The 57,501-nt window shown below is 65.9% G+C and carries 49 protein-coding genes, 1 tRNA gene and 1 pseudogene (1 of these 51 only partly in view); 38 read left to right on the top strand and 13 right to left on the bottom strand.

The window, feature by feature from the left end; all coding sequences use genetic code 11:
* Both rplQ and dsbD read left to right on the top strand, forming a co-directional pair.
* Nucleotides 1-342, top strand: the 3' portion of a protein-coding gene (rplQ, locus tag YWC_RS0121440; protein WP_005663400.1) for a 50S ribosomal protein L17. 54 nt of this gene lie to the left of the window's left edge; only the last 342 of its 396 coding nucleotides appear in the window; the start codon falls outside the window, past its left edge; its stop codon occupies nt 340-342.
* A gap of 129 nt (nt 343-471) precedes the next feature.
* Nucleotides 472-2,328, top strand: coding sequence for a protein-disulfide reductase DsbD (dsbD, locus tag YWC_RS0121435; protein ID WP_027867240.1), 1,857 nt, complete (start codon nt 472-474; stop codon nt 2,326-2,328).
* A gap of 83 nt (nt 2,329-2,411) precedes the next feature.
* Here the strand turns inward: dsbD and YWC_RS0121430 are convergent, their stop codons facing one another.
* Entirely contained in the window at nt 2,412-2,975 is a 564-nt protein-coding gene (locus YWC_RS0121430; RefSeq protein WP_027867239.1) for a Spy/CpxP family protein refolding chaperone, read from the bottom strand.
* Nucleotides 2,976-3,181: 206 nt separating this feature from the next.
* Between YWC_RS0121430 and YWC_RS0121425 the strand changes: the two genes are divergently transcribed.
* From YWC_RS0121425 to YWC_RS30240, 7 genes and pseudogenes are all read left to right on the top strand, one after another.
* The gene (locus YWC_RS0121425) at nt 3,182-3,910 is read left to right on the top strand and encodes a response regulator (protein WP_027867238.1); all 729 of its coding nucleotides are present in this window, start codon (nt 3,182-3,184) and stop codon (nt 3,908-3,910) included.
* On the top strand, nt 3,907-5,268 hold the full coding sequence (locus tag YWC_RS0121420) for an ATP-binding protein (RefSeq protein ID WP_027867237.1): 1,362 nt from the start codon (nt 3,907-3,909) through the stop codon (nt 5,266-5,268). Before YWC_RS0121425 ends, YWC_RS0121420 begins: the two co-directional genes overlap by 4 nt.
* A gap of 150 nt (nt 5,269-5,418) precedes the next feature.
* Nucleotides 5,419-6,615, top strand: a complete 1,197-nt coding sequence (locus tag YWC_RS0121415) for an efflux RND transporter periplasmic adaptor subunit (RefSeq protein ID WP_027867236.1) — start codon at nt 5,419-5,421, stop codon at nt 6,613-6,615.
* Nucleotides 6,612-9,704 carry an efflux RND transporter permease subunit gene (locus YWC_RS0121410; RefSeq protein WP_027867235.1) on the top strand — a complete coding sequence of 1,031 codons (3,093 nt, stop codon included), beginning with the start codon at nt 6,612-6,614 and terminating at the stop codon, nt 9,702-9,704. The genes YWC_RS0121415 and YWC_RS0121410 overlap by 4 nt, the downstream gene beginning before the upstream one ends.
* A gap of 191 nt (nt 9,705-9,895) precedes the next feature.
* On the top strand, nt 9,896-10,807 hold the full coding sequence (locus tag YWC_RS0121405; RefSeq protein ID WP_027867234.1) for a hypothetical protein: 912 nt from the start codon (nt 9,896-9,898) through the stop codon (nt 10,805-10,807).
* A 140-nt stretch (nt 10,808-10,947) separates the two neighbouring features.
* The gene (locus tag YWC_RS31750; RefSeq protein ID WP_051306637.1) at nt 10,948-11,244 is read left to right on the top strand and encodes a hypothetical protein; all 297 of its coding nucleotides are present in this window, start codon (nt 10,948-10,950) and stop codon (nt 11,242-11,244) included.
* A gap of 12 nt (nt 11,245-11,256) precedes the next feature.
* Nucleotides 11,257-12,642, top strand: a pseudogene (locus YWC_RS30240) (tyrosinase family protein); the annotation flags it as partial.
* A 78-nt stretch (nt 12,643-12,720) separates the two neighbouring features.
* On the opposite strand, the gene hemB reads toward YWC_RS30240, so the two are convergent.
* Together hemB and yihA are read right to left on the bottom strand one after the other, a co-directional pair.
* Nucleotides 12,721-13,734 (bottom strand): porphobilinogen synthase, encoded by a 1,014-nt coding sequence (gene hemB / locus YWC_RS0121395; RefSeq protein WP_027867233.1) that lies wholly within the window; start codon nt 13,732-13,734, stop codon nt 12,721-12,723.
* 33 nt (nt 13,735-13,767) lie between these two features.
* Entirely contained in the window at nt 13,768-14,478 is a 711-nt protein-coding gene (yihA, locus tag YWC_RS0121390) for a ribosome biogenesis GTP-binding protein YihA/YsxC (protein ID WP_027867232.1), read from the bottom strand.
* A 161-nt stretch (nt 14,479-14,639) separates the two neighbouring features.
* On the opposite strand from yihA, the gene YWC_RS0121385 reads away from it, so the two are divergent.
* The 3 genes from YWC_RS0121385 to ccsB all read left to right on the top strand — a co-directional run bounded on the left by YWC_RS0121385 (nt 14,640) and on the right by ccsB (nt 18,687).
* Complete coding sequence (locus YWC_RS0121385; RefSeq protein ID WP_027867231.1) at nt 14,640-15,299, top strand: c-type cytochrome; 660 nt, start codon at nt 14,640-14,642, stop codon at nt 15,297-15,299.
* Nucleotides 15,300-15,408: 109 nt separating this feature from the next.
* Nucleotides 15,409-17,499: a cytochrome c biogenesis protein ResB gene (locus tag YWC_RS0121380; RefSeq protein ID WP_027867230.1), complete on the top strand. Its 2,091-nt coding sequence runs from the start codon at nt 15,409-15,411 to the stop codon at nt 17,497-17,499.
* A gap of 21 nt (nt 17,500-17,520) precedes the next feature.
* The gene (gene ccsB, locus YWC_RS0121375; protein WP_027867229.1) at nt 17,521-18,687 is read left to right on the top strand and encodes a c-type cytochrome biogenesis protein CcsB; all 1,167 of its coding nucleotides are present in this window, start codon (nt 17,521-17,523) and stop codon (nt 18,685-18,687) included.
* Nucleotides 18,688-18,690: 3 nt separating this feature from the next.
* Here ccsB and uraH read toward each other — a convergent pair whose 3' ends face one another.
* Nucleotides 18,691-19,101 carry a hydroxyisourate hydrolase gene (uraH, locus tag YWC_RS0121370; protein WP_027867228.1) on the bottom strand — a complete coding sequence of 137 codons (411 nt, stop codon included), beginning with the start codon at nt 19,099-19,101 and terminating at the stop codon, nt 18,691-18,693.
* A gap of 29 nt (nt 19,102-19,130) precedes the next feature.
* Nucleotides 19,131-19,622, bottom strand: coding sequence for a GlcG/HbpS family heme-binding protein (locus tag YWC_RS0121365; protein WP_027867227.1), 492 nt, complete (start codon nt 19,620-19,622; stop codon nt 19,131-19,133).
* Nucleotides 19,623-19,739: 117 nt separating this feature from the next.
* Between YWC_RS0121365 and YWC_RS0121360 the strand changes: the two genes are divergently transcribed.
* The 4 genes from YWC_RS0121360 to msrQ all read left to right on the top strand — a co-directional run bounded on the left by YWC_RS0121360 (nt 19,740) and on the right by msrQ (nt 23,540).
* Nucleotides 19,740-20,426, top strand: a complete 687-nt coding sequence (locus YWC_RS0121360) for a heavy metal response regulator transcription factor (protein ID WP_027867226.1) — start codon at nt 19,740-19,742, stop codon at nt 20,424-20,426.
* Entirely contained in the window at nt 20,423-21,811 is a 1,389-nt protein-coding gene (locus YWC_RS0121355; protein ID WP_027867225.1) for a heavy metal sensor histidine kinase, read from the top strand. The genes YWC_RS0121360 and YWC_RS0121355 overlap by 4 nt, the downstream gene beginning before the upstream one ends.
* Nucleotides 21,812-21,942: 131 nt before the next feature.
* Nucleotides 21,943-22,914, top strand: coding sequence for a protein-methionine-sulfoxide reductase catalytic subunit MsrP (gene msrP / locus YWC_RS0121350; protein ID WP_027867224.1), 972 nt, complete (start codon nt 21,943-21,945; stop codon nt 22,912-22,914).
* Complete coding sequence (msrQ, locus tag YWC_RS0121345) at nt 22,914-23,540, top strand: protein-methionine-sulfoxide reductase heme-binding subunit MsrQ (protein WP_036215354.1); 627 nt, start codon at nt 22,914-22,916, stop codon at nt 23,538-23,540. Before msrP ends, msrQ begins: the two co-directional genes overlap by 1 nt.
* A gap of 100 nt (nt 23,541-23,640) precedes the next feature.
* On the opposite strand, the gene lysA is transcribed toward msrQ, so the two are convergent.
* Both lysA and lptM read right to left on the bottom strand, forming a co-directional pair.
* A complete protein-coding gene (gene lysA / locus YWC_RS0121340; protein WP_027867222.1) occupies nt 23,641-24,918 on the bottom strand; it encodes a diaminopimelate decarboxylase in 1,278 nt (425 codons plus the stop codon).
* Nucleotides 24,919-24,926: 8 nt separating this feature from the next.
* The gene (lptM, locus tag YWC_RS30235; RefSeq protein WP_036215351.1) at nt 24,927-25,121 is read right to left on the bottom strand and encodes an LPS translocon maturation chaperone LptM; all 195 of its coding nucleotides are present in this window, start codon (nt 25,119-25,121) and stop codon (nt 24,927-24,929) included.
* A 41-nt stretch (nt 25,122-25,162) separates the two neighbouring features.
* Here lptM and cyaY point away from each other — a divergent pair, with 41 nt between their 5' ends.
* Nucleotides 25,163-25,492, top strand: a complete 330-nt coding sequence (cyaY, locus tag YWC_RS0121335) for an iron donor protein CyaY (protein ID WP_027867221.1) — start codon at nt 25,163-25,165, stop codon at nt 25,490-25,492.
* A gap of 67 nt (nt 25,493-25,559) precedes the next feature.
* On the opposite strand, the gene YWC_RS0121330 is transcribed toward cyaY, so the two are convergent.
* Nucleotides 25,560-27,893, bottom strand: coding sequence for a penicillin-binding protein 1A (locus YWC_RS0121330; RefSeq protein WP_027867220.1), 2,334 nt, complete (start codon nt 27,891-27,893; stop codon nt 25,560-25,562).
* Between the two features lie 342 nt (nt 27,894-28,235).
* Here YWC_RS0121330 and YWC_RS0121325 point away from each other — a divergent pair, with 342 nt between their 5' ends.
* From YWC_RS0121325 to YWC_RS0121290, 8 genes are all read left to right on the top strand, one after another.
* The gene (locus tag YWC_RS0121325; protein WP_027867219.1) at nt 28,236-29,300 is read left to right on the top strand and encodes a pilus assembly protein PilM; all 1,065 of its coding nucleotides are present in this window, start codon (nt 28,236-28,238) and stop codon (nt 29,298-29,300) included.
* Nucleotides 29,300-29,929 (top strand): PilN domain-containing protein, encoded by a 630-nt coding sequence (locus YWC_RS30230; protein ID WP_036215347.1) that lies wholly within the window; start codon nt 29,300-29,302, stop codon nt 29,927-29,929. Before YWC_RS0121325 ends, YWC_RS30230 begins: the two co-directional genes overlap by 1 nt.
* Nucleotides 29,926-30,591 carry a type IV pilus inner membrane component PilO gene (locus YWC_RS0121315; RefSeq protein WP_027867218.1) on the top strand — a complete coding sequence of 222 codons (666 nt, stop codon included), beginning with the start codon at nt 29,926-29,928 and terminating at the stop codon, nt 30,589-30,591. The genes YWC_RS30230 and YWC_RS0121315 overlap by 4 nt, the downstream gene beginning before the upstream one ends.
* The gene (locus YWC_RS0121310; protein WP_084416520.1) at nt 30,588-31,136 is read left to right on the top strand and encodes a pilus assembly protein PilP; all 549 of its coding nucleotides are present in this window, start codon (nt 30,588-30,590) and stop codon (nt 31,134-31,136) included. Before YWC_RS0121315 ends, YWC_RS0121310 begins: the two co-directional genes overlap by 4 nt.
* 8 nt (nt 31,137-31,144) lie before the next feature.
* Nucleotides 31,145-33,343 carry a type IV pilus secretin PilQ gene (locus YWC_RS0121305; RefSeq protein WP_036215375.1) on the top strand — a complete coding sequence of 733 codons (2,199 nt, stop codon included), beginning with the start codon at nt 31,145-31,147 and terminating at the stop codon, nt 33,341-33,343.
* A gap of 39 nt (nt 33,344-33,382) precedes the next feature.
* The gene (locus YWC_RS0121300) at nt 33,383-35,344 is read left to right on the top strand and encodes an Ig-like domain-containing protein (RefSeq protein ID WP_027867215.1); all 1,962 of its coding nucleotides are present in this window, start codon (nt 33,383-33,385) and stop codon (nt 35,342-35,344) included.
* Nucleotides 35,345-35,467: 123 nt separating this feature from the next.
* The gene (aroKB, locus tag YWC_RS0121295; protein WP_036215371.1) at nt 35,468-37,111 is read left to right on the top strand and encodes a bifunctional shikimate kinase/3-dehydroquinate synthase AroKB; all 1,644 of its coding nucleotides are present in this window, start codon (nt 35,468-35,470) and stop codon (nt 37,109-37,111) included.
* A gap of 5 nt (nt 37,112-37,116) precedes the next feature.
* Complete coding sequence (locus YWC_RS0121290; RefSeq protein WP_027867213.1) at nt 37,117-38,250, top strand: deoxyguanosinetriphosphate triphosphohydrolase; 1,134 nt, start codon at nt 37,117-37,119, stop codon at nt 38,248-38,250.
* 183 nt (nt 38,251-38,433) lie between these two features.
* On the opposite strand, the gene mutY is transcribed toward YWC_RS0121290, so the two are convergent.
* From mutY to mutM, 3 genes are all read right to left on the bottom strand, one after another.
* Complete coding sequence (gene mutY, locus YWC_RS0121285) at nt 38,434-39,537, bottom strand: A/G-specific adenine glycosylase (RefSeq protein WP_027867212.1); 1,104 nt, start codon at nt 39,535-39,537, stop codon at nt 38,434-38,436.
* On the bottom strand, nt 39,534-41,441 hold the full coding sequence (locus tag YWC_RS0121280) for a dynamin family protein (RefSeq protein ID WP_027867211.1): 1,908 nt from the start codon (nt 41,439-41,441) through the stop codon (nt 39,534-39,536). The genes mutY and YWC_RS0121280 overlap by 4 nt, the downstream gene beginning before the upstream one ends.
* A gap of 127 nt (nt 41,442-41,568) precedes the next feature.
* Nucleotides 41,569-42,402, bottom strand: a complete 834-nt coding sequence (gene mutM / locus YWC_RS0121275) for a bifunctional DNA-formamidopyrimidine glycosylase/DNA-(apurinic or apyrimidinic site) lyase (RefSeq protein ID WP_027867210.1) — start codon at nt 42,400-42,402, stop codon at nt 41,569-41,571.
* Nucleotides 42,403-42,516: 114 nt separating this feature from the next.
* Here mutM and YWC_RS0121270 point away from each other — a divergent pair, with 114 nt between their 5' ends.
* From YWC_RS0121270 to pth, 7 genes are all read left to right on the top strand, one after another.
* Complete coding sequence (locus YWC_RS0121270) at nt 42,517-44,364, top strand: tetratricopeptide repeat protein (RefSeq protein WP_027867209.1); 1,848 nt, start codon at nt 42,517-42,519, stop codon at nt 44,362-44,364.
* Between the two features lie 34 nt (nt 44,365-44,398).
* Nucleotides 44,399-44,995, top strand: coding sequence for an outer membrane lipoprotein LolB (locus YWC_RS0121265; RefSeq protein ID WP_027867208.1), 597 nt, complete (start codon nt 44,399-44,401; stop codon nt 44,993-44,995).
* A 5-nt stretch (nt 44,996-45,000) separates the two neighbouring features.
* The gene (gene ispE / locus YWC_RS0121260; RefSeq protein WP_027867207.1) at nt 45,001-45,894 is read left to right on the top strand and encodes a 4-(cytidine 5'-diphospho)-2-C-methyl-D-erythritol kinase; all 894 of its coding nucleotides are present in this window, start codon (nt 45,001-45,003) and stop codon (nt 45,892-45,894) included.
* A gap of 72 nt (nt 45,895-45,966) precedes the next feature.
* Nucleotides 45,967-46,043, top strand: a tRNA-Gln gene (locus YWC_RS0121255).
* 143 nt (nt 46,044-46,186) lie between these two features.
* Nucleotides 46,187-47,137, top strand: coding sequence for a ribose-phosphate pyrophosphokinase (locus tag YWC_RS0121250; protein ID WP_027867206.1), 951 nt, complete (start codon nt 46,187-46,189; stop codon nt 47,135-47,137).
* A 247-nt stretch (nt 47,138-47,384) separates the two neighbouring features.
* Nucleotides 47,385-47,972, top strand: a complete 588-nt coding sequence (locus YWC_RS0121245; RefSeq protein WP_027867205.1) for a 50S ribosomal protein L25/general stress protein Ctc — start codon at nt 47,385-47,387, stop codon at nt 47,970-47,972.
* 318 nt (nt 47,973-48,290) lie between these two features.
* Nucleotides 48,291-48,875, top strand: coding sequence for an aminoacyl-tRNA hydrolase (gene pth / locus YWC_RS0121240; protein ID WP_027867204.1), 585 nt, complete (start codon nt 48,291-48,293; stop codon nt 48,873-48,875).
* A gap of 25 nt (nt 48,876-48,900) precedes the next feature.
* Here pth and YWC_RS0121235 read toward each other — a convergent pair whose 3' ends face one another.
* Nucleotides 48,901-50,763, bottom strand: coding sequence for a DUF3857 domain-containing transglutaminase family protein (locus tag YWC_RS0121235; protein WP_027867203.1), 1,863 nt, complete (start codon nt 50,761-50,763; stop codon nt 48,901-48,903).
* A gap of 97 nt (nt 50,764-50,860) precedes the next feature.
* Between YWC_RS0121235 and YWC_RS0121230 the strand changes: the two genes are divergently transcribed.
* On the top strand, nt 50,861-51,955 hold the full coding sequence (locus YWC_RS0121230; RefSeq protein WP_027867202.1) for a patatin-like phospholipase family protein: 1,095 nt from the start codon (nt 50,861-50,863) through the stop codon (nt 51,953-51,955).
* Here the strand turns inward: YWC_RS0121230 and YWC_RS0121225 are convergent.
* Entirely contained in the window at nt 51,952-52,647 is a 696-nt protein-coding gene (locus YWC_RS0121225) for a transglycosylase domain-containing protein (RefSeq protein ID WP_027867201.1), read from the bottom strand. The genes YWC_RS0121230 and YWC_RS0121225 overlap by 4 nt on opposite strands.
* Nucleotides 52,648-52,917: 270 nt before the next feature.
* Between YWC_RS0121225 and ychF the strand changes: the two genes are divergently transcribed.
* The 5 genes from ychF to YWC_RS32245 form a co-directional block, all read left to right on the top strand.
* Nucleotides 52,918-54,009 (top strand): redox-regulated ATPase YchF, encoded by a 1,092-nt coding sequence (gene ychF / locus YWC_RS0121220; protein ID WP_027867200.1) that lies wholly within the window; start codon nt 52,918-52,920, stop codon nt 54,007-54,009.
* A 173-nt stretch (nt 54,010-54,182) separates the two neighbouring features.
* The gene (bla, locus tag YWC_RS30225; protein ID WP_036215342.1) at nt 54,183-55,085 is read left to right on the top strand and encodes a subclass B3 metallo-beta-lactamase; all 903 of its coding nucleotides are present in this window, start codon (nt 54,183-54,185) and stop codon (nt 55,083-55,085) included.
* 57 nt (nt 55,086-55,142) lie between these two features.
* Entirely contained in the window at nt 55,143-55,988 is an 846-nt protein-coding gene (locus tag YWC_RS0121210; RefSeq protein ID WP_027867199.1) for an MOSC domain-containing protein, read from the top strand.
* 131 nt (nt 55,989-56,119) lie between these two features.
* Nucleotides 56,120-57,238 (top strand): GGDEF domain-containing protein, encoded by a 1,119-nt coding sequence (locus YWC_RS0121205; protein ID WP_027867198.1) that lies wholly within the window; start codon nt 56,120-56,122, stop codon nt 57,236-57,238.
* A 101-nt stretch (nt 57,239-57,339) separates the two neighbouring features.
* A partial coding sequence (locus tag YWC_RS32245; protein ID WP_156923831.1) for a helix-turn-helix domain-containing protein occupies nt 57,340-57,501 on the top strand: 162 nt, incomplete at its 3' end.

Raw genomic sequence — 57,501 nt, 5'->3', positions numbered from 1 at the left:
GCAATGCTGCGCAACATGACCGTCTCGCTGCTGCGTCATGAAGCCATCAAGACCACCGTGCCGAAAGCCAAGGAACTGCGTCGCGTCATCGAACCGATCCTGACCCTGGGCAAGACCGACACCCTGGCCAACAAGCGCCTGGCATTCGCTCGCCTGCGCGACCGCGAAATGGTGCAGAAGCTGTTCGCTGAACTCGGCCCACGTTACGCCAACCGTAACGGCGGCTACCTGCGCATCCTGAAAATGGGTTTCCGCGTGGGCGACAATGCGCCGATGGCGTACGTCGAACTGCTGGACCGTCCGGAAGTCACCTCGGCTGAAGAAGCACCGACCGCCGAGTAATCGCTTTCCGCGACGACTAAAAAACCAGGCCCCGTGCCTGGTTTTTTTTCGCCTGCAGTATCGTGGTCCGAGCAAGGTGCGACGGCCCGGTGTACCATGCCGGTGCGCTGAAACAACTCATCCAACACCATGTTCCATTCGCTGCACCGCTTCGCCCGCATCCTCCTTGCTTGCCTGAGCCTGTTTTCGATCTTGATGGCAGGTGTCGGGAGCGCACGCGCCGCCGACGACTTCCTCGATCCCGCGATCGCCTTCCGTTTCGAGGCGCGCATGGCCGACCCGCAAACGCTCGAAGTGCGCTACCAGATCGCCGAGGGCTACTACATGTACCGCGAGCGCTTCGCCTTCCGCGCTACCGGAGCGAAGCTCGGCACGCCCGAGATCCCGCCGGGCAAGGTGAAGTACGACGAGACCTTCCAGAAGGATGTCGAGACCTACAAGGGCGAGCTCGTGATCCGCATCCCGGTCGAGGGCAGCGGCCCGTTTACCCTGACGGCCTCCAGCCAGGGCTGCGCCGACGCGGGCCTGTGCTATCCGCCGCAGGAGCACAGCGCGCAGCTGTCGGCGGGAGCCGGCGGCGGCGGCGCCGCACCGGCATTGCCGATCGGCGTGAATGCGCCGCAGATGACGGCCGCGCCCCTGTCGTCGGCTCCCGCCATGGACGCGGCGCCGGCTACTGCGGCCCAGGCGCCGATGGCAGAAGCCGCGCCCGCAGCCGCCGCCCAGCCGTCCGACATGGCCGGCATCGCCGGCATCCTCGAGGGCGGGCGCCTGCTGGCCATCGTCCCCGCCTTCGTCCTGCTCGGCCTGGGCCTGGCCTTCACGCCCTGCGTGCTGCCGATGGTGCCGATCCTGTCCTCGATCATCGTCGGCGAGGGCCGCCAGGCTGGCCGTTCGCGCGGCTTCATCCTGTCGGCGACTTATTCACTCGGCATGGCCATCGTCTACACGGCGCTCGGCGTCGCCGCCGGCCTGGCAGGGGAGGGCCTGGCCGCCGCACTGCAGAATCCCTGGGTGCTGGGCGCGTTTGCCCTCCTGATCGTGGCGATGGCGATGTCGATGTTCGGCTTCTACGAACTGCAGATGCCGGCCGCGCTGCAGACCCGGCTCGCCAACACTGCCGGCCGCCAGTCGGGCGGCAAGCTTGCCGGGGTGTTCGCCATGGGCGCCATCTCGGCCCTGATCGTCGGGCCCTGCGTCGCCGCGCCCCTGGCTGGCGCCCTGGTCTACATCAGCCAGACCCGCGACGTGGTGATCGGCGGCGCGGCCCTGTTCGCGATGGCGGTCGGGATGAGCATTCCGCTGCTGCTGGTCGGCGTCTCGGCCGGCTCGCTGCTGCCGCGCGCGGGCGCCTGGATGGAGTCGGTCAAGCGCCTGTTCGGCGTGCTGATGCTGGCGATGGCCCTGTGGCTGGTGTCGCCGGTGCTGCCGCCTATCGTGCAGATGCTGGGCTGGGCCGCGCTGCTGCTCGGATACGGTTGTTACCTGCTGAGCCGACAGCGCCACTGGGTCTCGGTGGCGGCCGGCGTTGCCCTTTCCTTGCAAGGCGGGATGCAGCTGGTCGGCGCCGCCACCGGCGGACGCGATGCGCTGGCGCCGCTGGCGCACCTGACGGGCGGCGCCCACCAGGGCCTGGTGTTCAAGCGCATCAAGACGGTGGGAGACCTCGACCGCGAGCTGCTGAACGCCGGCGGCAAGACCGTGATGCTGGATTTCTATGCCGACTGGTGCGTGTCCTGCAAGGAGATGGAAAAGCTGACCTTCGTCGACCCGGCGGTGCAGGCGAAGCTGGCCAATACCATCCTGCTGCAGGTCGACGTGACCGCCAATGATGCCGAGGACAAGGCGATGCTGAAGCGCTTCAAGCTGTTCGGGCCGCCGGGGATCATCCTGTTCGGGCCGGATGGGCAGGAAATCGAGGATAGCCGGGTGATCGGCTATCAAAACCCCGCCAAGTTCTTGGCCTCCCTGGCCAAGTTGCCGTGAGTTGAACGCGCGGTCGGCAGAGCCGACCACCCTACAAAAAAGACGCCCGAGGGCGTCTTTTCCTTTTACAAGAATGCGTTCGCTTAACCGCGCATCATCTTGCCATGGCCGCCGTGGTGACGGCCGCCGCGGCGCTGCTGCTGCTCGTCGAAGACCTTGCGCTGTTCCGGGCTCAAGGCCGCGTACAGGCTGTTCAGGGCCGACAGGCGGGCTTCCATGCGCGCGGTGCGCTCCTTCTGCAGGGCGATGCGGCGTTCCAGGCGTTGCGGCGCGGTCAGGGCGGTGCGCTGCTCCTTGTTCAGGCGCTGGCCGGCACGCTCGCCCTTCTGCGGCGGGGTCATGCTGGCCACGAAGGCCTGCCACACCGGCTGCTGGGCCGGGGTCAGCTTCAACGATTCGGCCAGCTTCGCCTGGCGGGCGGCGCGCATCTCGGCGCGCTTGGCGCGGAACTCGGCCATCTTGGCCTGGCGCTGCTCCGGGCTCAAGGCGCGGAATTCGGCGCGCTTGGCTTCGCGCTGCTCCTTGCTCATGGCATGGGCATGGCGGCCCTCGAGCGGGGCAGCGGTCTGGGCCTGCACGCCGAGCGAGGCGCCGGCGATGCCGAAGGCGGCCAGGACGATCACGATGTTTTTGCGGACGGTGTTCATGGTGTTTTCCTTTGTGTGAGAGGCAGGTTGGTGTGCATCTTCGCTTCCGGACTGCTCGCTGCACGGTTCCCATCATCGCCAACAAGTGTAACCGTGGGATTTCCCCTGTCCGATACTTTGTATCAATATGTTTCGCGCTCATCAGCATATACAAGCCGATACAAAAACGGTGTCCAAGCTTGGCTTAGATGCGGATAATTGAGGTTATGGATAATCCCTCTACGATTTTGATTGTCGACGACGACCGCGACATCCGCACCCTGCTCGCCGACTACCTGGAATCGAACGGCTACCGCACCATGTCGGCGGCCGACGGCACCGGTATGTGGAAGGCGCTCGACGACGCGCGCCCCGACCTGATCGTGCTCGACCTGAACATGCCGGGCGACGACGGCCTGACCCTGTGCCGCAAGCTGCGCGCCACCTCCAGCCTGCCGGTCATCATGCTGACCGCCCGCAACGAGCCGCTCGACCGCATCCTCGGCCTCGAGATGGGCGCCGACGACTACCTGCCGAAACCCTTCGAGCCGCGCGAGCTGCTGGCGCGCATCCGCAGCGTGCTGCGCCGTTCGCATGCGATGCCCTCGAATGCGCCGTCCGAGAACGTGCAGCAGATGCGCTTCTCCGGCTGGACCCTGGACCTCACCGCGCGCCACCTGGTCAATCCGCAGGGCGTGGTCATCATGCTCTCGGGCGCCGAGTTCCGCCTGCTGCGCGTGTTCCTGGAACACCCGAACCGCGTGCTCAACCGCGACCAGCTGCTCAACCTGACCCAGGGCCGCGACGCCGACCCCTTCGACCGCTCGATCGACATCCAGATCAGCCGCCTGCGCCAGAAGCTGGGCGAGGATGCGCGCATGCCACAGATCATCAAGACCGTGCGTAACGGCGGTTACGTGCTGGCCGGGCAGGTGACCGTGGAGCCGCCTGCGTGAAAGCCTTCTTCGGATCGATGACCGGACGCGTGTTCATCACGCTCCTGCTCGGTATCCTGATTTCCGCGGCACTGACCCAGCTGGCAGCCGACGTCGAGCGCCAGCGCGTCATCGAACAGCAGCGCGACCAGCACCTGCTCGAACGCGCCGAGCAACTGGTGATGGCGACCGAAATCGTGCCGGCCTCGGCGCGCTCGGTCTACCTGTCGGTGGCGAACCGTCCCGGCCTGCGCCTGGAAGTCGGCAATCTCCAGCCGCTGGCGGCGTCGCAGAGCTGGTTCGCGCGCTCGCTGGCGGCGCGCCTGGGCGACGGCTACGGCATCAGCTCGGCGGCCAACCGGCCGGCCTCGTGCGACATGCCGCACCAGCAGGCCGTGCTCTACGGCCTGATCCGCACCCAGTGGCATGGTGCCTGCGAAACCCTGAACGTGCGCCTGCGCGACGGCGAAGAATTGCGCCTGTCGGTACTGCCGCCGCGCTCGGCCTTCACCGGTCCCGAAACCGATTACCGCACTACCATCGGCCTGTTCCTGCTTAGCATTGCCGCGCTCGCCTACGTGGTGGCGCGCATGACCACCCGTCCGCTGAAAGTGCTGGCGCGGGCCGCCCAGGACCTGGGCCACGACATCAACCGCCCGCCGCTCTCCTTGAGCGGCGCCAGCGAGATCCGCCAGGCCAGCGCTGCCTTCAACGCAATGCAGGCGCGGATCCGGCAGTACATCTTCCAGCGTACCCAGATGCTGGCGGCGATCACGCATGACCTGCAGACGCCGCTCACCCGCATGCGCCTGCGCCTCGAAAAGGTGCAGAACGCGGAACTGCAGGAACGCCTGATCGGCGACCTGTCGGCCATGCAGGCCATGGTGCGCGAAGGCCTGGTGCTGGCGCGCAGCATGGACACCACCGAGAACATGCAGATGCTGGACCTCGACTCGCTGCTGGAAGCCGTGTGCGCCGACGCCGTCGACGCCGGACAGCAGGTGGCGCTCAAGGGACAGGCCGGCATGGCCCTGCTGGGCCGGCCGCTGGACCTGCGCCGCTGCCTCGGCAACCTGATCGACAACGCGGTGAAGTACGGCCACGACGCCCGCGTCTGCGTCGACCGTATCAACGGCGCGGCACGCATCCGTATCCGCGACAGCGGTCCCGGCATCCCGGCAGGCGAGCTGGGCCGGGTGTTCGATCCGTTCTACCGCGTCGAAACCTCGCGCTCGCGCGAGTCGGGCGGCACCGGCCTGGGCCTGACCATCGCCCGCAACATCGCCGAACAGCATGGCGGCAGCATCGCGCTGGCCAACCATCCGGAGGGCGGCCTGGAAGTGACCCTGGTGTTGCCGGAGTATTACCCGAACAAATAAGGGACAAACCAGCGCAAGGTTGTGATTACAACATGGCGACTACACAATCCTGAAACAAGAGCGTGCGAGAATGCAGCACCGCGTATTCTTTTTTGCACGCGCGGATCACACAAGAGAAAGAGCCGCAGGGACTGGCGGCAAGGGACGAACATGAAAAAGAAGAATGCGGGATTCATCGTGGGTGTCGTGGCGCTGGCCGTCGCCGGCGCCTGGTACCTGAACAAGGGTGACGGCGCCCACGCCGACAACGGCCAGGGCGGCAAGGGACCGGGCGCCAGGGGCGGCATGCCGCCGACCACCGTGAACGTGGTGGCGCCGCAGCGCCAGGACGTGGGCGTGGAACTGTCCGCCAACGGCACCGTGACCCCGGTGCGCACCGTCGACCTGCACCCGCAGACCACCGCCACCATCCGCCAGGTCCACATCCGCGAAGGCCAGTTCGTCAAGGAAGGCCAGGTCATGTTCTCGCTCGACGACCGCGCCGACCGCGCCAACGTCGCCCGCGCCGAGGCGCAAGTGGCGCAGAACCGCGCCACCCTGGCCGACCTCGAGCGCCAGTACAAGCGCAGCCAGGAACTCGCCGCCCAGAATTTCCTGTCCCAGAGCGCGGTCGACTCCCTGAAGAGCCAGGTCGAGGCGGCCCGCGCCCTGGTCCAGAGCAATGCCGCGGCCGCCCGTGCCAGCCAGGTCAGCGCCAGCTACACCACCATCCGCGCCCCGATGTCGGGCCGCGTCGGCGCCATCGACATCCATCCGGGCGCCCTGGTGCAGCCGTCCACGTCCCTGACGACCATCACCCAGCTCGACCCGATCGACGTCTCCTTCAACATGCCGGAGTCAAGCCTCGGTGCGCTGCTGGCGGCCCAGCGCGCCGGCAAGGTGGCGGTGCAGGCCAGCACTGGTCCCGAGGCCAAGCCGGTGACCGGCGAGCTGAAGTTCGTGGACAACGCGGTCGACCCGGCCGCCGGCACCATCCGCGTGAAAGCCCAGTTCGCCAACCCGGACTCGATGCTGTGGCCGGGCCAGTACGTGACCACCCGCGTCACCACGCAGACCATCCGCGACGCCGTCGTGATCCCGCAGAACGCCATCATCACCAGCACCCAGGGCACCTTCGTGTACGTGGTGGGCGAGGGTAACGAGGCGAAACAGGTCAAGGTGGCGCGCCTGCACGGCTTCGGCGAGTATGCTGCCGTGACTGGCCTGACCGGCAACGAGAAAGTCATCACCGAAGGCAAGCAGAACCTGCGTCCGGGCGGCAAGGTGCGCCCGGCTGGCGCCAAGTCCCAAGATGCAGCCGCTTCGAACGCAGCGATGCCGGCCGCACAGAAGGGTGACAAGGCATGAACCTGTCCGAACTGTGTATCCGCCGTCCCGTGATGGTGGTGCTGATGTCGATCAGCCTGGTGCTGGTCGGCATCCTGGCTTACATGCACATCCCGGTCGCGGCGCTGCCGAGCTATAACACGCCGGTCATCAACGTCAACGCCAACCTGCCGGGCGCCAGCCCGGAGAACATGGCCTCGTCGGTCGCGCTGCCGCTGGAAAAGCAGTTCGCGACCATCGCCGGCATCAAGATGATCAGCTCGACGAACACGCAGGGCAATACCTCGCTGACGCTCGAGTTCGACGAATCGATCGACGTCAACGAAGCCGCCGTCGACGTGCAGGCCGCGCTGCTGCAGGTCCAGCGCCAGCTGCCGCAGGAGATGACCGACCTGCCGTCCTACCGCAAGATCAACCCGGCCGATTCCCCGATCCTGTTCATGCACATGACCTCGCCGTCCATGGACTTGTCGGAGCTGAACGATTACGCGGAAAACCTGGTCTCGCCGGCGATCTCGACCCTGCCTGGCATCGCCCAGGTGACGGTGAACGGCGGCAAGCGCTTCGCGGTGCGGGTGCGCGCCCAGCATGACCTGATGAGCGCCCGCAATATCTCGATGTCCGAACTGGCCACCGCGCTGCGTTCGGCCAACTCGATCACCCCGCTCGGCATCCTGGACGGCCCGACCCAGACCCTGACCATCCAGGGCGGCGGCCAGCTGATGCGCGCCGCCGACTTCGCCGGCCTGATCGTCGCCACCCGCGACGGCCTGCCGGTGCGCCTGCGCGACATCGCCCAGGTCGAGGACAGCTACCAGTCGGTCAAGGCCACCGGCAGCCTGAACGGCGAACGCTCGATCGTGCTGATGGTGCAGCGCCAGCCCAACGCCAACACCGTGCAGGTGGTCGATTCGGTGCGCGCGCTGATGCCGCGTTTCGAAACCCAGCTGCCGCAGTCGATCAAGATCCACCTGGTCAACGACCGCTCGGACTCGATCCGCGAGGCGATCCACGACGTCAACCTCACGCTGGCCGGCACCGTGGTGCTGGTCATCTTGGTGATCTTCCTGTTCCTGCACCGCCTGACCGCAACCTTCATCCCGGCCGTCACCGTGCCGATCTCGCTGCTGGGTGCGCTGTCCCTGCTGTACGCCTTCGGCTACAGCCTCGACAACATCTCGCTGCTCGGCATCACGCTGGCGGTCGGCCTGGTGGTCGACGACGCCATCGTGGTGCTGGAAAACATCGTGCGCCACATGGAGATGGGCAAGAAGCCGATGCAGGCGGCCCTGATCGGCTCGCGCGAGATGGGCTTCACCATCATCTCGATCTCGATCTCGCTGGTGGCGGTGTTCATCCCGATCTTCTTCATGCCGGGCGTGATCGGCCTGCTGTTCCGCGAATTCGCCGTGATCGTCGGTCTCGCCGTGCTGGTCTCGGCCGTGGTGTCGCTGACCCTCGTGCCGATGCTGTGCTCGCGCCTGATCAAGCATGGCGGCCACGTCGATCCGAAAGACATGTCCTGGGTCGGCCGCCGCTTCGAAGCGATGTTCACCAATGTGCGCGACGGTTATGCCCGCACCCTGGACATGGCGCTGCGCCACCGCTTCCTGGTGCTGATGCTGGCGCTCGGCACCTTCGTGCTGACCGCCGTGCTGTACATGACCATGCCGAAGGGCTTCTTCCCCGAAGAAGACATCGGCCAGCTGCGCGTGACCGTCGAGGCCTCGGAAGACACCTCCTCGGTGGCCCTGCAGAAGCTGCAGGCCCAGGTGGTGGACATCGTGCGCGCCAACCCGCACGTGAAAGACGTGACCTCGTTCACCGGCGGCGGCAATACCGGCCGCATGTTCCTGGTGCTGAAACCGCGCAGCGAGCGCCCGCCGATGTCGGAAGTGGTCGACGCGCTGCGCAAGGCCACCCGCCAGGTCGCCGGCGTGCAGGTCTTCATGTCGCCGGTGCAGAACCTGCAACTGGGCGGACGCCCGAGCAAGAGCCGTTACCAGTACACGCTGCAGAGCGTGTCGGGCGGCGAGATCGGCGGCTGGTCCGAGCAGTTCCTCGAGCGCATGCGCGCCGACCAGCGTTTCCGCGACGTCACCAGCGACTCGCAGAACAAGGCGCTGCAGGCCACCATCGACATCGACCGCGACAAGGCCGCGCTGCTGGGCGTGGAGATGGCCGACATCCGCACCGTGCTGTACGCTTCTTTTGGTGAGCGCCAGGTCTCGACCATCTACTCGACCGCGGCCAGCTACTACGTGATCCTGGAAGCGGCGGCTGCCGACCGCTACTACGACGAAGCGCTGTCGCGCGTCTCGGTGCGCTCCAAGAACGGCGACCTGGTCAAGCTGTCCAGCTTCGCCACCGTCAAGCGCACGGTCGGCCCGCTGGCGGTCAACCACCAGGGCCAGCTGCAGGCGATCACGCTGTCCTTCAACCTGGCCCCGGGCGTGCCGCTGGGCGACGCCACCACCGCCATCGAGCAGATGGGCCGCGACATGAAGCTGCCGGCCTCGATCATCACCAACTACGGCGGCGACGCGGCCGTGTTCAAGGACACCCAGTCGAGCCAGCTGATCCTGATCATCACCGCCATCGGCGTGATCTACGTGCTGCTGGGCGTGCTGTACGAGAGCTACATCCACCCGCTCACCATCCTGGCCGGCCTGCCGTCCGCGGCGGTGGGGGCGTTGCTGACGCTATGGATGTTCGACATGGACCTGACCCTGATCGCCATGATCGGTATCCTGATGCTGATCGGTATCGTGAAGAAGAACGCGATCATGATGATCGACTTCGCCCTCGACGCCCAGCGCAACGGGGGCATGAAGCCGCAGGAGGCGATCCGCGAGGCCTGTATCCTGCGCTTCCGCCCGATCCTGATGACCACCCTGGCCGCGATGATGGGCGCGCTGCCGATCGCGCTGGGCATCGGCGCCGGCGCCGAGCTGCGCCAGCCGCTGGGCCTGGCCGTGGTCGGCGGCCTGATCTTCTCGCAGGTGATCACGCTCTACATCACCCCGGTGATCTACCTCTACCTCGACAAGTACAGCGGCACCGGTCCGATGACGGACCGCCAGCTGGCCAAGCTGGAAGCTGCACACTGATGGCGAGCGGCAGGCGGAGCGATTCGCCTGCCGGTTTCCGGTCGCCTGAAACATCTCGTAACATCATTCAAGGGATTGCGCGGGGTAGTTGTGTTGCTCTTTAAGTACTTCCAAAGTGCGCAGCCGCCGCAAAACGGTTAGACTGCGGCTCTCGCAGTATTGATAGACGCCGATCAGGAACCCGTTCGACCTTGCGTGACCATTCCCACATCTACGACGAGCACAGCGACGTGTGCACGCACTGCGGCCAGCCGTTGCCGATGCAGGGCCGGCCCGTGCTCACGTATGGCCGCCAGGGACCGAACCGTCCGGCGCTGGTTGGCACAATCCTGCTGCACGTCCTGCTGGTCGTGATCTGGCTGTTCCAGCCCGACAAGGACGCGAAGCAGGCCAAGCCGGCCTCGGGCGACGAGGGCAAGGTAGTTTACGTCGCCCCGATGCAGCAGAAAGAGTCCGAGGCGCCGCGCCAGCAGGCCCCCAAACCTTTGCCCATGCCGTCCATTCCGGTGCCGAAGCAGGAGCGGATCGAGATCGCACGCCTGCCGGACACGATCACGACCCCGCCGGAAGAGCCTGTTAAAGAAACCAAACCGCCGCAGAAGTTCGACGAGCAGAAGCCTGTCGACATGCAGGATTTCATCAACGCCAAGCGCCGCCAGCGCGCCGCCGCGACCGGCAGCGAGCAGCCGTCGGCCGAGGAAAGCGAATCGGCCAAGGGCATGCGCAATGCGCTGGCCAACATCGCCGCCATCAATGGCCGCGGCCGCGAGGATCGCAACGAGAGCGGCGGCGTGTTCTCGGTGTCGAACAAGACCTTCCACAGCATGGACCTGAAGTTCCGCGGCTGGAACCCGAACTTCCAGCGCCGCTGGCTGACGCAGGTGACGGTCGAGCAGGGCAGCGAGCCTGACATCGAGATCGCCGTGGTCAAGAAGATGATCGAGCTGATCCGCCGCGAAAAGACCGGCGACTTCGAGTGGGATTCGCACCGTCTTGGGCGGATCGTCAAGCTGAGCGCCCGCCCGCAGGATACCGACCAGCTGATGACCTTCCTGTTCAAGGAAATGTTCCCGGAATACAAGCCGCCACCGCAGTGGCGCTAAACCCTTGCTGAGCTTGTTCTTGCCCATACGGCCACACTGGTGGACCGTTTAGGCTGAGGTCATGCCCCTCTATTTAAACGGGGCACGATTTGCCTGGCATTTGGTCCAGGCATTGTTCTTCACATCAACGGAGAGCACTTATGACCGACAAGCACCACGAGGATTTCAAGCAGTCGCGCCGCGCAGTCGTGAAGACGGCCGGTCTCGGCCTTTGCGCCGGCATGATGCCGTTCGGCATGGCCCTGGCAGACGACAAGCAGCGTCGCTACCGCCGCTACAACGCGACCGGCAAGCATGGCAAGCGCATGCTCAAGAGCTATGCCAAGGCCGTGCGCGCGATGCTGGCGCTGCCGCCCGAGGACCCGCGCAACTGGTATCGCCAGGCCATCGTCCACACGATGGACTGCCCGCACGGCAACTGGTGGTTCCTGCCCTAGCACCGCGCCTACCTCGGCTGGTTCGAACAGATTTGCCGCGAGCTGAGCGGCGACCCGTACTTCGCCCTGCCGTACTGGGACTGGACCGTCGACCAGCAGGTACCCGACGACATGTTCGACGACGTGCTCGATCCCAACCACCCGGCCTATCTGGCCGGCCGCCAGGATTTCGAGCGCCTGATCACGGGCGTGATCGCGGGCGCCGGCTACTGGTCGCTGCCCGGCAGCGGTTTCGACGGGCGCAGCCAGCTCGGCCAGCTGCTGTCGCGCCGCATCCGGTTCGAGCCGGACCTGCTGTTCGACATGGTGACGGACCCGCGCGGCGGCATGTTCTTCGACCAGCCGGGCGCGCGCGGCATCCGGCGCGAGCAGCCGGGCTTCTCGCTGGCCACGGCGGATGCGGTCTCGCCCGCCACCATCCGGGCGGCGCTGGCGGCGCCCGACTTCATCGCCTTCGGCAGCGCCAAGACGTCGAACCACCACACCAGCGCCGGCTTCGGCATCCTGGAAGCCCGCCCGCACAATTCGATCCATCGCTGCGTCGGTTCGCGCGACTGCAATTTCGTCGAGGCGCGCGGTTTCATGACCGACATGCTGTCGCCGGTCGACCCGATTTTCTTCCTGCACCATAGCAACATGGATCGCCTGTGGGACGTGTGGACGCGCAAGCAGATGCAGCTCGGCCTGCCTTTCCTGCCGGCCGGCTACGAGCTACGCACTGACCTGCCGGACGAGCAGAAATCCGCGGCGGAACGGGCCAGCGACTACTACCGCTGGGCGCGCGATCCGCTGCTGTTCTTCGTCAATGCCAAGGGCCAGCCCGTGAGCCAGACCCGGGCCGGGGACTATGCCTGGATGACGCCGTTCGGCTACGACTACGAGCCCGGCTCCGGAGAGGATCTGATTCCCAGGTACGCCGTCGCAAGCCAGAATGGCAGGCGCGCCCGCGTCGTCGGAAGCGTGCAGCGGCGCGAGGTGTCCGAAGCCACCCCGGCCAGCGCGGTGGCGCACCTGCCCGGTGCGACGGTCGAGGCGGCGCGGACGGGCGGGCAGGTGCTGGTGGCGAACGTCACCCTGAACTTCCCGCAGATGTCGCACGACGCCTTCATGGTGATCCTGAATGGACCGGACGACCTGTCGCACGTGGATGCTTCCAGCCCGCATTACCTGGCCACCATTATGATGTTCGGCCACCGCGGCGCCCATGGTGCGCTGACCTACAGCCTGCCGCTGAGCGAGAAGCTGCGCCAGTTGCCGCCGGCGGACGGCAAGATCCGGCTGCGCGTCGTGCCGATGTGCGGGCCGGATTGCCACGAGCAGGGGCACGACCATCAGCACCACGACAAGGTGCATGGCGACGCGGTGGAGCTGGTGGCGGTGAGCATCGAGGCCTACTGACCGGGCAGGGGCGGCAAGCCAATAAAAAACCGCGCCCGGTTCACACTCGGCGCGGTTTTTTTCGTGACAAGCTGGTGCTCAGCCTTGTGCCTTCAGCTTGCGCGCCACGTCCAGCGCGAAATAGGTCAGCACGCCGTCGGCGCCGGCGCGCTTGAAGGCCATCATCGACTCCATCATGACCTTGTCATGGTCCAGCCAGCCGTTCTGGGCCGCCGCCTTCAGCATCGCGTACTCGCCGCTGACCTGGTAGGCAAAGGTCGGCACCTTGAACTCGTCCTTCACGCGGCGCACCACGTCGAGGTAGGGCATGCCCGGCTTGACCATCACCATGTCGGCGCCTTCGGCCAGGTCGAGCGCCACTTCGCGCAGCGCCTCGTCGCTGTTGCCCGGATCCATCTGGTAGGTGTTCTTGTCCGCCTTGCCCAGGTTGGCGCTTGATCCGACCGCATCGCGGAACGGGCCGTAGAAGCTTGATGCATACTTGGCCGAGTAGGCCATGATGCGGGTGTGGATGTGTCCGTTCTCTTCGAGGGCCTTGCGGATCGCACCGATGCGGCCGTCCATCATGTCCGAGGGCGCCACCACGTCCACGCCGGCCTCGGCCTGCGCCAGCGACTGGCGAATCAGCATCTCGATGGTCTTCTCGTTGACGATGTAGCCGTTCTCGTCCGGCAGGCCGTCCTGGCCGTGGGTGGTGTAGGGATCGAGGGCGACGTCGGTCATGATGCCCAGTTCCGGGAAGCGGCGCTTCAGCTCGCGCACGGCGCGCGGCACCAGGCCTTCCGGATTGGTCGCCTCGACGCCGTCATAGGTCTTGAGCGAGGCATCGACCACCGGGAACAGCGCCAGCATCGGGATGCCCAGCGCCACGCATTCCTCGGCCACCCCGAGCAGCAGGTCCACCGACACCCGCTCCACGCCCGGCATCGAGGCCACCTGCTGGCGCTGGTTCTCGCCGTCGAGGATGAAGACCGGGTAGATCAGGTCGGAGGCGGTGACGACGTTTTCGCGCATCAGGGCGCGCGAGAACGGGTCGCGGCGCATGCGGCGCATGCGGGCAGCAGGATACGTGGCGGGAGTGATGATGGTCATGTCAGTTCCAATGTTGTCCCGGTGAGCCCGGGATTATTCCGAATCCGAATCTTCGTCAGCGTCGTCCGCGGCCGCGTCGTCGCGATCGAGTCCCAGCAGCTCGAGGATCTTGGCGTCCGCCTCCTCGATGCCGATGCGCTTGAGCGCCGAGAACAGCTGCACCGTGAAGGGGAAGCCTTCGCCGTCCTCGTCGACGTAGCTGTCGAGGATCTTCTGCGCCTGGCGCAGGACGTTGGTCTTCTCGTTCTGGTTGAGCTTGTCGGCCTTGGTCAGGATGCAGTGGATCGGCTTGCCGGTCGGGGCGAACCATTCCAGCATCTGCACGTCGAGGTCGGTGAAGGGGCGGCGCGAGTCCATGATGAGGACCAGCGCGGCCAATTGCTCGCGGCGCTGGACGTAGTCGCCCAGCAGCTTCTGCCAGTGCAGCTTGGCCGTGCCCGACACTTCGGCATAGCCGTAGCCCGGCAGGTCGACCAGCAGGGCGCGGATCTCTTCGACGATGGTCGGGTCCTTGCGGTGCTGGGCCACGTGGGCGCCGCCGATCGAGAAGTAATTGATGTGCTGGGTGCGGCCAGGGGTCTTCGAGGCGAACGCCAGGCCCTTCTGGTTGGTGAGGATGTTGATCGCCGTGGATTTGCCCGCGTTCGAGCGCCCGGCGAAGGCGATTTCGGGCACGTGGGTGCCGGGAAGGTCGCGCAACTGGTTAACGGTCGTAAAGAACCGGGCCTGCCAAAGTTTGGACATAAGGGGAAGGTTTAAATGACAACGAAATGGCGATAGGGAAACAAAGCTATTGTACAATAAGGGGTTGAACCATGCTCCACCCCCGGGGAGCGCCAGTAAGGCCGCTGCACTGTTTCACTGTAAATTCCAAAATCTGTTTTTGACTTTTTCAGGGTGCTTGTATGAATCGTTTGACGTTTCCGCTTTTGAAGTCCTTGTTGGTTGCAAGCCTGGTCCTGTGCGGTAGTGCCTCCGCGGCGCCGCAAACCGCCGTCGCCAAGGCCGACCCGGCCAAGGGCGGAACCCTCTACGATGCGGGCGATGCCGCGCGCGGCCTGCCGGCCTGCATGTCCTGCCACGGCGCCGCCGGCAACTCGACCATCGTTGCCAACCCCAAGCTGGCCGGCCAGATCGATGCCTATACCCACAAGCAGCTGGTCGATTTCACCACGCCGAACCGCCAGAATCCGATCATGACGCCGTACTCGAAGATGCTGACCGAGGACGAGAAGCGCAACATCGCCGCCTACCTCGCCACCCAGAAGGCCAAGCCGGGCGCCGCCAAGAACAAGGACACCGTCGAGCTGGGCCGCAAGATCTACCGCGGCGGCATCGCCGAGAAGGGCGTCGCCGCCTGCGCCAGCTGCCACGGCGCCACCGGCAGCGGCATCCCGGCCCAGTACCCGCGCCTGTCGGGCCAGCACCAGGATTACACCTATGCCCAGCTGGACGCCTTCAAGACCGGCACCCGCAAGAACAGTGTCCAGATGACCACGCTGGCACAGCGCATGTCGCCGGAAGAAATGAAGGCGGTGTCCGACTATATCGCGGGCCTGAAGTAAGCAGCGCCACGATATGAAAAAGAAGGGGCGGCGGCGCTGAGCTGGCTGCCCTTTTTGCTGTATGCTCGGCAGGTTTGCCCCGTTTCCTGGGCGCTGTAGAAGATAGAACATGAGTACCACCGGAATTGAACTGAACACCCGCCGCCGCGGGTTCGCCGAAGCGGTCGAGCTGGTGTCGTCGATGCGCTTCGCCATCAGCCTGCTCACGATCGTCGCCATCGCTTCGGTCATCGGCACCGTCCTCAAGCAGGCCGAGCCGATGCCGAACTACGTGAACCAGTTCGGTCCGTTCTGGTTCGAGGTGTTTGCCAAACTCGGCCTGTACAACGTGTACACGAGCTGGTGGTTCCTGCTGATCCTGGTCTTCCTGATCGTTTCCACCGCCTTGTGCGTGGTGCGCAATGCGCCGAAGATGGTGCGCGACATGCGCAGCTGGCGCGAGCACGTGCGCGAGGAATCGCTGCGCAACTTCCACCACAAGGCCGAATGGACCGCGCCGGTGACCGGCACCCTGCTTGCCGCCCAGACCGCCGAACGCCTGCGCCACGCCGGCTACGCGGTCAAGCTGGTCGACAAGGACGGCGGCACGCTGGTGGCGGCCAAGAAGGGCGCCGGCAACAAGTTCGGCTACATCTTCGCGCACACCGCCATCATCGTGATCCTGCTGGGCGGCATGCTCGACTCGGAACTGCCGGTCAAGTTCCAGCAGTGGTTCTTCGGCAAGACGCCGTTCGGCGGCAGCGGCGTGATCGCCGACATCCCGGCCCAGCACCGCCTCGGCATCTCGAACCCGACCTTCCGCGGCAATACCCTGATCGCCGAAGGCCAGACCAGCGATACGGCCCTGCTGCCGCAGGCTTCCGGCGTGCTGGTGCAGGAACTGCCGTTCTCGATCAAGCTGGAAAAATTCCACATCGATTTCTACTCGACCGGCATGCCCAAGCTGTTCGCCAGCGACGTCACGGTGCGCGACCATGAAACCGGCAAGACCTTCCCGGCCTCGATCAGGGTCAACCACCCGCTGATCTACAAGGGCATCGCCGTCTACCAGTCGAGCTTCGACGACGGCGGCAGCAAGCTCAAGCTCACCGGCTTCCCGATGAGCGGCACGGCCGACAAGGCCTTCCAGATCGAAGGCACGGTCGGATCAAGTACCGAGCTCAAGCAGGGCAACGAGACCTGGTCGGTGGAATGGTCGGGCTTCCGTCCCTTCAACGTCGAGAACATCGCGGCCAACCAGGATGCGCGCGCGGTGGCGAAGAACACCTCGTTCAACGAGCAGCTCAGCGCGACGCTCGGCAAGGCATCCGGCTCGGCGGCCAGGAGCGACCATGCCAAGGACCTGAAGAACGTCGGCCCGAGCGTGCAGTACAAGCTGCGCGACAAGACCGGCCAGGCGCGCGAGTTCATGAACTACATGCAGCCGCTCACGCTCGACGGCGCCCAGGTCTACCTGGCCGGCGTGCGCAACAATCCGCAGGAAAACTTCAGCTTCCTGCGCATTCCGGCGGATGCCGAGTACAGCGTGCGCACCTGGATGCGCCTGCGCGCGGCGCTGGCCGACGCCTCGCTGCGGCAGGATGCGGCCCGGCGCTACGCGGCGCGTGCGCTGGCGCCCGAACAGCAGGCGGGCCTGAGCGGCCAGCTGGAAGAGTCCGCTGCGCGTACGCTGGCCATCTTCGCCGGCGAGAGCGGGGGACGCGGCGGCTTCATCGGCGTGTCGCAGTTCCTGGAAAAGATTCCCCAGGCCGAGCAGGAAAAGGCGGCCAACATCTTCATGAAGATGCTCAACGGGGCCCTGTGGGAGCTGTGGCAGGCCGCCAATGCGCGCGCCGGCCTGCCGGCCGTCGAGGCGAGCGAGGCCAACGGCCGCTTCCTGCAGCTGGCCACCAATGCGCTGTCGGACAGCGTGTTCTACGGCGCCCCGGTCTACCTGCAGCTGGAAGAGTTCACCGAAGTGAAGGCCTCGGTGCTGCAGCTGACCCGTTCGCCGGGCAAGAACATCGTCTACCTCGGCTGCCTGTTGCTGGTGGCGGGCGTGTTCGCAATGTTTTATATTCGTGAACGGCGCATGTGGGTGTGGGTCCGCGATACCGAGCATGGCGCCCATGCGCTGATGGCCATGAGCACCCAGCGCAAGACGCTCGACTTCGAGCGCGAATTCGACGATTTGAAAGTAAAACTGCCGCAGCCGGCCTGAAGCCGCGGCAAGGAGACCAAGATGGAACTGTCGCAAGCCCAAACCGGCAAAGCTGGGGCCTATGTCCAGCAACCGGGCTTCTTCCGCAGCCTGAACGCGATCGACTGGCTGTACGGCGCCGCCCTGCTGGCAGGAGCGCTGTTCGCGCTGAACCGCTACGCCCACCATATGGACATCTACGAGCAGGTGATCCTGGTGCTCACCGCGCCCACCTTCGCGCTGCTGGGCTGGTACTGGAAGCCGATGCGCTGGCTGCTGCCGCTGGTGGCGCTGCTGTCGCTGTGGGCGATTTCCATGTACGGCGGCGCCATCGATGCGGCGAACCAGAAATTCTTCCTGAAATACATGCTGTCGAGCCAGTCCGCCATCCTGTGGATGAGCGCGCTGTTCGTGTTCTCGACCGTGTTCTACTGGATCGGCCTGGTCAGCCGTTCGGAGTTCGGCGGCTCGGTCGGCAGCAAGCTGTGCTGGGCCGGTGTGGTGCTCGGATCGGTCGGCATGATGGTGCGCTGGTACGAGTCCTACCTGATGGGCCCCGACGTCGGCCACATCCCGGTGTCGAACCTGTATGAAGTGTTCATCCTGTTCGCCATCATCACCGCGCTGTTCTACCTCTACTATGAACAACGCTATGCCACCCGCCAGCTCGGCCCCTTCGTGCTCCTGATCATTGCGGCCGCGGTGGCCTTCCTGCTGTGGTACACGGTGTCGCGCGACGCTGCCCAGATCCAGCCGCTGGTGCCGGCCCTGCAGAGCTGGTGGATGAAGATCCACGTGCCGGCCAACTTCATCGGCTACGGCACCTTCGCGCTGGCCGCGATGGTCGGCTGCGCCTACCTGCTGAAATCGCACGGCATCCTGGAAGACCGCCTGCCCTCCTTGGCGGTGCTGGACGACGTGATGTACAAGTCGATCTCGGTTGGCTTCGCCTTCTTCACCGTCGCCACCATCCTCGGCGCCCTGTGGGCGGCCGAAGCCTGGGGCGGCTACTGGTCCTGGGACCCGAAGGAAACCTGGGCCCTGATCGTCTGGCTCAACTACGCGGCCTGGCTGCACATGCGCCTCATGTCGGGCCTGCGCGGCCGCGTGGCGGCCTGGTGGTCGGTGGTGGGCCTGCTGGTCACGACCTTCGCCTTCCTGGGCGTGAACATGTTCCTGTCGGGGCTGCACTCCTACGGCGAGCTGTAATCCTTAGTTGCCCCGGTAGGTCGAGTAGCCGAAGGGGCTCAGCAGCAGGGGCACATGGTAGTGCTGGGCCGGCGCATTCACGGTGAACTCGACCGGAATCTGCGGGAAGAAGCTGGCCTGTCCCTTGCGCTTGTAGTGTTCGCCGGTCTTGAACACGATGCGGTAGTCGGCCGGCTTCATCGGCGTGTCTTCCGGATACAGGGCAGGGATGCGTCCCTGCGCGTTGGTGATGCCGCGCGCCAGTTCGCGCCACCCGCTGCCTGCGCGCTGTTCCAGCGTAACCTCGATGCCTGCGGTGGGTTGGCCGCTCTGCAGGTCGAGCACGTGCACGCTGAGCGGATTCTGTGCGGCGCTTGCCGCGAGGCTGGCGAAGCCCAGCAGGCTGGCAAGGGCGAGTCGGTGGATGGTTTGCATGGCGTTCTCCTAAGTTAAGGCAAAAATAGTCAAGGGATGGGTTGGTCGAGCTCGGGCACGGCGCCGATGGCGCGCTCCGCGCAGGCATGGTCGTTCTGCGGCCCGCCGCCACCGGCCACGCCGATGGCGCCGACGACCTGCTTCTGCGCCAGCAGCGGTACGCCCCCGCCGAGCAGCAGGAGTTCGGGCAGGGTGGCCAGGTTGCGCGTGTCAGGAGTGGCCTGCGCGTCGCGCGCCAGCAGCAGCGTCGGCTTGCGCGTCGACAGCGCGGTATAGGCCTTGCGCCGGCTGGCCTCGGTGTTGTGCGGGCCGACGCCGTCGTCGCGCTGCAGGGTCACAAGGTTGCCGCCCTGGTCGACCACGGCCACGACGATCGCGCGGCCTTCACTGCGGCAGGACTGGATGGCGCGCTCCGCCAGGCGCTTGGCCGCTTCCAGGCCGAGTGCCGGCTGCTGGCGCAGCTGTGCGCCGGCCGGCGCTGCGGCCAGCGCAGCGAGAAGCATGATGAGATTTCTGGACATGGTCTTCCTTCGACATGGGATGGCCGCCATCTTGTCATGCGCCCGGCGACGCCAGGCTGACCGCCAGATGACAGTTTCGTCATGTTTGGACGCATCCCTTCGGCATAGAATGCGGTCATGAGCATCCTTGTGATCGAAGACGAGCCGAAGACCGGCGATTACCTCCAGCGCGGCCTGGCCGAGTCGGGCTTCGCGGTGCGGCTCGCGCGCAATGGCCGCGACGGCCTGGCCATCGCCCGCGAGGAAGAGATCGAGCTGGTGGTGCTGGACGTGATGCTGCCGCGCATGGATGGCTGGCAGGTGCTCGCCGCCCTGCGCGCCGACCCGGCTACCGAACAGATCCCGGTGCTGTTCCTGACGGCGCGCGACGAGGTCGAAGACCGCGTGCGCGGGCTGGAACTGGGCGCCGACGACTACCTGGTCAAGCCTTTCGCGTTTGTCGAGCTGGTGGCGCGCATCCGCACCCTGCTGCGGCGCGGACCGGTGCGCGAGGAAGAACTGATCCGCATCGCCGACCTCGAGATCGACGTGCTGCGCCGCCGCGTGCGGCGCGGCGCCGAGACCATCGCGCTCACGGCCCAGGAGTTCGCGCTGCTGCACCTGCTGGCGCGGCGCCAGGGCCAGGTGCTGTCGCGCGCCCTGATCGCGTCCCAGGTCTGGGACATGAATTTCGACAGCGATACCAACGTCATCGATGCCGCCGTGCGCCGCCTGCGGCGCAAGATCGACGACCCCTTCACGCAGAAACTGATCCATACCCGGCGCGGCATGGGCTACGTCTGCGAGGCGCAGGCCCCGGCATGAAACCCTCCTGGCGCGATTCCCTGACCCTGCGCGTGACGCTCGCCTTCGTGCTGATCGTCGCGCTTACCGCGGCGGGCCTGGGCATCTACCTGTACCGCGCCTTCGTGGCCGAGATCGCGCGCCGCGACGACCTGCAATTGCTGGGCAAGCTGCGCCAGGTGCAGGTCGTGCTCGGCCGTCCGGGTGCGGCCGAACTGCTGGCGGCACAGCCCGATTTTTTCCGCGACACCATGAGCGGCCAGGAGAACTCGCTGGTGCGCATCGTCGCGCCGAGCGGCGCGGTGCTGGCCGACATCAACCCGCGTGGCGAACGCTATCCCGTGCCGCCGGAGGCCGGGCCGGCGCCGGGCCGGGACGCCATCGCCGCCTGGACGGCGCAGGACGGCACGCCCGGCCGGGTGGTCGCGGGCAGCGCCCGCCTGGGCGCGAACGGGGTGACGGTGGTGGTGGCGCGCGCCTATGCCGAACGCACCGCCATGTTCGCGCGCTACCGCGCCCGTATCCTGGCCGCCTGCGCGGTCGGCGCCCTGCTGGCTGCCGCGCTGGCGGCCCTGATGCTGCGCCGCGGCCTGCGTCCCCTGCGCACGGTCGCCGAGCATGCGGCGCTCATCAAGCCGGGCACGCTGGCGCAACGCCTCGACATCGGCGCCGCGCCGTCCGAGCTGCGGCCGCTGATCGATGCTTTCAACGCCATGCTGCAACGCCTGCAGGACGGCTATGCGCGCCTGTCCGGCTTCTCGGCCGACCTGGCGCACGAGTTCAGGACGCCGGTGACGAACATGATCGGGCAAAGCCAGGTCGCGCTCGGGCAGGGCCGCAGCCGCGAAGAATACGAAACCCTGCTGGCCTCGAACATCGAGGAGCTTGAGCGCCTGGCGCGCATGATCGAGAGCATGCTGTTCCTCGCCCGCGCCGGCCAGGACGAAGTGGTACTGGCGCGCCAACCGCTGGTGGCGCTGGACGAACTGGAGCGGGTGGCGGATTTCTTCGAAGGCATGGCCGAGGAACGCGGCCTGCGCCTGCGCTGCAGCGGGGAAGGGCGCTTCGCCGCCGATCCGGCGCTGGTGCGGCGGGCACTGGCCAACCTGGTCTCGAACGCGGTGCGCCATGCGGAGGCGGGCAGCACCATCACGCTGCATGCCGAACCGCGCCCCGGCATGCTGGAGCTGAGCGTGAGCAACGTGGGCGCGGCGATTCCACGCGAGCACCTGGACCATTTGTTCGACCGCTTCTACCGCGCCGACAGCGCCCGCAGCGATGCGGAAGGCTCGACGGGACTGGGCCTGTCCATCGTCAGCGCCATCTTGAACCTGCACGGCGGCAAAGCGATCGTGCAGTCGAACGGTCCCGACACCCGTTTCATCCTCGCCTTTCCCACCGGGTAGGGCGCCGGGCGGGGCCTGACGCGCTTTTGTCCAGCGTGCCGGGCCCCATCCTTGCCGGACGGCAGCCGGCGCTAACGTGCGCCCAAGCCGTCTGGTGTAACCTGAAGTCTCTCTCTGTAGCGGAGTCAGCCATGCTTTTCAAACGCAGTCCGAACGGGATCGACCTCCCGTATCCGTCCGAGATCACGCCGCGCGAAGTCTACGAAGGCCGGCGCCAGTTCATCGCCCGTATCGCCGCCACGGCAGCCGTGGGCAGCGGTATCTGGGAGATGGCCAACCGCGAGGCCTTCGCACAAGGCGTGAAGCTCGCCGCCACCCGCAACGCGGCCCTGTCGACGCAGGAACAGCAGACCTCGTTCAAGGACGCCAGCTCGTACAACAACTTCTACGAATTCGGCACCGACAAGGGTGACCCGGTCGAGAACGCGCACAGCCTGCGCACCCGGCCGTGGACGGTGACGATCGAGGGCGAGGTGAAAAAGCCGGTCACGCTCGACATCGACCGCATCCTCAAGCTGGCGCCGCTGGAAGAGCGCGTCTACCGCCTGCGCTGCGTCGAGGGCTGGTCGATGGTGATTCCCTGGGTCGGCTATTCGCTGTCGAACCTGCTCAAGCAGGTCGAGCCGACGGCCAATGCCAAGTACGTCGAGTTCACCACCCTGGCCGACCGCAAGCAGATGCCGGGCCTGCGCAGCGGCGTGCTCGACTGGCCCTATGTGGAAGGCCTGCGCATGGACGAGGCCATGCATCCGCTCACGCTGCTCACCGTGGGCATGTACGGCCAGGTGCTGCCGAACCAGAACGGCGCGCCGGTGCGCCTGATCGTGCCCTGGAAGTACGGCTTCAAGTCGGCCAAGTCGATCGTCCGGATCCGCCTGGTGAGCCGCCAGCCGCGCACCGCCTGGAACGATTCGGCGCCGAGCGAATACGGTTTTTATTCGAACGTGAACCCGAACGTGGACCACCCGCGCTGGTCGCAGGCCACCGAGCGCCGCATCGGCGAGGACGGTTTCTTCCAGCGCAAGCGCAAGACCCTGATGTTCAACGGCTATGACCAGGTCGCCTCGCTGTACAGCGGCATGGACCTGAAGAAGTTCTACTGATGGCGTTCACTCCGTCCAACAAGCAGGTCGGCACGATCAAGGCGGTGGTGTTCGTGCTGGCGCTGCTGCCTTTTCTGCGCATGGCCTGGCTGGTATTCCAGGGCGTGCCGGTCGAGCCGCTCGAATTCCTCACGCGCGGCACCGGCGACTGGACCCTGTACTTCCTGTGCATCACGCTGGCCGTGACCCCGCTGCGCCGCTTCACGGGCTGGAACTGGGTAGTGCGGCTGCGGCGCATGCTGGGGCTGTTCGCCTTCTTCTACGCGCTGCTGCACTTCACCTGCTTCTTCTGGTTCGATCACTTCTTCGACGTCGCAGGGATGCTCAAGGACGTCGTGAAACGGCCCTTCATCACGGTGGGCTTCATCGCCTTCGTGCTGCTGATTCCGCTGGCGGCGACCAGCACCAATGCGATGATCAGGCGGCTGGGCGGCAAGCGCTGGCAGTGGCTGCACCGCCTGATCTACGTGGTGGCGCCGCTGGGCATCCTGCATTTCTGGTGGATGAAGGCGGGGAAGAACGACTTCCAGGAGCCGATCATTTTTGGTGTGATCGTGGCGGCGCTGCTGGGATTGCGCGTGTACTGGAGCGCGGCGAAGAAAACGCAGAAAGCCGCAGTAACGTAGGGTGGACGGCTTCGCCGTCCGCGCGTCCAGCTAGATTATGCGTTACCACAGCGCGGCCGTGAGTTGAACGCGCGGACGGCAGAGCCGTCCACCCTACGAATTACTTCAACATTGACTCAAGGGCGAACAGATCGGCCGGATTCTCGCGCTGGCGGATCACGTGCACCTGGTCGCCGTCGACGATCACCTCGGCTGCGCGGCCGCGGGTGTTGTAGTTCGAGGCCATGGTCATGCCGTAGGCGCCGGCGGTCATGATCGCCAGCAGGTCGCCCGGCTCGACGGCGAGATCGCGCTCGCGCGCCAGCCAGTCGCCCGATTCGCACACCGGACCCACCACGTCATAGGTCAGCTTGGCGCCTTCGCGCGGGCTGACCGGCTGCACGCCCATCCAGGCCTGGTACAGGGTCGGACGCATCAGGTCGTTCATGGCCGCGTCGACGATGGCGAAGTTCTTTTCCACGCCCGGCTTGAGGTATTCGATCTTGGTCAGCAGCACGCCGGTATCGGCCACGATCGAGCGGCCCGGCTCGAAGATCACCTTGACCGGCTTGCCATCGTATTTCTCGGCGCGCCAGGCGTCGATGCGGGCGAACAGGCGGCCCAGGTAGTCGCCCACCGGCACCGGCGGCTTGTCGCCTTCGGCGCCGTAGTTCACGCCCAGGCCGCCGCCGATGTCGAGGTGGTGCAGCACGATGCCTTCACCGGCCAGGGTGTCGATCAGCTCGATCAGCTTGTCCAGCGCTTCCAGCAGCGGGGCGTCGTCCAGCAGCTGCGAGCCGATGTGGCAGTCGATGCCGACCACGTCCAGGTTCGGCAGCGAGGCCGCGGTACGGTAGGTGTCCAGGGCATCGTCGAAGGCCACGCCGAACTTGTTGGCCTTCAGGCCGGTGGCAATGTAGGGGTGGGTCTTGGCGTCCACGTTCGGGTTCACGCGCAGCGACACCGGCGCGCGCTTGCCCATGCTGCCGGCCACCTCGTTGAGGCGGTGCAGTTCCGGGATGGATTCGACGTTGAAGCACAGGATGCCTTTTTCCAGCGCCAGCTGCATTTCCTCAACGGTCTTGCCGACGCCCGAGAAGATGGTCTTGCCCGGGTCGCCGCCGGCGGCGATCACGCGCAGCAGCTCGCCGCCCGAGACGATGTCGAAGCCGGCGCCTTCGCGGTTCAGGAGGTCGAGGATGGCCAGGTTCGAGTTGGCCTTCATCGCGTAGCACACCAGTGCGTCACGGCCCTTGCAGGCATCGGAATAGGCGCGGAAGTTTTCCAGCAGCGCCGACTTCGAATAGACATAGGTCGGCGTGCCGAATTGTTCGGCGATGGCGGGCAGGGCGACGCTGTCGGCGTGCAGGACGCCGTTCTGGTACTGGAAGTGCGACATGGATAAGCTTACTTGGTTGGGGCCGGGGTGGAGGCGTTATTCGACGGAACTGGCTGGGCTGGCTGCGCATTGGCCTCGGCAACGCTGGCTGCGGAGGGCTTGGCCGGCGGGTTCGGCATGTAGAGCGGACCCGTCTGGCCGCAGCCGGCGAGGAGCACGGCCACCAGGCCGGCACCGGAAAGACGTGCGATGGTGGAGTTCACGATTAGAATGGGGGTTTGATTAGCGAACTTTGGAGTGTAGCATGACCGAATCCGAATTTTTGGCGCTGGCCGAAAGCACCCTTGACCGCATCGAGGCCTGCCTCGACAAGCTGAACGACGACGACGTGGTCGACGTCGAGTGCAAGCGCAGCGGCAACGTGCTGGAAGTCGAATTCCTGGACAACGCGTCGAAGATCATCATCAACAGCCAGGCGCCGCTGCAGGAAATGTGGGTGGCGGCGCGCTCGGGCGGCTACCACTACAAGCGCGTCGGCGACCAGTGGCGCAATACCCGCGACGATACCGAGCTGTTCGCCTCGCTGTCGCAGTACGTGACGGAGCAGGGTGGGGCGCCCGTTTCGATGGGATGATTTCCTTGCGGCAGACGTAAAAATGGCGACCCGCGGGTCGCCATTTTTTTTACCATTCGGTCAAAAATCAGAACAACTCGTTCCTGACCGCGTCGCGCTGCTTCTGCTCGGCCGGTGCCGGCGGCGGGCCGACGTCCAGCGTCGCGACACCGGTGCCCGGCGGCATCTCGGCATAGTAGTACTCGCCGTTGGCCAGGATCAGCCCTGGCGGCACGTCGCGCTCGACGTTTTCCTCGCCTTTCAAGGCCTTGCCCATGTAGTTGATCCAGATCGGCAGGGCCAGGCCGCCGCCGGTCTCGCGGTTGCCGAGGTTCTTCGGCTGGTCGTAGCCGATCCAGGCCACGCCCACCAGCTTCGGGTTGTAGCCGGCAAACCAGGCGTCGACCGAATCGTTGGTGGTGCCGGTCTTGCCGGCGAGGTCGGTGCGCTTGAGCGCCATGGCCTTGGTCGCGGTACCGTAGCGCACCACGTCCTTGAGCATGCTGTCGACCAGGAAGGCGTTGCGCGCATCGATCACGCGGTTGGCCTCGACGCCGGCGCGCTCCGGACGCGCTTCGGACAGCACCTTGCCGTCGCTGTCGGTCACCTTCGAGATGATGTAGGGGCTGATGCGGTAGCCGCCGTTGGCGAACACGGCGTAGGCGCCGGCCATCTGCAGCGGCGTGGTCGAGCCGGCGCCCAGGGCCAGCGTCAGGTAGGCCGGGTTGCGCTCGGCGTCGAAGCCGAAGCGGGTCGCGAACTCCTGGCCGTAGCGCGCGCCGATCTTGTTCAGGATGCGGATCGAGACCATGTTCTTCGACTGCGTCAGGCCGCGCCGCATGGTGATCGGGCCTTCGTAGCGGTTGTCGTAGTTCTTCGGCACCCAGGCCTGGCCGCCGGTCTGGCCGGCGTCAAAACTGATCGGGGCATCGTTGACGATGGTCGCCGGCGACAGGCCGCGCTCGAGCGAGGCCGAATAGATGAAGGGCTTGAACGAGGAGCCCGGCTGGCGCCAGGCCTGCGTGACGTGGTTGAACTTGTTGCGGTTGAAGTCGAAGCCGCCCACCAGCGCGCGGATCGCGCCGTCCTCGGTGCTGGTCGCAACGAAGGCCGATTCCACTTCCGGCATCTGGGTGATGACCCATTTCGACTCGTCGTCCTGCATCACGCGGATTACCGCGCCGCGGCGCAGGCGGCGGTTCGGCGCCGCCTTCTCCGACAGCCAGGCCCTGGCGAAGGACAGGCCCGGGCCGGTCATCTTGATGGTCTCGCCCGAGGCGATGGTGGCGGTCACCTCGGTCGGCGAGGCCTTCAGCACGATGGCGGCGACGATGTTGTCGCTGTCCGGATGCTCGGCCAGCTCGGCCTCGATGGCTTCCTCGGCCTCGCCCTTGCTGCTGGGGATGTCGATATACGATTCCGGGCCGCGGTAGGGGTGGCGGCGCTCGTATTCCATCACGCCGCGGCGCACCGCCAGGTAGGCCGCGTCCTGGTCGGCCTTGGTGATGGTGGTGAACACGTTCAGGCCGCGGGTGTAGGTGTCTTCCTTGAACTGCTCGTAGACCAGCTGGCGCGCCATTTCGGCCACGTACTCGGCGTGCACGCCGAAGGCGGTGCTGTCGGTCTTGATCGTGAGCCGCTCGTTCTTGGCCTGCGCGTACTGGGCTTCGGTGATGTAGCCGAGATCGCGCATGCGCTGCAGGATGTACTGCTGGCGGGTCTTGGCGCGGGTCGGGTTGACCACCGGGTTATACGCAGATGGCGCCTTCGGCAGGCCGGCCAGCATCGCGGCTTCGGCCACGCTGATGTCGCGCAGGTCCTTGCCGAAGTAGATCTGGGCCGCCGACTGGAAGCCGAAGGCGCGCTGGCCCAGGTAGATCTGGTTCATGTAGAGCTCGAGGATCTGGTCCTTGGAGAGGTTCTTCTCGATCTTCCAGGCCAGCATCGCCTCGTAGGCCTTGCGCTTGAAGGTCTGCTCGGACGACAGGAAGAAGTTGCGCGCCACCTGCTGGGTGATGGTCGAGGCGCCCTGGCGGGTGCTGCTGGTGGCGTTGCGGAACACCGCGCGCAGGATGCCCCAGTAGTCGATGCCGCTGTGCTCGTAGAAGCGGTCGTCCTCGATCGACAGCACCGCCTTCTTCATGACGTCCGGGATGTCCTTGAAACGCACCAGGGTGCGGCGCTCCTCGCCGAATTCGCCGATCAGGACGTTATCGGCGGTGAAGATCCGCAGCGGCATCTTGGGCCGGTAGTCGGTGATGGTGTCGAGCGCGGGCAGGTTCGGGTAGGCCATCGCAAGCGCGAACACGAGCACCAGCACGCCGATGGCGGCCAGGCCGGTGAGGGCCCCGAAGGCCATCAGGATCAGGCGCTTGGGGCTGTACTTCGAGGAGCCCGATTTGGGCGATTGTTTCTCTTTCATGCTGGTTTTTACTCCCTTGAACCGTCCCATTATAAGTCAGGGCTTTCGGAGCTGACACACGGACTGCTGAGTCAGAACTTAAGCCTAAGCAAGCGGAACAATGGCAAGCCGGAAACGGTCGTGGCAGGGGTGATAACACTCTGCGCCAGAGTGTGGCGCGCACGCGCCGGATTGATGTGTTCCCTCATAGAAATATCTTGTCTGGGTGCATCCTTTTAAGTACGATCTAACGCGGTGCCTCATAAATATGCACCAACTCATTGAGTCAACAGGACATACCCCCCAGCGGGCGTTCAATACAAGTCCTGCGTCACGCAGGAAGGGCAGTCGAGGAGTACGCTCGTGATCAATCTAGGTTCCTTGTTCGGGAAATCGATTCCGCCGCTGGCCGGGCTCGATATCAGCACGTCGGGCGTCCGCCTGGTCGAGCTGGAAGACGCCGGCAAGGGTGAACTGCGCCTGGCGCGCTATGCCGCCGAACCGTTGCCGCGTGGCGCGGTCGTGGACGGCAACATCGACAATATCGACCAGGTGGCCGAGGCGGTGCGCCGCGTCTGGAAGAAAAGCGGCACCCGGGCCAGGAACGTTGCGCTGGGCATGCCGCCGGCTGCGGTCATCACCAAGAAGATCATCCTGCCGGCCGGCATGTCGGAAGACCAGCTGGAAGTGCAGGTGGAGTCGGAGGCCAGCCAGTACATCCCCTTTGCGCTGGACGAGGTGAGCCTCGACTTCGACGTGATCGGCCAGGCGCCGAACTCGCACGAAGACATGGAAGTCATGCTGGCTGCCGCACGCCGCGAGAAGGTCGAAGATCGCGTCGCGATCGCAGAAGCAGCAGGCCTGCTTGCCACCGTGATGGACATCGAGTCCTACGCCGCGCGCGCCGCGCTGGACCGTGTTGCCGGCGCCAAGCCGGGGCAGATCGTCGCCCTGTTCCAGATCGGCTCCCAGGCCACCCATGTGTCGGTGCTGCAGGATGGCGACACCATCTACGAGCGCGAGCAGCCCTTCGGCGGCCACCAGCTCACCCAGGATGTCGTGCGCGCCTACGGTTTGTCGTACGAGGAAGCGGAAACCCGCAAGCGCGCCAACGACCTGCCCGAGAACTACCGCGCCGACCTGCTCGCGCCTTTCCTGGAAAGCGCCGCGCTGGAAGTCACGCGCGCGATCCAGTTCTTCTTCACGTCCACGCCCTATACCCGGATCGACCAGCTCTACCTGGCCGGCGGCTGCGCTGCGCTGCCCGGCCTGCTCGAACTGATCGGCAGCCGCACCCGCATCCCGAGCAGCATCGTAGCGCCTTTCGAAGGCATGTCTTACGGTCCGCTGGTGCGCGAACAGCAGCTGCGCCAGGAAGGCGCGGCCTACCTGGTCGCCTGCGGCCTGGCCCTGCGGAGGTTCGGCTGATGATCCGCATTAACCTGTTACCCCACCGCGAGGCCAGGCGCAAGCAGAAGCAGGCGGCGTTCGTGGCGATGCTGGCGGCGGGCGGCGTCGCCGGCGCCGCCGTGGTGCTGCTGGTCGGCGCCTGGAACGCCAGCCGCATCTCGGTCCAGAACGAACGCAACCTGGTGCTCAAGCAGGCCAGCGCGGAGCTGGACAAGAAGATCGGCCAGATCAAGACCCTGAAGGAAGAAATCGAAGCCCTGAAGGCGCGCCAGCAGGCGGTCGAGGACCTGCAGAGCGACCGCAACCAGCCGGTCTACGTGCTCGACGAACTGGTTCGCCGTACGCCGGAAGGCGTGTACCTGAAGTCCTTCCGCCAGGTTGGCCAGAAGGTGACGCTGAACGGTTACGCCCAGTCGCAGGAACGGGTCGCCGAACTGCTGCGCAACGTGTCCGGCGCCTCGCCCTGGCTGGAGCGTCCGAACCTGACCGAAGTGAAAGTCGCTGCGCTGGACAAGAGCAAGACGGGCCGCAAGGTCGTCGAGTTCCAGATGGACGTCGGAATCAAGCGCCTGCGCGAACAGGATGCGGAAGCGAAGCCGGCGGCCGGCGCCACACAACAGCTTGCGAAGGCGGCGGGCACACCATGAACATCGACATCAAGAATCTCGGCGCCGAGCTCGCCGCGCAGTTCCAGGACCTGCAGGGCCGCCAGCCCGGGCAATGGCCGCTGGCCCCGCGCCTGCTGTGCGCGGCCGGTGTGATGGCGGCCGTCATTGGCCTCGGCTATTTCTTCTACTGGAGCGACCAGTTCCAGGAGCAGGAAAGGCTCGCCGCCCAGGAAGCCAGCCTGCGCGACGAATACAAGATCAAGATGGCCCAGGCCATCAACCTCGACGCCTTGCAGGCCCAGAAGGCCCAGGTCGACCAGTACGTGGCCCGCCTCGAGAAGCAACTGCCGAGCAAGTCGGAAATGGCGGACCTGCTGTCCGACATCAACCAGGCCGGCGTCGGCCGCGGCCTGCAGTTCGAGCTGTTCAAGCCGGGCCAGGAAGTGATCCGCGACTACTACGCCGAACTGCCGATCGACATCAAGGTGAGCGGCAAGTACAACGATGTCGGCGCCTTCGCCGCCGACATGGCCCACCTGCCGCGCATCGTCACGCTCAACAACATGATCCTGACGACGCGCGACGGCGCTCTGCAGCTGGAAGCGGTGGCCAAGACCTTCCGCTACCTCGACGCCGACGAGATCGGCGCGCAGAAGAAGGCGCGCAAGAACAAGAAGGTCAAGCAAGGAGCGGCGAAATGACGCGCAAGCTGATGCAGATCGTCTGCGCGTTCGGCACGGCAGCCCTGCTTGCAGGCTGCGGCGACGGCGACGTGCAGGAAGTGCGCGACTGGATGAAGCAGGTCGAGCGCGAGACCGTGCCGGCGGTGAAGCCGCTGCCGGAACCGAAGGAATTCGTCCCCTACGCCTACAACCCGGGCGAAGCGGTCGAGCCCTTCAGCGAGGCCAAGCTGCTGGGTGAGATAGCGCGGATTGCGGCGACCAGCACCAATCCGCTGCAGCCGGACGAAACCCGGCCGCGCGAGGTGCTCGAGCATTACCCGCTCGACGTCATGCGCATGGTCGGCACCCTGCAGAAGGGCGGCGCCAGCTACGCGCTGGTGCAGATCGACGCGCAGATCTATCGGGTCAAGGCGGGCGAGCGCATCGGACAGAATCACGGGTTGGTCACGCGCATCAGCGAAGGCGCGATCGACATCAGGGAAACAGTGCAGGACGCCACCGGCGACTGGGTCGAGCGCAAGGCGACGATCGAGCTGGCGGAAAGCAAGGAGACCGGGAAATGAGCCCAGGCATGAACACGCAAACCATTCGCACCTTCCGCATCACTGTGCCGGCCTGGCTGGCGCGCTGCGGCGCTGCTGTCCTGATGACGCTTGCCGCGGGCGCCGCCGCGGCCCAGGCTCAGTTGCCCGCGAATGCCATCGAATCGATCACGGCCAACCAGCAGGGGGGCAACGTGGTCCTGAACATCGCCATGCGCGAAGCGCCGGCCAAGGCGCCGATCGGTTTCTCGATCACCAATCCTGCGCGCATCGCGCTGGACTTCGGCGCCACCAGCAACGCAACCGGCAAGACGTCGCAGGACATCAACCTCGGCGACGTGCGCAGCCTGAACGTGGTGCAGGCCGGCGCGCGCACCCGCCTGGTGCTGAACATGGCGCGTGCGCTGAACTATGCCACCGCCGTCGACGGCAAGTCGGTGATCGTCACCGTCGAAGGCTCGGGCGGCGTGGCCCAGGCCGTGAATGCTTCGGGCATGCCGGTCGCGTCGAGCGCGCCCGTCGCCGCTGGCGCAAAGCAACTGCTGCGCGACCTCGACTTCCGCCGCGGCAGCAACGGCGAAGGCCGTGTCGTGGTCGACCTGCCGAACGGCCAGGTCGGCGTCGACGTGCGCCAGGCCGGCAACCAGGTGATCGTCGACTTCCTGCGCACCGGCCTGCCGGAGACGCTGCGCCGCCGCCTCGACGTGACCGACTTCGGCACGCCGGTGTCGCGCATCACCACCGCGGCCCAGGGCGAGAACGTGCGCATGACCATCGACGCCCAAGGAGCATGGGAACAGTCGGTATACCAGAGCGACACCCAGCTGATCGTCGACGTGCGTCCGGTCAAGGAAGACCCGAACCGACCGGGCGGCAACGCTAGCGGCTACCGCGGCGAGAAGCTGTCCTTCAACTTCCAGAACGTCGAAGTGCGCGCCGCGCTGCAGGCGATTGCCGACATCTCGGGCCTGAACATCATCACCAGCGATTCCGTCACCGGCAACCTGACTTTGCGCCTGCGCGACGTGCCCTGGGACCATGCACTCGACGTGGTCCTGCAGGCCAAGGGCCTGGACATGCGCAAGAACGGCAACGTGCTGTGGATCGCGCCGCGCGAGGAACTGCTGACCAAGGAAAAGCTCGAGCTCGAGCAGCGCGCCCAGATCGCCGACCTCGAGCCGCTGCGCTCCGAGATCTTCCAGCTGAACTACCAGAAGGTCGAGGCCTTCCGCACCGTGTTCGGCCTGGATCCGGACGGCGGTGCTTCCGCCGACACCAGCAACCGGAACCGCGTGCTGTCCAAGCGCGGCAGCGCCATCATCGACCCGCGCACCAACCAGCTGTTCGTGACCGACATCGCCTCCAAGATCGAGGACATCCGCAAGCTGATCCAGAAGACCGACGTCGCCTCCAAGCAGGTGCTGATCGAGGCGCGCCTGGTGGAAGCGAACGACGGCTTCTCGCGCAACCTCGGCGCCAAGCTGGGTTTCAACGACATGCGCGCCCTGCGCGGTGGCAACCAGGGTTATGGAATTGGCGGCAATAACCGGATCGCTATCGGCGGCAACCTGACCGGCGTCGGCCAGGACACCCTGCAGACGCCGGACAAGGGCGACGCTTATACCAACACCACGATGGTGAACCTGCCGGCGGCGGGAATCAACGGCATCAATCCGTCGAGCATCGCCTTTTCGCTGTTCTCGTCGGCCGACAACCGCTTCCTGAACCTGGAGCTGTCGGCGCTGGAAGCAGACGGCAAGGGCAAGATCATCTCGAGCCCGCGCGTGGTCACCGAAGACAAGCAGGTCGCCGTGATCGAGCAGGGCGTCGAGCTGCCGTTCCAGGTCGCCACCAGCAGCGGCGCGACCTCGATCACCTTCAAGAAAGCCAACCTGCGCCTCGAAGTGACGCCGCAGATCACCCCGGACGGCAACGTCGTGCTCGACGTCGACGTCAACAAGGATTCGAAGGGCGAGGAAACCCGCGCCGGCCCGGCGATCAATACGCAGCACGTGAAGACCAAGGTCATGGTCGAGAACGGCGGCACGGTGGTGCTGGGCGGTATCTACCAGCAGACCGAACGCAACAACGAAAGCAAGGTCCCGCTGCTGGGCGACGTGCCGGTGCTCGGCTACCTGTTCAAGACGACCGGCCGCGAAAGCACCAAGACCGAACTGCTGGTGTTCATCACGCCGAAGATCGTGACCGACGCGGCGGCGGGACGCTGAACCGCAAACCCCATCAATAATCAAAACAACGAGCGTCACATGAAAGAGAAAAACAACTACGTACGCGGCAGCCTGGCGCTGCTGCTGGCGGCAGCGCTGTCGGCCTGCGGCGGCGGCGGCGGCAACCCGGGCACGACGGGCGGCAGCGGCAGCGGCTCGGGTGGTACGGGCGGCAGCCCGACGACCCCGGCGGTACCGGCCACGCCAACGGTCGCTGTCAGCTTCGTCAACGCGGGCGGCCAGGCCAGCAATTCGCTGAGCGGCGCCACGCCGCTGACGGTACGCGCGCTGGTGCGCGACCAGGCCGGGCAACCGGTGGCGAATGCGCTGGTCTCGTTTGCCACCGATCCCCAGCTGGCGGTGTTCTCGCCGACGGCCGGCACCAGCCTGACCGACGCCACCGGCGTTGCCACCGTGACGCTGCGCGCCGCCAGCCTGTCGGCCAACGGCGCGGGCAAGGTAACGGCGACGACTGTCGTTGGCGGCGCCACGGTGACCAGCGAAAGCAATTATTCGGTCGGCGCCACCGCGCTCACGCTCAGTGACCTGAGCCTGACGAAGACGAGCATCGCGGCTTACGACTCGACCGAGGTGTCGGTGAATGTGCTGGCCAACGGCGCGCTGTACACGGCCCAATCGGTCAATGTGCGCTTCAGCTCGGCCTGTGCCATCGCCGGCAAGGCCACACTGGCGGTGAGCGCCCCGACCAACAATGGCTTGGCCAAGGTCGTCTACCGGGACATGGGCTGCGGCAACGACGACACCATCACCGCATCGGCCGATGGCGTCACCGGCTCCAAGAGCGTCACGCTCAAGATCGCAGCGCCGCAGGCGGCATCAGTGCAGTTCGTGTCGGCCTCGCCGCTGGAAAAATCGATCGTGATTCGTGGCCAGGGCGGCATCAACCGCACCGAGACCGCGACCCTGCGCTACCGCGTGTTCGATATCTTCGACCGCCCGCTGGTGGGCCAGCGCGTCGTGTTCTCGGTGCTTCCGGCGAATGCGGTCGAGCTCAACAAGAAAGAGGACACCACGGACCAGAACGGCGAAATCATCACGACGGTCAATTCGCTCAGCACCCCGACCACTTTCCGCGTCCAGGCTACCCTGCCGAATACGGCCAGCGGCGGCCGTCCGGACATCTCCACCCTGTCCGACTCCATCGTCGTGACCACCGGCCTGCCGGTGCAGCGTGCGATGTCGCTGAGCACCACCGTGACCAACGTCGAAGGCTGGCGCATCGACAGCGGCACGACCACGCCGGCCAGCGTGGTCAGCATCCTGCTGGCCGACCAGTCGGGCAACCCGGTCGCGGACGGCACGCCGATCGTGTTCCAGACCAATCTCGGCGCAATCGGTTCCGCGGACAAGGGCGGCTGCACCACCGTCAACGGCGGCTGCTCGGTGAATTTCCGCACCCAGAACCCACGCGTCGCATTGCCGAATACCCCGGCCACCCCATGCAACACGGGCGCCGGCGCCACTCCCGACAGCACCCGCCCGGGCCTGGCGACGATCTGCGCCAGCACCACTGACGGTGTCAACACGCAGTTCGCCAAGACTGCGATCTTCTTTAGCGGCAGCTACGCCGACAACATCTTCATGAACGGCGCGACTACGCCGCTGCCGAACCGGACGGTGGAAATTGGCCCGGTCCCGTCGGCCGATCCGCTCGTCTTCACGCTGCAGCTGAACGACCTGAATCTGAATCCGCTGCCGGCTGGCTCGACGGTTCAGGTGACCGGTCTGGCTAACGCCACCGTGGTTGGCGTGGTCCCGGCAACCGTGCCGAACATCCAGCCGCACAATACGAGCGGCAAGGATGATCACACCGGCAATAACGTCATGGGGCCCCAGGGCTCGACCCACCGCTTTACTATCCGCAGCACCGCGCCCGAACCTTGCGTCGCCAGCAGCGTCGGGACTTTCGACGTGACCGTCACCACGCCGACGGGCGCGACCACGTCGATTCCGTTCAGGGTCGCGTTCAGCTGCCCGTGATTGTTTGAAGGTTCCGGTTTGACGCAAAATGAGGTGGCCAGTCTATACTGGCCGTCTTTTTTCATTTCTGCGGACCTGGCAGTGCCTCATCCCAAGAACAACAACATCTTCCTGGTCGGCCTGATGGGGGCGGGAAAGACCACCATCGGCCGCCAGCTGGCGCGCAAGCTCGGCATGCGCTTCGTCGATTCCGACCACGAGATCGAAGCGCGCACCGGGGCTTCGATTCCCTGGATCTTCGAGATCGAGGGCGAGGCCAGTTTCCGGCGGCGCGAAGCGGACATGATCCGCGAGCTGAGCGCGCAGGACGGCCTGGTGCTGGCCACCGGCGGCGGCGCCGTGCTGAACTCCGCCAGCCGCGCGCTGCTGGCCGAGCGCGGCACCGTGGTCTACCTGCGCGCCTCGATCGGCAGCATCCTGCAGCGCACCGCGCACGACAAGAACCGCCCGCTGCTGCAGACCGCCGACCCGCGCGCCAAACTCGAGGAACTGCTGGCCCAGCGCGACCCGCTGTACCGCGAGATCGCGGACCTCGTCATCGATACCGGCCGACCTAACGTACAATCGATGGTACAGATCATTTTGGACCAGCTCGCCGCGCAGGATGCCGCTTATGCGTCCGCCCGCGCGCGCCGGCTGGCAAGCGACCCGATGAACGCAATGAACCAAGCGGCACCCACCATCCTCAACGTCGAACTGGGCGAGCGCAGCTACCCGATCACGATCGGCCCCCGCCTGCTGGACGACGGCGCGCTGCTGGCGCGCCACATCGACGGCGGCAAGGCCGCCATCGTCACCAACACCACCGTCGCGCCGCTGTACCTGGCGCGCGTCGCCGGCGCCCTGCGCGCGGCCGGCCGCGAAGTGGTCGAGATCATCCTGCCGGACGGCGAGGAGCACAAGAACTGGCAATCGTTGAACCTGGTGTTCGACGCGCTGCTCCAGCATAAGTGCGACCGCAAGACCACCGTGGTGGCGCTGGGCGGCGGCGTGATCGGCGACCTGGCCGGCTTCGCAGCAAGCAGCTACATGCGCGGCGTGCCCTTCGTGCAGGTGCCGACCACGCTGCTGTCGCAGGTCGATTCCTCGGTGGGCGGCAAGACCGGCATCAACCACCCGCTCGGCAAGAACATGATCGGCGCGTTCTACCAGCCGCGCGCCGTGATCGCCGACACCGCCACCCTCGACACCCTGCCGTCGCGTGAACTGGCGGCCGGCCTGGCCGAGGTGATCAAGCACGGCGCCATCCTCGATGCCGCCTACTTCGACTGGATCGAGGCCAACATCGCCCGTTTGGTGGCGCGCGAGCCGGAAGCGATGGCCTATGCGATCGCGCGTTCCTGCGAGATCAAGGCGGAAGTCGTGCGCAAGGACGAGCGCGAAGGCGGCCTGCGCGCGGTGCTGAACTTCGGCCATACCTTCGGCCACGCGATCGAGGCCGGCCTCGGCTTCGGCACCTGGCTGCATGGCGAAGCCGTCGGCTGCGGCATGGTGATGGCGGCCGACCTGTCGGCGCGCCTCGGCCTGATCGACGCGGCGACCGTGGAGCGCGTGCGCAAGCTGGTGCAGGCGGCCGGCCTGCCGACCGTGGCGCCCGACCTCGGCCTTGATCGCTGGATCGAGCTGATGGCGGTGGACAAGAAGAACGAGGGCGGGGAGATCAAGTTCATCCTGCTCAAGCCCCTGGGCAGCCCGTCGATCACGACTGTGCCGCCGGAGATCCTGCGGGCAACATTGGCCAACTGCGTGGCCGCCTGCCAGGAGTAAGCGCCATGGACTTCGACGCACGCCTTGCCCCTTATGCAGCCCATTCGTCGAAGTCGCGCGGCCGGACCCACATCGAGCCGCCGGCAGGGTCGCGCAGCGAGTTCCAGCGCGACCGCGACCGCATCATTCACTCGACCGCCTTCCGCCGGCTCGAGTACAAGACCCAGGTCTTCCTGAACCACGAGGGCGACCTGTTCCGCACCCGGCTCACGCACAGCATCGAAGTGGCCCAGATCGGCCGCACGCTGGCGCGCAGCCTGGGGCTGAACGAAGACCTGGTCGAAGCCACCGCGCTGGCGCACGACCTCGGCCACACGCCTTTCGGCCATGTGGGCCAGGACGTGCTCAACGAGTGCATGAAGGACTTCGGCGGCTTCGAGCACAACCTGCAGAGCCTGCGCGTGGTGGACGAGCTGGAAGAGCACTACGGCGCCTTCAACGGCCTCAACCTCACCTTCGAAACCCGCGAGGGCATCCTCAAGCACTGCTCGCTGGCGAACGCCCGCCAGCTGGGCGAGCTCGGGCGCCGTTTCATGGAGCGCAGCCAGCCCAGCCTGGAAGCGCAGCTGACCAACCTGGCCGACGAGATCGCCTACAACAACCACGACATCGACGACGGCCTGCGTTCCGGCCTGCTCACGATGGCGCAGATGGAAGAAGTGGAGCTGTTCGCGCGCCACCGCCATACGGTGGAAACCCAGTATCCGGGCCTGCCGGGACGGCGCGCGCTGTACGAGACGATCCGCCTGATGATCACGGCGATGACGGCCGACCTGGTCGAAACGTCAAGGGCCTTGCTGGAGGAAGCGGCGCCGAAGGACATCGACGACGTGCGCGCCTCGCCGCCCTTGATCCGCTTCTCGCCGCAGATGCGCGCGGAGACCACGGCGCTGAAACGCTTCCTGTACGCGAATCTGTACCGGCACTTCCAGGTGAACCGCATGCGCGTGAAAGCCAGCCGCATCGTGCGCGAGCTGTTCGAGGCCTTCCTGACCGACCCGGTGCTGCTGCCGAACGATTACCAGGTGGAAGGGGATCCGATGCGGCAAGCGAGAAAAATTGCGGATTACATTGCGGGGATGACGGACCGGTATGCGATCCGTGAGCATCGCAGGATTTTTTCGCTCGATCACTTCTGACCTTACCGTCGGTCGTTAGCTTATGAACCGTCGTTCCGGCGAAGGCCGGAACCCAAGTTCGTTGCGCCGCGTTGGCGGGTGCACGCAAGCGTTAGCGGTCCACGAAAGAAATTGGATCCCGGCCTTCGCCGGGATGACGGTCTCACTGCTAACAGTGGAATGAATGCAGTGGGGAGCTGGCGATCAACCAAACAACCCCGGCTGTCCCAGCTCCTGCAGCAGCTTCTTGACCGGCGCCGGCAGCGGCGCCTCGCCGATCGCGTGCAGATCCCACCACAGGTGCCTGCCGGTCGCTCCGCCCCGTGCATCCAGCGTCACCTGCCACGGCGCGATATGCAGCTTGTAGTGGGTGAACACATGCACCAGCGGCCTGAGCGCTTGCACCTCGTCAACGGTCCCGAACTGCGCCGCGGCGGCGGCCACCTCAAGTGACGAAACGGCGTCGATATCCACCCCAAGGTGCCCGTCAACCTCCGGCAGCGACATCAGCCCGCCCCAGATCCCGGTCCCCGGGCGCTGCTCCAGCAGCACCTGTCCGCGGTCGATCACCACCAGCAGCGCGGCGCGCTTTTCCGGCGTGGCCTTCTTCGGCTTGCGTACCGGGAGTTCCGCCGTGCGCCCGGTCGCGTAGGCGACGCAGCGTGCCTGCAGCGGGCAGCGCGGGCAATCCGGGCGGCTGCGCGTGCACAGCGTCGCGCCCAGGTCCATCAGGCCCTGCGTGTACGACTCGATCCCTTCCGCCGGCAGCAGCGCATCTGCACGCCGCCACAGCGCATCCTCGACCCGCTTCTCGCCCGGGTACTGGTCAATGCCGAACACCCGCGCGAACACGCGCTTGACGTTGCCGTCCAGGATCGCGGCGCGCGCGCCGGCTGAAAACGCGGCGATCGCCGCGGCGGTCGAGCGGCCGATGCCGGGCAGCTCGGCCAGCAGCGCCGGGTCGCTCGGGAACACGCCGCCGTAGTCCTGCACCACGCGCTTGGCGCAGGCGTGCAGGTTGCGCGCCCGGGTGTAGTAACCCAGGCCGCTCCAGTGCGCCATCACGGCATCAACCGGCGCGTCGGCCAGCGCCTGCACGGTCGGGAAGCGCTCCAGGAAGCGCGCGTAGTAGCCGAGCACTGCCGCCACCTGGGTCTGCTGCAGCATGATCTCGGACAGCCAGATGCGATAAGCGTCGGTGGTGTTCTGCCACGGCAGGGTGTGGCGGCCGTGGCTGCGCTGCCAGTTGATCACCGCTTGTGAAAAGGTCGGGTCGGCCAGCTGGTCGAATTCGGTGAGGCGTTTCATGCTGCTTGTTTCTCCAATACTGCGGCGAGCTGCTCGGCCATGCCTGCCAGCTGCGCGCGGGTGCCGTCCCAGGCCTGCTGGCTGCTCTCGAATGCGGCGATCTTCTGTTCCAGGCTGTCGGTGGCGTCATGGATGCGCTGGATCGAGGCCTGGCGGTGGCGCAGCCCGTCGCGGTGCTGGCGAATCGCCGTCTCGAGCGGGGCCATGATCACCTTCAGCCAGGCTTCGGCATCGGTGTTGGCGGCGCGGAAGACGTGGCGCACGCGCGAGGCGATCGAGTCGAAGAAGCGCTCGAGCAGGGTGGCGCGGCTGGTCATGAGCAGGGTGGCGGTGCCGAACTGCTTCAGGAACAGCGCTTCCACCTCATCGATCTCGCGCCGGTAGCGATCGAGCGACAGCGACATCGGGCTGCTCAGGGACAGGCCATGCTCGGCCGAGAACTTGCGGACCATGCTGTCCATCATGGCGCCGATTTCGCCGACCTTGCCCGATGACGCCTCCAGGTTGGAGCGCATCGCCTCGAAATAGCTGCGCACCGGCGCCCGCATGCCGGTCGCGAAGCGCGCCGCCTGCATGGCTGCGCGCACAGCAATGGTGTGCTCCTGCACGGCGTCCATGCCCAGCGTCGAGTACAGCTCGGTCGACAGGCGCGCGAATACCGCGCGCGTGCCCTGCAGCTTGAACAGGCTGGCGTCGAATTCCTTCTTTTCCAGCTCGACGCGGCGCATCATGTGGGCGATCACGCCCTGGTTCTTGCCGCGCAGGCTTTTCAGTTCCTGCAACTGCTCGACCAGGTCGCGCATGCGCGCCGCGCCTAGCGCCCGCTGGCCGGTGGCCAACTGCTCGAGGTCTGCGCGCAGCTGGCCCGCGATGATGGCGCGGCGTGCCGGGACCAGGTCGTGGAACAGCGCGGCTTCCAGCAGGCCCAGGCGGCTCTTTTCGAACAGGGCCATGTCGCCGTTGATCTTGCCGACCAGGGCCTTCTGCGCCGACACCGGGTACACGCGTGCGGCATCCAGGCCGAGCAGCTGGGCGGCATCGTGCTGCTGGCGTGCGATCTCGGCCTCGTTTTCCTTCGGCGAGCGCAGTTCGTCCCACATGGCGTCGATCTTGTTCAGCACCGCCAGGCGGCCCGGCCCGGCGCCGATGTGGGTGCGCCAGACGTCGATGTCGCTCCTGGTCACGCCGGTGTCGGCGGCCAGCACGAACAGCACCGCGTGCGCGTTCGGGATCAGCTTGAGGGTCAGCTCGGGCTCGGTGCCGATCGCGTTCAGGCCGGGCGTGTCGAGGATCACCAGGCCCTGTTTCAACAGCGGGTGGGGGAGGTTGATGATGGCGTGGCGCCATTGTGGGATCTCGACCGTGTCGTCGGCCCCCAGGCTGGAAGCCAGGTCCGGGTCTTCCGGATCCCACAGGCCGTATTCCTGCGCCTCGAGAGAGGGGACGCGGCGTGTCTGGCTCACCTGGCGGAAGGCCTCCGTCATGCGCTCCGGGGCGTCCAGTTCGAGCGGCAGCACGGTCCAGGCAGCGGCGTCCTCACGGAAATCGCTGGTGGACAGGTGCCCGCGCCGGGTCTCGATCGGCAGCAGGCGGATGCAGGGCGGCAGCGCCGGGTCGTACAGCAGCTCGGTCGGGCACATGGTGGTGCGCCCGGCGCTGGACGGCAGGATGCGCTGGCCGTAGTCGGCGAAGAAGATCGCGTTGATCAGCTCGGTCTTCCCGCGCGAGAACTCGGCAACAAAAGCCACCGACAGGCGGTCGTCGCGCAGGCGCGCCAGGGCGCGCGCGAGCTGCTGCTCGCCGGCGCCGTCGATCAGCGCGGCCTCGCGCAGCGCGGCGCCATAGCCTTCCAGCTGCTGCGCGACGGCGGTGCGCCAGGCGCCATACTGTTGAAAATCCTGCATGTATCTAAGCTCGTTTTGTAGGGTGGTCGGCTTGCCGACCGCGCGTTCAAGCAGTGGACGCGTTAAGGCAATGCATGCCGAAGTTGGACGCGCGGTCGGCGAAGCCGACCACCCTACGAACTACGGTTCATCGCTGGCACTGCACGCAGTAGAAGGTTGAACGCTGGCCCTGCTTGATCTGGCGGACCGGCGACCCACAGTTGCGGCAGGGCACTCCAGCACGATCATAGACGAAATATGTCTGCTGGAAATACCCAGATTGCCCGTTTACCGCAATAAAGTCGCGCAGCGTACTGCCGCCCTGCACGATGGCAGCCGCCAGGATGTCCTTGATGGCCTCGGCCAGGCGGTCGTAGCGGGCGCGGCTGATGCGCGCGGCCGGCGTCTTCGGGTTGATCCCGGCGCGGAACAGGCTTTCGCAGGCGTAGATGTTGCCGACGCCGACCACGATGTCGCCTGCCAGCAGCACCTGCTTGATCGGCGCATTGCGCTTGCGCGTCTCGCGCCACAGGAGTTCGCCCGAAAAGCCCTCGCCCAGCGGCTCCACGCCGAGCCCGCGCAGCAGCAGGTGTTCTTCGAGCTCGCCCTCGTCCTTGCCGTGCCAGAGCACGGCGCCGAAACGGCGCGGGTCGTGCAGGCGCAGCACCTGCCGTCCCTCCGGACCGTTCACCACCAGGTCGAAGTGGTCGTGCTTGCGCGGCTCGATCCCGGGCGGCAGCACGCGCAGGTGGCCGGACATGCCGAGGTGGACGATCAGGGTGCCGTGCTCGAATTCGATCAGCAGGTACTTGCCGCGGCGGCCGGTGGCAATGATGCGGCGTCCGGCCAGCAGCTCGGACAAGCCGGGCGGGAAGGGCCAGCGCAGGCCTTCGCGGCGCAAGACCGCCCCCTCGACGACGCGGCCTTCGATATGGGGCGCGACACCGCGCCGGGTGACTTCTACTTCTGGCAGTTCAGGCATGGGGTAAGGGGAGTGGTGTAAATTCTTAGGCAGCCATTAAGTAAACGCGCTGCAGTGCACGCGGGCGCATGCTTGAGCGTAGAATCAGAGACAACATCTCAGAATGGAATTGCCTTGAAAAACGCTTTCGTCATTGTAACCCTCTCCAGCATCCTGGCGGCGTGCGCTGTCGCGCCCGGACAGCAAACCGCACAGCAGGCCGCGCCCGGGGCCGCAAGCGCCACCTCGGACACGCCGCTGGCCGACGCCGAGGCGCAGTCCGGTGACGCCGACACCGCGCAGGCGGACGACGAGGAGGAGGCGGAGGCGAAAGCACGGGCCGAGGTGGAAGCGCGGCTGCCGAAAATCGAGCTGACCAGCAGCATGCTGAACCAGTTACTTAAGGCCGAGTTTGCATTCCGCAAGGGCGACTGGCAGGGGCCGTATCTCACCATGCTGTCGCTGGCCCAGCAGACGCGCGACCCGCGCCTGGCGCGCCGCGCGGCCGAAATGGCGGTGGCCGCGCGCCAGTCCGACGACACCCTGGCCGCCGTGCGCCTGTGGCGCGAGCTCGACCCGCAGTCGGACGAGGCAACCCAGTACTTCGTCGGCATGGTGGTCACCTCGGACAATATCGCCGACGTCGAACCGATCTTCGTGGAGCGCCTGAAAGAAGCGCCTGCGGACAAGCGCGGCGTGCTGCTGTTCCAGATCCAGCAACTGCTTGGCCGCGCCAAGGACAAGGACGCGGCCAATGCGATGCTCGAGCGCGTCATCGCTCCCTACAACGACACGTTCGAAGCGCACATCGTGCGCGCCCAGGCGGCCCTGGTTCGCGGCGACCGGGAAGCGGCCCAGCGCGCAGCCCAGGCGGCACTGAGCGTCAAGCCGGATTCCGAAATCGCGGTGCTCATGATGGCCCAGGTCATCGGGGACGACGCGAAGATCGCCCCGATGCTGGAAGCCTTCCTGAAGACCCATCCGGAGGCGCGCGAGGTGCGCGCCGCGCACGCCCGGGTACTGGTCAACCAGAAGCAGTACCCGCAGGCGCGCGCCCAGTTCGAGACCCTGCTCAAGGGACGCCCGGACGATGCCGGCAACCTGTACGCGCTGGGCGTGCTGGCCACCCAGATGAACGACGCCAGGGCCGCCGAAGGCTATTTCACCCGCTTCGTCGAGGTGCTCGGCCGCAATCCGGAAGACGAGCGCGACCCGACCCGGGCGCTGCTGATCCTGGCCCAGATCGCGGAAGAGCGCGGCGATGTCCCGGGCGCGCTGGCCTGGCTCGACAAGGTGCCCGCCGGCACCGACCCGCAGCTGCTGTTCAGCGCCCAGCTGCGCCGCGCCCAATTGATGGCCAGGCAGGGCGACCTGGCGGGCGGGCGCAAGCTGCTGGCGGGCCTCAAGCCCATCGAGCCGGCGCAGCAGGCCCAGGTAGCGGTGGCCGAAGTGCAGCTGCTGCGCGATGCCGGCCGCCTGCTGGAAGCCTATTCGCTGATGGAAGCCGCCGCCAAGCGCTTCCCGAAGAACCCGGACCTGCTGTACGACTTCGCCCTGCTGGCCGAAAAGGTCGGCCGCGTCGAGGTGATGGAAAAGCTGCTGCGCGAAGTGATGGCGCTGGCGCCGGACAACCACCATGCCTACAACGCCCTCGGCTATTCGCTGGCCGAACGCAATGTCCGCCTGCAGGAAGCCTACACCCTGATCGCCAGGGCGCTCGAGATGGCGCCGGGCGACCCCTTCATCATGGACAGCATGGGCTGGGTCCAGTACCGCCTGGGCAAGCTGGACGAGGCCGAGAAGTACCTGCGCAATGCCTATGCGCTGCGGCGCGACCCGGAAATCGCCGTGCACCTGGGCGAGGTGCTGTTCCAGAAGGGACAGCAGGCCGCCGCGCAGGAGTTGTGGCGCGAGGCGCGCGCCAAGGACCCGCAGAACGACACCCTGCGCAGCACGCTGGCGCGCCTGCGCCAGAGCTTGTGAAATAATCCACGCTTTCGATTCCGCCCCACTACCGATGCCGATTACCCGACGCCTGTCCCTGCTCGCCTGCGCTGCCATCCTTGCCGGCTGCGCCACTACCAGCTCCAACGTCGCCACCGTGGGCGCCTACCGCGACAGCATCGACCTGAGCGGCCGCTTGTCGGTCAACTACCAGAAGGAGGGCAGGCAGGAATCCCTGACCGGCAATTACGACTGGACACAGCGTCCGGGCCGCGTCGACGTCACGCTGGCCAACCCGCTGGGCCAGACCATTGCCACCATTGAAGTCACGCCGCAATCCGCAACGCTGACCCAGTCGGGCCGCGCGCCGGTGAGCGAAGCCGATATCGACACACTGACCCAGCGCACCCTGGGCTGGCCGCTGCCGGTGGCCGGGCTGCGCGACTGGCTGCAGGGCTATGCCGTGGACGGCCAGGGCCAGCGCTTCGCCGCCTCGCCAGCGCGCAACGAGGTCCTTACCAGGGATGGCTGGCGCTTGCGCTTCGTCGAGTGGCAAGACCCGAACGCTGCCCAGCCAGCACCGCGCGTGATCCACGCCGAGCGCGCCGCGGCGGGAGACATCCAGGACCTGCAAATCCGTATCGTCGTCAATCCGGCAGGGCAGGGATAAGATTCATGCGTTCGCTTCACCATTGCCCGGCTCCTGCCAAGCTCAACCTGTTCCTGCACGTCACCGGCCGCCGCGCCGACGGCTACCACCTGCTGCAAAGCGTGTTCCAGCTGATCGACCACGGCGACACCCTGCATTTCGACCTGCGCGATGACGAGCGCATCGTGCGTACCAGCGAGGTGCCGGGCGTGCCGCAGGACCAGGACCTGATCGTGCGCGCACTGCGCCTGCTGCAGGCGGAATACGCGCGCCGCCACGGCCGCCTGCCGCCGGGCATCGATGTCGCCATCGAGAAGATCCTGCCGATGGGCGGCGGGCTGGGCGGCGGCTCGTCGGACGCGGCCACCGCGCTGATGGCGGCCAACCACCTGTGGCAGGCCGGATTGACGCAACAGGAACTGATGGACCTCGGGCTGCCGCTCGGCGCCGACATTCCGTTTTTCCTGTTCGGCGAGACCGCGTTTGCGGAAGGCGTGGGCGAAGCGCTGCAGGCCGTGCCGGGCCCGGATTGCTGGTACGTGGTGCTGGAGCCGGGCGTCGCGGTGCCGACCCCAGCAATTTTTTCCGCGCACGATTTGACGAGGGATACGAAGCCCGTTACAATAGCGGACTTTTCCAGCAGCCTCGCTGTTTCAGGCAAGCAGATTGGCTTCGGAAAAAATGATTTGCAGGACGTGGCTGAGCGCCTGTTCCCGCCGGTAGCAGAGGCGGTGAGATGGTTGAGCGGCTACGGCGATGCCAGGATGACTGGCTCGGGGGCATGTGTGTTCTGTGCCTTCTCCGGCGAGCGCGAAGCGGACCAGGTTCTGGCACAGGTGTCGGAGCAGTGGAAAGCATGGAAAGCGCATTCGCTGGTGAGCCACCCGATGAAATCGCTCTTGCAAATCAACGAGTTGTAGAATAAAATTTTGCCTGTCGCGACGTTAGACGTTAAAATACGTAGAATGTAACGGCAAGCAGTTCAGTCGTGTAGGGGAATCGCCAAGTTGGTTAAGGCACCGGATTTTGATTCCGGCATTCCAAGGTTCGAATCCTTGTTCCCCTGCCAAAGTTTTCCCGGCTGTCGAGGCATGATCCTCCAGCGGGATAAACAGCGGTGCAGCGTTCGGCCTGCATCCATAAGCTAATCAGCCGGCTCGACCGGCTGATTGTTTTTCCAGATTCAACAACGCATTTCTTGGGACTCCCTCCATGGCTTACGAAAACCTGATGGTTTTTACCGGCAACGCTAATCCGGCACTAGCAGAGGGGGTCGCCAAGAATCTCGGCATTCCTCTCGGTAAAGCAGTCGTCTCGAAATTCTCGGACGGCGAAGTCATGGTCGAGATCAACGAGAACGTGCGTGGCAAGGATGTCTTCGTCCTGCAATCGACCTGCGCACCGACCAACGACAACCTGATGGAAATCATCCTGATGGTCGACGCGCTCAAGCGTGCATCGGCAGGCCGTATCACCGCCGCCATCCCTTACTTCGGCTACGCCCGCCAGGACCGCCGCCCGCGCTCGGCGCGCGTCGCGATCTCGGCCAAGGTCGTCGCCAACATGCTGGAAGAAGCCGGCGTCGAGCGCGTCCTGATCATGGACCTGCACGCCGACCAGATCCAGGGCTTCTTCGACATCCCGGTCGACAACATCTACGCATCGCCGATCCTGCTGGGTGACCTGCAGAAGCGCAACTACGACGACCTGCTGGTCGTGTCGCCGGACGTCGGCGGCGTGGTGCGTGCCCGCGCACTGGCCAAGCGCCTCGGCTGCGACCTGGCGATCATCGACAAGCGCCGCCCGAAGGCGAACGTGTCGGAAGTCATGAACATCATCGGTGAAGTCGAAGGCCGCAACTGCGTGATCATGGACGACATGGTCGACACCGCCGGCACCCTGACCAAGGCCGCCGAAGTGCTGAAAGAGCGCGGCGCCAAGAAAGTTGTCGCCTACTGCACCCATCCGGTGCTGTCGGGTCCGGCAATCGACCGTATCTCGAACTCGCCGCTGGACGAGCTGGTCGTCACCGACACCATCCCGCTGAGCGCAGCCGGCGCCGCCTGCGGCAAGATCCGCCAGCTGACCAGCGCACCGCTGCTGGCCGAAACCTTCAAGCGCATCGTGAAGGGTGACTCGGTCATCTCGCTGTTCGCGGAATAAGCAACAAATCGTCGTTTTTCACGGCGCGCCTGGCTGACATAGCCGGCGCGCCGTTGACGTAAGTAGAACTTGGGTCCCCGCCTTCGCGGGGATGACATTTCCGGCGATGCCGAAAATGTCAGTTATACGAATTCTTGAGCGCGCAGCATGGCGCTTGTTCACGACTCCCCTGGTCGCGGGGGCGTCACCACTGGGTTACCGGGCCAGGTCTTTCTGGCATTCGGACCCGTTTATTTTGGAGTTTCACATGAAAGTAGTCGCATTCAACCGCACTCAGCAGGGGACCGGAGCGAGCCGCCGCCTGCGCAACGCTGGCCAGACCCCGGGCATCATCTACGGTGGCGCCGACGCCCCGCAACTGATCGCTCTGGATGGCAACGCGCTGTTCCACGCGCTCAAGAAAGAAGCTTTCCACGGTTCGGTCCTGGACCTCGAAATCGAAGGCAAGACCCAGCAAGTCCTGCTGCGCGACTTCCAGATGCACGCATACAAGCAACTGGTCCTGCACGCTGACTTCCAGCGCGTCGACGCATCGAAGCCGATCCACACCAAGGTCACCCTGCACTTCGTCAACGCCGAGATCTCGCCAGCCGTCAAGCTGAGCAGCGCTGTCATCTCGCACGTCGCCAACGAACTGGAAGTGGCTTGCCTGCCGGGCAAACTGCCGGAGTTCATCGAAGTCGACCTGAGCAAGCTGGAAGCCGGCCAGTCGATCCACGTGAACGACCTGACCCTGCCGGAAGGCGTGACCGCGCTGACCCACGGCCAGAACCTGACCCTGGTGACCACCTCGATCCCGCGTGGCGCTGCTTCGGCAGAAGCCGCTGCTGAGTAATATCTTTCTTTGCCGGCCGCTTCGGCGGCTGACTGGAATCGAAACCCGCCGTGGCTTAGCCCGGCGGGTTTTTTGTTTTCCATGCTGGCGCCCTGCAACTCGTAGGGTGGGCGGCTTCACCTTTATCGGTGCGATGCCGTGACATTGTCGCCGCCCACGCGTTCAACAAGCGGGTGAGCAGACGCGCAGGCAGCAGCACCGTGATTTGGACGCGTGGGCGGCATTGGCGTACGGGCGGATCACATCGCCAGATGGAGCCGCCCACCCTACGTTTTTCAGCGATAATCCTGTTTTTCCCAGAATCAAAGTAGACAGCGCATGTCCATCCGTCTGATCGTCGGCCTCGGCAACCCGGGCCCGGAATACGAACAAACCCGCCACAATGCCGGCTTCTGGCTGGTCGACAATCTCGCCAATTCGCTGCCGGGCTGCCGCCTGCAGCGCGAATCGCGCTTCAATGCGATGGTGGCGAAGACCCGGATCGCGGGCAACGAAGTCTGGCTGCTGGAACCGCTGACCTACATGAACCGCTCCGGCCAGTCGGTCGGCGCGCTGGCGCGCTTTTATAAAATCAATCCGGACGAAGTGCTGGTCGTGCACGACGAACTCGACATGCTGCCGGGCGTCGCCAAGCTCAAGAAGGGCGGCTCCTCGGGCGGGCACAACGGTCTGAAGGACATCACCTCAGCGCTCGGCACCCAGGAATACTGGCGCCTGCGCCTGGGCATCGGCCATCCGCGCAGCCTCAACCTGCAGCAGGGCGTGGCCGACTTCGTGCTGCACCGCCCGCGCCGCGAGGAGCAGACCCTGATCGAGGAATCGATCGACAAGGCCCTGCGCATCATTCCGCTGTGCTGCGAAGGCAAGATGGACGTGGCGATGATGCAGTTGCATACCGCCTGAACTCGCGGCCGGCAACCGGACCGCGCTAGCGTCCCTGCACCACGACCTGCCCGCGCAGGTCGCCCATCATGCGCTCCAGCGCCGGCCGCATTAGCCGGTAATCTTCCGGCGTGCAGGTGGCCGCCGTATGGCGGAACTGCAGGCGGCGCTTCACCACCACCTCATTGCCCTGCCGCACATACTGCGAGCGGTAGAAGAACCTGCCGTCGTCCACCGTCACCCCTTTGGGCAGTGCCAGCACGCGGGTGCGCGGCGGCAGCGCATAGCGCAGCTCGTCCTCGGCATCGATGGCGGGGCAGACGAATTCCTGGCGCCGTTCCGGCTCGCGTCCCAGGTCGAATACCACGTCGCCCAGTCCACCCCAGAAATTGTAGGTGGTGGCCAGTGCGGCGGGGCCCGGTAGCCGGACGAAGCCGTCCGTCGCGCCCGAGAAGCCCAGCGTGTAGTCGTCCCGGGGCGATGCGTTGCCGGCGCTGTCGGTCTCACCCGGCTCGAACAGGCCGTCGCCTGTCTGCCCAAGCCCTGCCAGCATGCGCCTGACAAAACGGTCGCGCTCGGACTGGGGCGTGCCGCGCACGGCCTGGCGGTAGGGTTCGGCGATGGCGCCGCCGCTGGTGCGCCGCACATGGAAGCGGCTGCTGCCGTCGCGCGCGATATCGAAGCGCGTCAGGGTGCGGCTGCGTGCCGGCTGGTAGATGGGCGTGACCGCAAACCCGCCGGACTCCGCCAGCAGCACTGGTTTGCCGAGCAGGCTTGGAGGCAGGAAGCCGCCCGCCACCGTGCCGGCGGTCGGATCCAGGAAGAGCTGCAGCTGCGGCACGTAGACGATCACGTGGTTCAGCACGCCCAGCGTCGGCACCGCGGGCAGGCGGTAGGCATCGTCGCCGTTGACCAGCGCGGCGCTGGACGGAATGCCGGCCGCCGCCAGCAGTGCCTGCAGCAGCACCGCATGGTCCTTGCAGTCGCCATAGCGGTTCGCCAGCACCGACGAAGCCGGATGCGGCACCACGCCGCCCGGCCCCAGGTAGACCGCGACGTAGCGGATATTGCGGCGGACCCAGTCCGACAGCGCGATTGCGCGCGCCTGCACATCGTCGAGTCTTTGCGTGAGCTGGCTTGCCAGCGCCGCGATGGCTGCATCCGGCCTGGCTGCCGCGCTGGCGCGCGCATGGTAGGCCTGTGCGAAGGCCGGGTAGTCGGGGAAGGTGGAGACCGCCAGCCGCCGGCCATGGTCGAGGTAGCTCACCGAGCCCTGCTCGATGCGTGCGTTGTCGCCGTCCACGTAGCGGAAAGCATGGCGGCGGCGGCCCAGCGCGCTGTTGGTGGCCACCGGCACGAAGCCGACCGCGTCCGCCTGCAGCGTCATCGAGGCCGGCAAATCGTAGGTGAGCCGGAAGTCCTTGTGGCGGTAGGGGCCGGCCACGGTGAAATCTTCGAAGTGGCCAGGGAACAGGGGCGTATGGCGCCGGAGCGAATAGCGCAGGGTGAGCGTGTCGCCGGCCTGCACGCCGGGGAAGATGACGACTTTCAGGCGCGTGTCCTGGAACATGGGCGCGTCAAGCGAGGCGGCTTCGTGCTGGTCACGGATCTGTTGCGGTTCAACCTTCACGCGGCGTCCGTCGGGCTTGGTGGTCCAGGCTTCGATGGATTCCACCTTGTCGAGCGAGCCATTGAAGCTGATGAACTGCTCGGCATGCTGCTCGACGGCGGAGGGCGTGGTGACGGTTTTCACCAGCTCGACATCGAGGGTGTAGGCACCGTCGGCATCCACCGTGAAGTGCTGGCTATGCCGCTCGATGGAAACCGAACGGTCCGTGCCGCTGTCGGCTGCCGCCAGCCGGCCGCAGGAGAATAGCAGCATCAGGAACAGGGCAAGTCGAAAGGGCATGGCGGGCTCCGCGAAAGCGAAAGACCCATGTTACGCAGCGCCTCCATGCCACCCTTGAGCCTGCGCAACTACGTTCTTCCTGCCATAATTTCGGCCCATGAAGTCACTCACATTCCACGCCGGGCCCCTGGCCCTGGCCCAGATCGGCGCGCAGGGCTTGCGCGCGCAGGACATCGCCATCGTGCCGGCCGCGGCCGGCGGCCCCAAGGGCTTGATCTTCCAGGCGCTCGACCAGTGGATGTTCGGCGAATGGCTACCCGGCGCGCCGCGCGAGCGCGTGCTCATCGGTTCCTCGATCGGCGCCTGGCGCATGGCCGCCGCCTGCCAGCGCGATCCCGTCAAGGCCTTCGCGCGCCTGGGCGAGCTGTACGCCGGCCAGCGCTACACCAGCAAGAAGCCGACCCAGCAGCAGATCGACGAGGTGGTGCAGGGCCTGCTGGGCGAATTCGTGCGCGGCCACGAAGACGACATTGTCAGCCATCCGCACCACCGCCTGCACCTGCTGGCGGTGCGCGGCAAGGGCGGGCTGGCGGCGCCGCCGCACTCGCGCGCCGAACTGCGCGGCTTCGCCACGGCGGCGCTGCACAACGCCTGCTCGCGCGCCTGGCTGGGGCGCATGATGGAACGGGTCGTGATCGGCGACGCGCGTGCCCAGGCGCCGTGGCTGCGCGAGCGCTTCGACGCCTTCACCACCCATTTCTCGTCGCTGACGCGCCAGAACCTCGCGGCCAGCCTGCTGGCGTCGGGCACGCTACCGCTCATCATGAAGCCGGTTACCGGCATCGCCGACCTGCCGCCGGGCTGTTACTGGGACGGCGGCATCATCGACTACCACCTGGCCTTGCCCTATGCGAAGGCGGCGGGGGAGGGGAAGGGCGACCTGGTGCTGTACCCGCACTTTACCCAGCACATCGTGCCGGGCTGGCTCGACAAGGGCTTCCCGTGGCGCCGCGCGGGGCGGGCGCACCGCCATTGGCTCGACAACGTGCTGATCGTTTCGCCATCCGATGAGTTCCTGCGCACCCTGCCGCGCGCCAAGCTGCCGGACCGGGCGGACTTCAAGTTCTACGGCCTCGACCATGACGAGCGCATTCGCAACTGGCAGCGCGCGATGGGAGAAGGGCAGCGCCTGCGCGACGAGCTGGCCGCGTTCGTGGCCAAGCCCGACCTGTCATTGATCAAGCCGATCTAGGACGCGCAGCCCTCGTAATCGGTATCGAACCAGCCGTCGGGCGTGCAGCTGCCGAGCAGCAGCGCCTGGATACGCTCCGCGCGCTCGTCCAGCGCCGCCGCGTTGCGCGAGGGATGGTAGTGGTTGGGCGCCTTGATCATCGCTACCAGTCGGATGAATTCCTCGTCCGTCGTTGCCTCGAGCGGCTTGCCCAGGTAGCTGCGCGCGGCCTGCGCCAGCCCCTTGAGCTGCTGCCCTTCGTGCGTGCCCATGTAGACGGTGGCGCTGTAGCGCTGCAGCTGTTCGCGCTTGGACATCCTGGCGTCCAGCACCAGCGCCATCATGTCGCAGCCCAGGTCGATACGCTTGCAGCAGGCGAACACACCACGGTAGAAGGTCTGCATCATGCCGGGCACGCCGTCGAGCTGGTCCTTGCCGAGGAACAGTTCGCGCGCGAGCGCCGATGAAATGGTGGCCACGCCCTGGCCCTGGCCGAGGCTCAATCCATGATGCCCGTAGAAATCCGGGTCTTCGACGCGCAGCAGGACCGCGGCCTGGCGGTTGGACAGTTCGACCGCCTGCGTCAGCGGGACCACGCGTCGCACGTCGTCGAAGGCGCTCCATGCCCAGGCGCCGGCCACTGCCAGGTAGGCCAGCAGGAGTAGCGCGAGCAGCATGGGCAGGCGCCACCAGGCCTTGCGCGCGCGGCTCACGGCAGCGCTCCCGCTGCGGGCAGGGTATCGGCGGCGAGTTGCAGTGCTTGGTTGGACATGGCATTCCAGGAAATGGTGGATTTTTGATCTTATCAGCAATAAACCCGGCAAAAATACGCGCTTTTACACCTATCCCCTCTGCAATCGGACACAACAGCAGGGGCGGCGCGCGCCGTTTTTTTCGGCAACCCGGCCCGTCCGAGGTTACAATGTGGGGTTTTGGAGCAGGTATCAATCACGCTCCGCGTTCACCGAATAGAAAGAGTTCCCATGAGCCTCCAATGCGGCATCGTCGGCCTGCCGAACGTCGGCAAGTCCACCCTGTTCAACGCCCTGACCAAGGCCGGCATCCCGGCTGAAAACTATCCGTTCTGCACCATCGAGCCGAACGTCGGCGTGGTCGAGGTGCCGGATCCGCGCATGCAGGCGCTGGCTGACATCGTCAAGCCGGAACGCGTCGTGCCGGCTATCGTCGAGTTTGTCGACATCGCAGGCCTGGTGGCCGGTGCATCGAAGGGCGAAGGCCTGGGCAACCAGTTCCTGTCGCATATCCGCGAGACCGATGCGATCGTCAACGTGGTGCGCTGCTTCGAAGACGACAACGTGATCCACGTGGCCGGCAAGGTCAGCCCGATCGACGACATCGAAGTCATCCAGACCGAACTGGCGCTGGCCGACCTGGGTGCGGTCGAGAAAGCCATCCACCGCGAAAACAAGAAAGCGCGCTCGGGCGACAAGGATGCCGCCAAGCTGGTGGCAATCTGCGAACGCATGCTGCCGCACCTGAACGAAGGCCAGCCGGTCCGCACCCTGGGCCTGGATGCCGACGAGATGGCCTTGATCCGCGAACTGCACCTGATCACCGCCAAGCCCGCGATGTATGTCGCCAACGTCTCGGACACCGGTTTCACCGACAACCCGCTGCTGGACAAGCTGACCGAGTTCGCGAAGAAGCAGAATGCGCCAATCGTGGCCATCTCCGCCGCGATCGAATCGGAAATTGCCGAGATGGACGACGCGGACAAGAAGGACTTCCTGGCCGACATGGGCATGGAAGAGCCGGGCCTGGACCGCTTGATCCGCGCCGCCTACAAGCTGCTCGGCCTGCAGACTTATTTCACCGCCGGCGTGAAGGAAGTGCGCGCCTGGACCGTGAAGGTCGGCGCTACTGCCCCGCAGGCCGCGGGCGTGATCCACACCGACTTCGAGCGTGGCTTCATCCGTGCCCAGACCATTTCCTACGACGATTACATCACCTACAAGGGTGAGGCGGGCGCCAAGGAAGCGGGCAAGATGCGGGCGGAAGGCAAGGAATACATCGTCAAGGATGGGGATGTGTTGAACTTCTTGTTCAACGTCTGATTCCACGCCGCTGGAACACCTGTGAGCCCCGCCTTCGAGCGGGGCTTTTCTTTTCGGGTTGTTTTCGTCCCATATGGACGGCTATTCGTCCCATATCCGTTTTCCGATGGGCGTTTCCGTGTTCAACTAAGGCCGAGCAAGCAGTTCCAACACAACCGATCAGTGAGCGAATCATGAAAACCAGCCTCGTCATTACCGCCCTCCTGCTGGCCGCGAACGGCGCGCTGGCGCAAGATGCGATCAACTGCAGTTCCTGCGCCGACTGGAACCAACCCGCCAAGCCCTTTAACATCTACGGCAACACGTACTACGTCGGCACCGCCGGCCTGTCCGCCATCCTGGTCACCAGCCCGCAAGGCCACGTCCTGCTCGACGGCGCCTTGCCCCAGTCCGCCCCGCTGATCCAGAAGAACATCGAGTCCCTCGGCTTCAAGATGAAGGACGTCAAGCTGATCCTGAACTCGCACGCCCACTTCGACCACGCCGGTGGTATCGCCGCCCTGCAGAAAGCCAGCGGCGCCACGGTCGCCCACAGCCCGCACGGCGCCCAGGTACTGCGCGACGGCACGCCCGGCACCGACGACCCGCAGTACGACCCGAAGGAGCGCGCGTATATCCCGAAGATCGCGCAGGTGAAGGAAGTCGCGGACGGCGAAACCCTTTCGGTCGGCCCGCTGCGTTTCACCGTCCACTACACCCCCGGCCATACGCCCGGCGGCACCACCTGGACCTGGCAATCCTGCGAACAAGGTAAGTGCCTGGACATGGTCTATGCCGACAGCCTGACCGCGGTGTCCACCGACGGTTTCTACTACACCGGCGGCGCCGGTTACCCGGACCGCTCGGCCAGCTTCCGCCAGACGATCGACAAGGTCGCCAAGCTGAAGTGCGACATCGTGATCGCCGCCCATCCTGGCTTCAGCGATGCGTTCAACAAGGCGGCGGCAAAGACTGCGCAATCGAACCCGTTCATCGATCCGGAAGGCTGCCGCAAACTGGCCGCCGGCGCCGCCAAGAGCTTCGAGGCGCGCCTGCAGCGCGAACGCATCGAAAAGGCCAAGGCTGCCGGAGGCTGAGGACAGAGACGTGGATTGCTGCCATACTGTCGGCCTTCATCCGCACGCTCCGACAGCATGGCCACCGTTACCGAACTCCTCATCTACCCGATCAAGTCCTGCGCCGGCATTGCGGTGCCGGAGGCGCAGTTCCTCGTCTCGGGCGTGGTCGCGCAGGGCGTGCACGACCGCGAGTGGATGCTGGTTACCCGCGAGGGCCAGTTCCTGACCCAGCGCGGGTACCCGCGCATGGCGCTCCTCACCCCGCGCATCGATGGCGATGCCGTCGAGGTGTGCGCTCCCGGTATGCCGCCGCTACGCCTGCCGCTCGCGCATGACCCCGCGGCAGCGAACATGAGCGTCCAGATCTGGGACCACAGCGTGGAAGCCGCGGACTGCGGCGATGCCGCCGCGGCCTGGTTCGCCGATGCCATCCAGGGACCTTGTCGCCTGGTGCGCTTCCGCCCGGACGTGCAGCGTCCCACCAGCACCAAGTGGACCGGCGGCGTGCCCGCCGCAACCCGCTTCGCCGACGGCTATCCGATCCTGGTCATCGGCCAGGCTTCGCTCGACGACCTCAACGCCAGGTTGCAAACCGCCGGCCGCGCGCCGCTGCCGATGAATCGCTTCCGCCCGAACCTGGTGGTCGACGGCATCGAGGCCTTCGAGGAAGACTACGTGGAATCCTTCGCGCTTGATGCCCTGACGATCCGCCCGGTGAAACCCTGCGCACGCTGCCCGATCCCGGCGATCGACCAGGCCACCGGCATTCCCGGCCCCGACCCGCTCGACATCCTGCAAAGCTACCGCGCCAACCCGCGCATGGAAGGCGCGGTCTGCATGGGCATGAACTGCATCGTCATTAGAGGCGAGGGCGCGTCCTTACGCGTCGGCCAGCAGCTCGACACCGCCATCGCGTTCTGAACCCGCGCGGCCGCCCGCATGCGGACCGCATAGGTGTTGCAGTGTCGTTAAATCGCCCACCCGGGCGATTTTTCGTTTCCAAGGCAAGAAAGATGGCGTAATGTTACGGGTATTGCTGAAAGGAATTTTCAATGCACGAGCCGGATGCGCAGACGCGAGAACTGATGCTGGAGAACGAGACCCTGCGTTCCCGCATGGCGTACCTGCTCGAGCAGGCCGAGCGCAACCACTCGATCATGACCCGCCACCAGGCCTTCGACCTGCAGATCGTGGGCGCAAGCTCGTTCCAGGAACTGGTGTCGACCATCTTCGGCACGCTGCCGATCATCTCCGAACTCGATACCGTGACGCTGTCGCTGGCCGATCCGGAAGCCGACATCTACACCGTCATGCACAAGCTGGGCGTGGATTACGAACAGCTGCCCAACCTGCTGTTCTGCGAGCATGCCGATGAACTCGGGTTCAGGGTGGCGGAAGGGCGCCGCCCGCGTCCCGTGCTGGGACCGTATGCGCCTTCGCGCCACGGCGCCATGTTCCCGCAGCCGCCGACCAACCTGCAGAGCGTGGCCCTGGTGCCGCTGCTGCGCAATACCCGCCTGATCGGCAGCCTGAACCTGGGCAGCGCGGACCCGAACCGCTTCACGGCGTCCCTGGGCACCGACTTCATCGAGCACATGGGCTCGATCGTCGCGATCTGCCTCGAGAACGTCATCAGCAACGAGATGCTGAAGTTCATCGGGCTGACCGATTCGCTCACCGGCGTCTACAACCGCCGCTACATCGACCGCCGCCTGGTGGAAGAGATCGCGCGGGCGCGCCGCCAGGGCTACCGCATCTCCTGCATGTACATCGACATCGATTACTTCAAGCAGGTCAACGACAGCGTGGGACACCAGGGCGGCGACGAGGTGCTGCGCGAGGTGGCCAACCGCATCAAGGCCGAACTGCGTATCTCGGACGCGCTGGCGCGCTTCGGCGGCGAGGAATTCGTGGTGCTGCTGATCGATGCGGATCTGGAAAGCGCGAGCATGGTGGCGCAGCGCATCCGCGCCAGCGTGGCCCTGAACCCGGTGCACCTGAGCACGGGCGAGGAGGTGCCGGTGACGGTGTCGATCGGCGTGGCCTCGCTCGATGATTTCGAGCGTGATCATGCGATCGAGGGCGTGGCGCAGGATCTGGTGGCGCAGGCGGATACGGCGCTGTACCAGGCGAAGGCAAACGGGCGCAACCGCGTCGTTTCGCTTTCGTAGGGTGGGCGGGAGTGTATGGCACAGGGACATAGGTAACAGTCGTCTAGAGACATAGGTAACACCTTTTATGATCAGCGCACGACCAATAACTGGAGCGTGCGATGCCTTGGAAGGAGTGTTCCCGGATGGCCTCTCGTCTCGAATTTGTGGTGCTGGCAAGCGCACCAGAAGCCAACGTCAGCGCCCTGTGCCAGGCATTTGGAATCAGTCGCAAGACGGGTTACAAATGGCTTTCCCTGTTCAAAGAACAGGGAAAGGACGGG

The organism is Massilia alkalitolerans DSM 17462 (assembly GCF_000427785.1).
Taxonomy (GTDB): Bacteria; Pseudomonadota; Gammaproteobacteria; order Burkholderiales; family Burkholderiaceae_D; genus Telluria; species Telluria alkalitolerans.
Note: the sequence above shows the minus strand (reverse complement) of the source record. Positions and strands in the feature narration are given on the sequence as shown.

Bases quoted from the DNA above. Each gene is read 5' to 3' on its own strand.
- dsbD (WP_027867240.1), top strand. From the start codon at position 472: ATGTTCCATTCGCTGCACCGCTTCGCCCGCATCCTCCTTGCTTGCCTG.
- YWC_RS0121430 (WP_027867239.1), bottom strand. From the start codon at position 2,975: ATGAACACCGTCCGCAAAAACATCGTGATCGTCCTGGCCGCCTTCGGC.
- YWC_RS0121425 (WP_027867238.1), top strand. From the start codon at position 3,182: ATGGATAATCCCTCTACGATTTTGATTGTCGACGACGACCGCGACATC.
- YWC_RS0121415 (WP_027867236.1), top strand. From the start codon at position 5,419: ATGAAAAAGAAGAATGCGGGATTCATCGTGGGTGTCGTGGCGCTGGCC.
- YWC_RS0121410 (WP_027867235.1), top strand. From the start codon at position 6,612: ATGAACCTGTCCGAACTGTGTATCCGCCGTCCCGTGATGGTGGTGCTG.
- YWC_RS31750 (WP_051306637.1), top strand. From the start codon at position 10,948: ATGACCGACAAGCACCACGAGGATTTCAAGCAGTCGCGCCGCGCAGTC.
- hemB (WP_027867233.1), bottom strand. From the start codon at position 13,734: ATGACCATCATCACTCCCGCCACGTATCCTGCTGCCCGCATGCGCCGC.
- yihA (WP_027867232.1), bottom strand. From the start codon at position 14,478: ATGTCCAAACTTTGGCAGGCCCGGTTCTTTACGACCGTTAACCAGTTG.
- YWC_RS0121385 (WP_027867231.1), top strand. From the start codon at position 14,640: ATGAATCGTTTGACGTTTCCGCTTTTGAAGTCCTTGTTGGTTGCAAGC.
- YWC_RS0121380 (WP_027867230.1), top strand. From the start codon at position 15,409: ATGAGTACCACCGGAATTGAACTGAACACCCGCCGCCGCGGGTTCGCC.
- ccsB (WP_027867229.1), top strand. From the start codon at position 17,521: ATGGAACTGTCGCAAGCCCAAACCGGCAAAGCTGGGGCCTATGTCCAG.
- uraH (WP_027867228.1), bottom strand. From the start codon at position 19,101: ATGCAAACCATCCACCGACTCGCCCTTGCCAGCCTGCTGGGCTTCGCC.
- YWC_RS0121365 (WP_027867227.1), bottom strand. From the start codon at position 19,622: ATGTCCAGAAATCTCATCATGCTTCTCGCTGCGCTGGCCGCAGCGCCG.
- YWC_RS0121360 (WP_027867226.1), top strand. From the start codon at position 19,740: ATGAGCATCCTTGTGATCGAAGACGAGCCGAAGACCGGCGATTACCTC.
- YWC_RS0121355 (WP_027867225.1), top strand. From the start codon at position 20,423: ATGAAACCCTCCTGGCGCGATTCCCTGACCCTGCGCGTGACGCTCGCC.
- msrP (WP_027867224.1), top strand. From the start codon at position 21,943: ATGCTTTTCAAACGCAGTCCGAACGGGATCGACCTCCCGTATCCGTCC.
- msrQ (WP_036215354.1), top strand. From the start codon at position 22,914: ATGGCGTTCACTCCGTCCAACAAGCAGGTCGGCACGATCAAGGCGGTG.
- lysA (WP_027867222.1), bottom strand. From the start codon at position 24,918: ATGTCGCACTTCCAGTACCAGAACGGCGTCCTGCACGCCGACAGCGTC.
- cyaY (WP_027867221.1), top strand. From the start codon at position 25,163: ATGACCGAATCCGAATTTTTGGCGCTGGCCGAAAGCACCCTTGACCGC.
- YWC_RS0121330 (WP_027867220.1), bottom strand. From the start codon at position 27,893: ATGAAAGAGAAACAATCGCCCAAATCGGGCTCCTCGAAGTACAGCCCC.
- YWC_RS30230 (WP_036215347.1), top strand. From the start codon at position 29,300: ATGATCCGCATTAACCTGTTACCCCACCGCGAGGCCAGGCGCAAGCAG.
- YWC_RS0121315 (WP_027867218.1), top strand. From the start codon at position 29,926: ATGAACATCGACATCAAGAATCTCGGCGCCGAGCTCGCCGCGCAGTTC.
- YWC_RS0121310 (WP_084416520.1), top strand. From the start codon at position 30,588: ATGACGCGCAAGCTGATGCAGATCGTCTGCGCGTTCGGCACGGCAGCC.
- YWC_RS0121305 (WP_036215375.1), top strand. From the start codon at position 31,145: ATGAACACGCAAACCATTCGCACCTTCCGCATCACTGTGCCGGCCTGG.
- YWC_RS0121300 (WP_027867215.1), top strand. From the start codon at position 33,383: ATGAAAGAGAAAAACAACTACGTACGCGGCAGCCTGGCGCTGCTGCTG.
- aroKB (WP_036215371.1), top strand. From the start codon at position 35,468: ATGGGGGCGGGAAAGACCACCATCGGCCGCCAGCTGGCGCGCAAGCTC.
- YWC_RS0121290 (WP_027867213.1), top strand. From the start codon at position 37,117: ATGGACTTCGACGCACGCCTTGCCCCTTATGCAGCCCATTCGTCGAAG.
- mutY (WP_027867212.1), bottom strand. From the start codon at position 39,537: ATGAAACGCCTCACCGAATTCGACCAGCTGGCCGACCCGACCTTTTCA.
- YWC_RS0121280 (WP_027867211.1), bottom strand. From the start codon at position 41,441: ATGCAGGATTTTCAACAGTATGGCGCCTGGCGCACCGCCGTCGCGCAG.
- mutM (WP_027867210.1), bottom strand. From the start codon at position 42,402: ATGCCTGAACTGCCAGAAGTAGAAGTCACCCGGCGCGGTGTCGCGCCC.
- YWC_RS0121265 (WP_027867208.1), top strand. From the start codon at position 44,399: ATGCCGATTACCCGACGCCTGTCCCTGCTCGCCTGCGCTGCCATCCTT.
- ispE (WP_027867207.1), top strand. From the start codon at position 45,001: ATGCGTTCGCTTCACCATTGCCCGGCTCCTGCCAAGCTCAACCTGTTC.
- YWC_RS0121250 (WP_027867206.1), top strand. From the start codon at position 46,187: ATGGCTTACGAAAACCTGATGGTTTTTACCGGCAACGCTAATCCGGCA.
- YWC_RS0121245 (WP_027867205.1), top strand. From the start codon at position 47,385: ATGAAAGTAGTCGCATTCAACCGCACTCAGCAGGGGACCGGAGCGAGC.
- pth (WP_027867204.1), top strand. From the start codon at position 48,291: ATGTCCATCCGTCTGATCGTCGGCCTCGGCAACCCGGGCCCGGAATAC.
- YWC_RS0121235 (WP_027867203.1), bottom strand. From the start codon at position 50,763: ATGCCCTTTCGACTTGCCCTGTTCCTGATGCTGCTATTCTCCTGCGGC.
- YWC_RS0121230 (WP_027867202.1), top strand. From the start codon at position 50,861: ATGAAGTCACTCACATTCCACGCCGGGCCCCTGGCCCTGGCCCAGATC.
- ychF (WP_027867200.1), top strand. From the start codon at position 52,918: ATGAGCCTCCAATGCGGCATCGTCGGCCTGCCGAACGTCGGCAAGTCC.
- bla (WP_036215342.1), top strand. From the start codon at position 54,183: ATGAAAACCAGCCTCGTCATTACCGCCCTCCTGCTGGCCGCGAACGGC.
- YWC_RS0121210 (WP_027867199.1), top strand. From the start codon at position 55,143: ATGGCCACCGTTACCGAACTCCTCATCTACCCGATCAAGTCCTGCGCC.
- YWC_RS0121205 (WP_027867198.1), top strand. From the start codon at position 56,120: ATGCACGAGCCGGATGCGCAGACGCGAGAACTGATGCTGGAGAACGAG.